Here is a 40,820-nt window from a genome sequence, read left to right as displayed (position 1 = left end):
GTCGCCGTCGCCGGCTATGAGATGGGTGTCGCTGATGTGCGCGATGACGTGGTCCGGCCGCGGGTGCTCCGCGACCCTGGCTCTGTCCACAGGACTGGAGAAGCCTTTCTGACGACTGTGCTCGCGGAAAGGAGCAACCCCATCCTACCGGAGTGGCCGGGGCGCACCCGCGGACCACGCCACCCCGTCGCTGATGTCTGGGCCACTCTCGGCGGGGGTTCCGCACCAGTTGCCCATACAACCAGTACGCTCGAATTGTGCAGCGGCGGATTATGGGCATCGAGACCGAATTCGGTGTCACCTGCACATTCCACGGTCATCGACGCCTGTCGCCGGACGAGGTGGCCCGCTACCTGTTCCGCCGGGTGGTGTCCTGGGGTCGCAGCTCCAATGTTTTCTTGCGCAACGGCGCACGGCTGTACCTCGACGTGGGCAGCCATCCGGAATATGCGACCGCCGAATGCGACAGCCTGGTGCAGCTGGTCACCCACGACCGTGCCGGCGAGCGGGTGCTGGAAGACCTGCTCGTCGACGCTGAGCAGCGGCTCGCCGACGAAGGCATCGGCGGCGACATCTATCTGTTCAAGAACAACACCGACTCGGCAGGCAACTCATATGGCTGCCACGAGAACTACCTGATCGTCCGGGCGGGCGAGTTCTCCCGCATCTCCGATGTGCTGCTGCCGTTCCTGGTCACCCGCCAGCTCATTTGCGGCGCAGGCAAGGTGCTGCAGACCCCGAAGGCCGCCACGTTCTGCCTCTCGCAACGCGCCGAGCACATCTGGGAAGGCGTCTCGTCGGCCACCACCCGTAGCCGGCCGATCATCAACACTCGTGACGAGCCGCATGCAGACGCCGAGAAGTACCGGCGTCTGCACGTCATCGTCGGTGACTCCAACATGTGCGAGACCAGCACCATGCTCAAAGTGGGCACCGCCGCGCTGGTGCTGGAAATGATCGAAGCGGGCGTGGCGTTCCGCGACTTCTCGCTGGACAACCCGATCCGGGCCATCCGTGAAGTCAGCCACGACGTCACCGGCCGACGGCCGGTGCGCCTGGCCGGCGGCCGTCAGGCCAGCGCCCTGGACATCCAGCGGGAGTACTACGCCCGCGCCGTCGAGCACCTGCAGACCCGCGAACCCAACGCGCAGATCGAGCAGGTCGTCGACCTGTGGGGTCGCCAGCTCGACGCCGTGGAAAGCCAGGACTTCGCCAAGGTCGACACCGAAATCGACTGGGTGATCAAGCGCAAGTTGTTCCAGCGCTACCAGGACCGCTACGACATGGAGCTGTCCGACCCGAAGATCGCCCAGCTGGACCTCGCCTACCACGACATCAAGCGCGGCCGCGGCGTCTTCGATCTCCTGCAACGCAAGGGGTTGGCGTCGCGCATCACCACCGACGAGGAAATCGAGGACGCCGTCGACACCCCGCCGCAGACTACCCGCGCGCGGCTGCGCGGTGAGTTCATCAGCGCCGCCCAAGCCGCCGGCCGCGATTTCACCGTCGACTGGGTGCACCTCAAACTCAACGACCAGGCCCAGCGCACCGTGCTGTGCAAAGATCCGTTCCGGTCGGTTGACGAGCGAGTCAAGAGGCTCATCGCCAGCATGTAACTTGTTGCGGCAAGCCTACGGCACCAACACCGCTGGTCAGACCTGTGGTGTTGGTGCCGCGATCGGGCGACGACTCGGGTTAGTTTCTGTTGCTGTCCTGCGCCTTGAGCGTGGCCAGTTGGTTCTCGATCGCGGTGGACGCACCCACGCGGTCCTTGTGGTTGTGCTCGTAGCGCAGCAGGGCGGCCACCTCGGCGGGATCGGTGAGTTGTTCCACCGCTGCCTCGACTTCGTCGATCGTGAGGGCGTCGTAGTGGTCGACCGTTAGTTCGCCTTCGGTGAGGCCGCCGGTGAGGACGCGGGTGCGATGCAGGGTGGTCGCAATGGTGCTTGCTCCATTTCGGGTGGCGATCTGCTCCGCCTGATGAAGTCCAGCGTCGCGCCCGGCGCTCAAGGAGTCGACCGCGGCTTCGGTGACGGTGGCGACGCGTGAACGGGCGCGGGCAACAGCCTCGGCGGTTGCGTTGATCCGCGCGACAGTCCAGCGGGTCGGGTAATTGACGGCCCTGGTGAGTCGACCCACTGCCTTCTGCACCGGGGTGGGCCGCACCCCGGTGAGCTTTCCTGAGGCTTCTTGGGCGAGCACCGAGGTGATCCACTCGATGGTTTCTTGATGCGCAGCCTGCAAACGCCGCGCAAGCAGTCGAGTGTCGACGTGGTCAGCCGCGTCGGCGAGGGCCTCGAGATAGCGTGCGCGGTCGAGCAGTTGGTGTTCTAGAACGAGGTCACTGAACAGTGCTGCCGTTATCGGTTGACCCTGTTCGACTATGGCCTTGGCCAGGGCGGCAGCGCGGCCCAGCGCGGGGGTGACCACGTCGGGAACGCCGCCGAGTTCGCGCAGCGCGGCTGCGATCAGCATCGCACGTTCTTGCGCGTTGGCCGCGTTCGTCGTGAATTGTCGGCGCACAGTATCGTTGCGGGCCTGCAGACGCCGGGTCTGCGCGATCTGCACCTCGCTGTTGGTGAGGTGATGCAGGATGCGAAGTTGGCCTATGAGCTTCTCGGTTGTCGTGTGGGTCACTGTTTTTCTCCTGACGATTTCGTGGCTTATCTGCTTAGGACTTCTTGGGTGTGTACCCGGCTCGGGGCGTAACGAATCGTCAGGCTCAGCGAATCGTATTGTCGTACTGATGTTTTGAGGCGTCTCAGTGCTGCTGTCGGAATTGGTGTGGCCTGCCAACCGCGGTCGGCGGCAGGCCACACCAATAGCGGTTACTTGACCGCGTCCTTGATGTTTTCGCCGATCTTCTTGACGCTCGACGTGGCTTGATCCTTCTTGCCTTCGCCTTCGGTGTGCTTGTCGCCAGTAACCTTGCCGGCCTGCTCCTTAGCTTTACCGGCGGCATCCTGAGCTGCATTTTTGGCCTTATCGACGATTCCCATGGGTGTATCCCTTCTGTGGTGGTCAGCCGCGGACTCGCGGATGACCGTGCAACGACCCCGCGTTGGGGTCGTAGCCGACTCGTATCCGGTTCAGACCGGGTGCGAGAGATCGTGTTATCCCTGTGCTGCGCGAAATGCGGGCCAAAGCGCACCTAACGTTGACCGTTTCGCGAAATAGGTTGGCAGCGTCAGATTTCGGCGCCTACCAGATTGACCGCGTCCGAAGGAATCGGATCATTGGGTGCGACGAGTCCCGTCGGAGGGACGTGAACTCGGATTAGATGTCCGGCGTGGGCCCGTGCCCGCGGCTCGTGATTGGACCGCTGCGGACTGCTGAAGTATCAACCAACATGAACGCTACTCGCTGGTGGGCGATTTGGCGAATTGCACGTATGTCCGGCGCTCTGAGGTGTGCAGGGGCGTTGCGCCGGTTCGATCAATATCGGATAGTGCCGAATGTCGTCGTCCCGCTGGAGGGAGCGGCGTTCCTGCGATCACCCCAACGGGGCAGCCTGGGTCCTCGTGACTCGGGCTGGTCGACGTGATCGACACGTCGATATCGAGTTGGCTTTACCGCACCCCTAAGCTGCTACGGGTGGCGATCTCGAAAGTCGAGCGAATGATGAACCTCGTCATCGCGTTGCTCTCCACCCGCGGCTACATCACCGCCGAGAAAATCCGGTCCAGTGTGGCGGGCTATTCCGACACCGCCAGCGACGAAGCGTTCTCGCGAATGTTCGAGCGTGACAAGAACGAACTGCGCGATCTGGGCATTCCGCTGGAAACCGGCAAGGTGTCGTCGTTCGACCCGGTCGAGGGTTACCGCATCAACCGCGAGGCGTACGCGCTGCCCGCGGTCGAGCTGACCGCCGACGAGGCGGCGGCCGTGGCCGTCGCCACTCAGTTGTGGGAATCGCCGGAACTGATTACCGCGACCCAGGGCGCGCTGCTCAAGCTGCGGGCCGCCGGCGTGGACGTCGACCCGGATGCGCCGGTCGCCATTGCGTCGCCTGCCGGGACCGTGGGACTGCGCGGGTCGGAAGGCGTTCTCGGAGCGTTGCTGTCGGCCATCGACTCCGCGCAGGCCGTGCAATTTCCGCACCGCCCGTCACGCGCCGAGCCGTACACCGTGCGCACGGTGGAGCCCTGGGGTGTGGTGACCGAGAAAGGCCGCTGGTATCTCGTCGGGCACGACCGTGACCGCGGCGCCACCCGCACGTTCCGGCTGTCCAGGATCGGCGGCGAAGTGACACCGATCGGCCCGGTCGGGGACTTCACCCGGCCCGAGAACGTCGACCTGCGCAAGATCGTGGCCGAGGCGGTCGGAGAGGCGCCGTCGGGCGTCCGGGCTCAGGTCTGGGTGGCCGACGGGCGGGCCACCGCGTTGCGGCGCGCCGGGACATCGCTGGGGCCGCGGCAATTGGCCAGCCGCGACGGCGAGGTGATCGAACTCGACATAGGAACCACTGACCGACTGGCGCGCGATATCACCGGTTACGGTGCCGACGCCGTGGTGCTGGAACCTTCGGTCCTGCGCGAGGACGTTCTGGGCCGGCTGCGCGCCCACGTCGGCGACGGGGAGGAGGAGCGGCGCTCATGACACCCGTGTCCACCCGCCTGGTGCGGCTGCTCAACATGGTGCCGTATTTCCAGGCGAACCCGCGGGTCACCCGCGCCCAGGCCGCCACCGACCTGGGCGTTTCTGTCAAGCAGCTGGGCGAGGACCTCGACCAGCTGTGGCTGTGCGGGTTACCCGGCTACGGCCCGGGCGATCTGATCGACTTCGAATTCACTGGCGACGCCGTCGAGGTGACGTTCTCGGCGGGCATGGACACGCCGCTGCAGCTCACCTCGCCGGAAGCCACCGGCCTGCTGGTGGCCCTGCGGGCACTGGCGGATATTCCGGGTGTGGTCGATCCGGAGGCGGCGCGCAGCGCGATCGCCAAAATCGAGGCAGCGGCCGGTGCTGCCGGACACGGATCTGACATCGCTGCGGGCGACGATTCGGCGCCGGTCGAGAGTCAGGCCGCGGCCGCCGTGCGCGCCGCAGTGCATGACAGTCGGGCGCTGACCATCGACTACTACGCGGCCTCGCACGACACGCTGTCCACCCGGATCGTCGACCCGATCCGGATAGTGCTGGTCGGCGACCACAGCTACCTGGAGGCGTGGTCGCGGGAGGCCGAAGGGGTACGGCTGTTCCGGTTCGACCGCATCGTCGATGCGGCCGTGCTCGACGAGCCGTCCGCGCCGCCGCAACCAGCGGTTCAGGCGCCGCCGGACACCTCGCTGTTCGACGCCGATCCATCGCTGCCGTCGGCCACGCTGCGGCTGGCACCGGCGGCGTCGTGGATGTTCGAGTACTACCCGATGCGTCTGCTGCGCGAACTGCCCGATGGTTACTGCGAGGCGGCAATGACCTACGCCTCGGAAGAGTGGCTGGCCCGCCAAGTGCTGGGCCTGGGGTCGGCCGTCCGCGTCCTGGCGCCCGAGTCGTTGGCCAAGCGGGTGCGCGACGCCGCCGCGGCCGCACTGGAGTCCTACCGAGCCGCGGCGCGGTCCGGCTAGTCGCGCGGCTGCTGCGGTAGCATCGTGGGGACGTCTGGAGGTAACCAAAGTGAACGCTCTTACCCCGGGGCACTTGGCGATCATTGCGGTCGTGTTGATCGTCCTGTTCGGCGCGAAGAGGCTCCCCGACGCGGCACGTTCGCTGGGTAAGTCGCTACGGATCTTCAAGTCCGAGGTTCGTGAGCTGCAGGGCGAAAACAAATCGGAGACGCCTGCCGCGGCAGCCCAACCTGTGCAGTCCGAGCGGGTCGATCCGCCTGCGGCTGACGGTCGATCGGCCTAGCCTGGCATCGCCGCCGCGGCGCCCGAGCGCCTATTGACTGTGCGCACCACCGGTTTATTGAGGCGGCTAGATCCGCGACTTCGTCGCGGCCGCACCAACCCCGACGGCACCATGTCGCTCGTCGCCCATCTCACCGAACTGCGCGCTCGACTGCTGATCTCGCTGGCGACCATTGCAGTGACCACGATCTTCGGGTTCATCTGGTATTCGCACTCGGTGTTCGGGCTGGAAAGCCTCGGCGAATGGCTTCGGCATCCCTACTGCTCGCTGCCGCCGTCGGCGCGGGCGAATCTCAGCGCAGACGGCCAGTGCCGCTTGCTGGCCACCGCGCCCTTCGACCAGTTCATGCTGCGGCTGCAGGTCGGGCTGACCGCCGGGATCGTGCTGGCCTGCCCGATGTGGTTCTACCAACTCTGGGCGTTCATCACGCCGGGCTTGTACAAGAAGGAACGCCGTTTCGCGGTGGCTTTCGTCATCCCGGCGGCGATGCTGTTCGTCACCGGCGCGGTGCTGGCCTATCTGGTGCTGGCAAAGGCGCTGCACTTCTTGTTGACCGTAGGCAGCGACGTGCAGGTGACCGCGCTGTCCGGCGACCGGTACTTCGGCTTCTTGATCAACCTGCTGCTGGTCTTCGGCATCAGCTTCGAGTTCCCGCTGCTGATCGTGATGCTCAACTTCGTCGGCGTGCTCAGCTACGTACGGCTGCGGTCCTGGCGACGCGGCCTGATCTTCGTGATGTTCGTGTTCGCAGCGGTTTTCACGCCGGGTTCTGATCCGTTCTCGATGACGGCCCTGGGACTGGCGCTGACACTGCTGCTCGAATTGGCCATTCAGATCGCCCGGATACACGACAAGCGGAAAGCCAAACGCGAAGCGCTCACTGCCATCCCCGACGACGAAGCCTCGGTGATCGACCCGCCCTCCGCGGTCGGGGTACCGTCGAGCATCGCCGGACTCCATGACGACGTCACCTGATCCCGCCGCGACGATGCAGAGCGAATTGGCCCGGTTCGCTGCGGACCTGGCGTTCGGACTCGACGGCTTTCAGCAGCAGGCCTGCGCGGCGCTGGAAAGCGGCCACGGTGTTCTGGTGTGCGCGCCAACCGGAGCCGGTAAGACCGTCGTCGGCGAGTTCGCAGTGCATCTGGCACTGGCGGCCGGCGGCAAATGTTTCTACACCACGCCGCTGAAGGCGTTGAGCAACCAGAAGCACACCGATTTCGTGGCCCGTTATGGCAAGGATCAGATCGGATTGCTCACCGGCGACCTGTCGGTCAACGCGAACGCCTCGGTTGTGGTGATGACCACCGAAGTGCTACGCAACATGCTTTACGCTGATTCGCCTGTGCTGCAAGGGCTTTCCTATGTCGTGATGGACGAGGTGCATTTCCTGGCCGACCGGATGCGTGGTGCCGTGTGGGAGGAGGTCATCCTGCATCTGCCCGACGACGTGCGCCTGGTCAGCCTGTCGGCGACGGTGAGCAACGCCGAAGAGTTCGGCGGCTGGATCCAGACCGTGCGCGGCGACACGACGGTGGTCGTCGATGACCACCGACCGGTCCCGCTGTGGCAGCACATGCTGGTAGGCAAACGCATTTTCGACTTGTTCGACTATGCCGCCAACGGAGCGGGCGACCGGCGGCAGCCGATCGTCGACCCGAATCTCTTGCGCCACATCGCCCATCGCCGCGAGGCCGATCGGCTCTCGGATTGGCGTGGCCCCCGCCGGCAGGCGGGAAGGGGAGGTCCGGGACGCTCCGGCCGGCCGAGTTTCTACCGACCGCCGTCGCGGCCCGACGTGATTCAGATGCTCGACTCCGAGGGCCTGCTGCCGGCGATCACCTTCGTGTTTTCCCGCGCTGGTTGCGACGCCGCGGTCGCGCAGTGCCTGCGGTCGTCTTTGCGGCTGACCACCGAGGAGGACCGGGCGCAGATCGCCGAGGTGATCGAGCACCGCTGTGGCGATCTGCAGGACACCGACTTGGCGGTACTCGGTTACTACGAGTGGCGGGAGGGACTGCTGCGCGGTATTGCCGCCCACCACGCCGGCCTGCTGCCGGCATTCCGGCACACGGTCGAGGAGCTGTTCACCGCAGGGCTGATCAAGGCAGTCTTCGCCACCGAAACCCTGGCGCTCGGCATCAACATGCCGGCCCGCACCGTGGTGCTGGAACGGCTGGTGAAGTTCAATGGCGAAGAGCACGTCCCGCTGACGCCGGGGGAGTACACCCAGCTCACCGGGCGGGCCGGCAGGCGGGGCATCGACGTCGAAGGCCACGCCGTGGTGCTCTGGCACCCCGGTGAAAGCACCAGCGAACCGGCTGAGGTCGCCGGCTTGGCCTCCACCCGCACCTTCCCGCTGCGCAGCTCGTTCGCCCCGTCGTACAACATGACGATCAACCTGGTGAACCGGGTTGGCCCCGAGCAGGCTCACCGGCTGCTGGAGCAGTCGTTTGCCCAGTATCAGGCCGACCGGTCGGTGGTGAGCCTGGTCCGCGGCGTCGAGCGGGGACAGCGGATGCTCGACGAGGTCGCGGCCGAGCTCGGTGGAAATGACGCGCCGATCCTCGAGTACGCCCGGCTGCGGGAGGAGATCAGCCAGCACGAGCGCGCCCAGGCCCGCGCGTCGCGACTGCAGCGCCGGCAGGCGGTCAACGACGCGTTGGCGGCGCTGCGGCGCGGCGACATCATCACGATCACACACGGCCGCCGGGGCGGGCTGGCCGTCGTGCTGGAACCTGCCCGCGACGGCGACGACCCGCGGCCGTTGGTGTTGACCGAAAACCGCTGGGCCGGCCGGATTTCGTCGGCCGACTATTCCGGCGCATCGGCGCCGGTGGGCTCGATGACATTGCCCAAGCGGGTCGAACACCGACAGCCGCGGGTTCGCCGCGATCTGGCTTCGGCGCTACGTTCGGCCGCCGTGGGATTGCGGATTCCCGACGGCCGCCGCGGCGGCAGCAGCCGCGGCGAGCAGCGCGATCTCGACCCCGAGCTGGTCTCGCTACGCGACCAGATGCGTCGTCATCCCGCGCATCGCGAACCCGATCGGGAGACCCGAGTCCAGGTTGCCGAGCGCTATTTGCGCATCGAACGCGACAACGAAGCGTTGCAGAAGAAGGTGGCCGCTGCCACCAACTCGTTGGCCCGCACCTTCGACCGGATCGTCGGGTTGCTCACCGAACGCGGGTTTATCCGCGTCACCGGCGGTGACCCCGCGGTGACCGACGACGGGCGGCTGCTGGCCCGGATTTACAGCGAGAGCGACCTTTTGGTGGCCGAATGCCTGCGCGCCGGCGTCTGGACCGGTCTGCGAGACGCCGAGTTGGCCGCCGTGGTCTCGGCAGTCGTCTACGAGACACGCGGCGGGGACGGCCCCGGGCCGCCGCGAAATGCGGAGGTGCCGACCGCACAGCTACGGCAGGCGCTGCACCGCACGCGTCGGTTGTCGGCGGAGTTGCGTGCCGACGAGCAGCGGCACCGCATCACGCTCAGTCGCGAGCCCGACGACGGTTTCGTCGCGGCCATTTACCGGTGGGCGAGCAATGGAGACCTGGTCGCGGCTTTGGCCGCCGCTGACTCCGAGGGCAGCGGTTCACCGCTGTTGCCGGGGGATTTCGTGCGCTGGTGCCGACAGGTGCTTGATTTGCTGGACCAGGTCCGTAACGCTGCCCCGCAACCGGAGTTGCGGGCGACGGCGAAACGCGCGATCGACGCAATTCGGCGCGGCGTAGTAGCAGTTGACGCCGGGTAGGCTGAGCCGAAGCTACGGTTGCATTCGACGACCGATGCGAGGACGGCAATCAGGACGGAAGGGACAGACACACGATGAGCGGACCGCAGGGGCCCGATCCGACGAAGCCGTGGCAGCCGCCGCAGGGTGAAGGTCAGCAATCCGGCGAGGACTCGACCCAGCACGTGTCACCCTGGCAGCAGCCATCCGGCGAGCAGACCTGGCAGTCAGGTGGGGAGCAATCGACCTGGCATGCGCCCGCCTACACGCCCACCGAATACGGGCAGTACCAGCAGCCGCCCGCGCAGTACTACCCGCCGTCTCAGCCGTTCCCGCAGCCCACGGGCTACCCGCAGCAAGACCAGTACGGCGCCCCGACCGGCCAGTACGGCGCGCAGACCGCTCAATACGGCCAACCCGGCGCCTACCCGCAGCCCGGTCAGTACGGGCAGCCGGGTCAGTACGGCCAGTCCGGTCAGTACGGTCAGCCCGGTCAGTACGGCCAGTACCCGGGACCTTATGGCCAGCCGTCCGCGGGCGGCCCGAAGCGGTCGCGGGCGGTCATCGGCACGGTGGTCGGCGTGTTCGCCGCGATCCTGGTGGCGGTCGTCTTGGTGCTGGGCTTCTGGGCGCCCGGCTTCTTCGTCACCACCAAGCTGGACGTCAGTAAGGCGCAGGTCGGTGTGCAGCAGATCCTCACCGACGAGACCAACGGCTACGGCGCGAAGAACGTCAAAGACGTCAAGTGCAACAACGGTCAGAATCCGACGGTCAAAAAGGGCAGCAGCTTCGACTGCGACGTCAGCATCGACGGCACCAAGCGTCAGGTCACGGTGACTTTCCAGGACAACAAGGGCACTTACGAGGTGGGCCGGCCCAAGTAGCACGGTTACATCACGACGCGGGCAGCGTGTCGAGCGCCTTCTGCAGCCGCGCGATCGGTGACCCGACCCCGAGCCGGGTCGCCAGCTCCGCGGTACGCCTCGGGTCGGCCGCGACCAGCGGCACGGCGTCGGTCGGCGTCGACAGCGTGACGGGCGCGTCGGTGGCCACCCGCACCACCGGGCCGGCGGCCTCGATGTAGTCGGCGGCCTTTCGCAGCTTGGCCCGCACCCCCTTGGACAGTGACGATTTGGGGTCGTCGACGGCGGCCAAGATGCCCGCCAGGGAGCCGTGCTGCGCGAGTAGCGTCGCGGCCGTCTTCTCGCCGATACCGGGCACGCCCGGAAGCCCGTCGGACGGGTCCCCGCGCAGCAGCGCCAGCTCGGCATAGCCCGCGCCGGCCCGATCGGCGGGCACGCCGTAGCGTTCGGCCACCTCGCGGGGACCCATCAGCGTGGCGTTGGTGAGGCCGCGGCCGAGGTAGAGCACCCGAACAGGCACCGGATCGTCGCCGACCACCTGTAACAGGTCGCGGTCCCCGCTGGCGACGATGACCGGGTCACGCCGTTCCTGAGCGGCCAGCGTGCCGATCACGTCATCGGCTTCGAAGCCCGTTGCGCCGCCGGTGCAGATGCCGAACGCGTCGAGGATCTCCTCGATCATTTCGACCTGCGGAGACAACTCGTCGGGCACTTCCTCGACATCGGGTTGCCCATCGGGGTGGTCTTCCTCGACGCGATGCGCCTTGTACGACGGGATGCGGTCCACCCGGAATTGGGGGCGCCAGTCCAAGTCCAGGCACACCACCAAGCGGCCGGGCCGCTGTCGGGTGATCAGCATTGCCACCGAGTCCAGGAATCCGCGGACCGCATTCACCGGCCGGCCGTCAGGTGATGTGATCGAGGACGGGACGCCGTAGTAGGAGCGAAACCACATGCTGGCGCCGTCAAGCAGCAGCAGCGGTGCGGACATGCCCGCCATCCTGCCAGCCCGGGTCCGGCTAGGTCTGCATCGTCGCCTGGCTAGGTCCGATTGCCGGGCTGCTCCTCATCGCGCTGCGCGTCCCCCTCGCCGCTGCGCGGCTGGGGGTACCCTCACTGCATCGTCGCCCGGCTAGCCTGAATGCCATGGGTTCTCACCGATTCGATGCAGGGGTCTACGGCCGCCGGATCGCGGCGGCGACGGCTGTTACCGCCGAGGCCGGCCTGGCTGGTCTGGTGATCACCCCGGGCTACGACTTGCGGTATCTGCTCGGCTCGCGCGCGCAGACCTTTGAGCGGCTCACTGCGCTGGTGCTGCCGGTCTCCGGTGACCCGACCGTGGTAGTGCCACGACTGGAGCTGGCCTCGCTGAAACAATCCGCAGTCGCGGAACTGGGCCTGACGGTACGGGATTGGGTCGACGGCGACGACCCGTACAAACTGGTCGGCGCAGCCATGGGCGGTGCTCCCGCGGCGACTGCCGTGACCGATTCGATGCCTGCCCTGCACCTGTTGCCGTTGACCGATGTCCTCGGTGTCCTGCCGGTCTTGGCCACCGGTGTGCTGCGGGGACTGCGGATGGTCAAGGACGCTTCCGAGATCGACGCGCTGCGCAAGGCCGGCGCGGCCATCGACCGCGTGCATTCCCGGGTGCCGGAGTTCCTGGCCCCCGGTCGAACGGAGGCTGACGTTGCCGCGGATATCGCTGAAGCCATTGTCGCCGAAGGACATTCGGAGGTGGCATTCGTCATCGTTGGTTCCGGGCCGCACGGTGCGGACCCGCATCACGAGTACTCGGATCGAGAACTTCGCGTGGGTGACATCGTCGTCGTCGACATCGGCGGTGCATACCAGCCCGGATACCATTCCGACTCGACGCGTACCTACAGCATTGGTGAGCCCAGCGCAGAAGTGGCGCAGCAGTATTCAGTGCTGCAGCGGGCGCAGCGGGCGGCCGTCGACGCGGTGCGTCCTGGGGTGACCGCTGAAGAGGTGGACGCCGCGGCCCGCGACGTGCTGTCCGAGGCCGGGCTCGCCAAATATTTCGTGCACCGCACCGGGCACGGCATCGGGTTGTCGGTGCACGAAGAGCCTTACATCGTTGCGGGCAATGCCCTACCGCTGCAAGCGGGGATGGCGTTTTCGGTTGAGCCGGGGATCTATTTCCCCGGCCGGTGGGGGGCGCGTATCGAAGACATTGTGGTGGTGGCTGAAGACGGCGCTCTGCCCGTCAACCACCGTCCGCACGAGCTGATCGTCGTCCCCGTTTAGCCATAGCCGCGGATGCCACGCGCTGACCCTCGCCCGCGTATTACGCTCGTGCGATGACCGACCACGACCGCGCCGCCGCCCGCCGAGAGATCACCGACGCCCTGCTCACCGCGCTGGAACGTCGACACGAAGTGCTCGACCTAATCGTGGAAGCCGACGACCGGCCATCGGCAGTCGACGGCATCGTCACCTTGCTCAACACGTCACGGCTCGGTGCCGAGGCGGTGATCGGCATGTCGTTCGATCAACTGACCAAAGATTCACGTAAGAGGATCGCCGCCGAGCTCGAAGACCTGAACCACATATTGAGTTTCACCTTCAAAGACCGGCCCGCCAGCTCGGGCGACACCTTGGTGCTCCGCCCGTTTTCCGGGACTTCCGACCGCGATATTTTCGCCGCACGTACCGAGGACATTGGCGCCAAGGGCGACGGCTCCGGCGCCCCGGCGGGTGGCCTCGATGACGAGATCCGCGCGGCAAAGGAACGGTTCGACGCCGAAGAGGCCGCCTGGTTCGTCGCGGTCGATGGCGACGAGAAGGTCGGCATGGTCTTCGGTGAACTCGATGGCCACGAGGTCCACGTCCGGATCTGGATTCATCCTGACTACCGGCACCGCGGCTATGGCACCGGCGCGCTGGCCAAATCGCGACCGGAGTTGGCGGCCTACTTCCCGGCGGTGCCGCTGGTGATTCGGGCGCCCGGCGCCACGCTCGTCTAGCGGCCGGCCGTCGGCAGCTAGACGGCTTTGCGAGTCAGCAGATCCGAGGACCCCAGCACCCGCTCCACCCGCACCTCGATGACCACGCGTCGGGGGTTGACTCGGGGTGTTCGGTAACGCTGGGCATAGCGCAATTCCGCGTCGCGCACGGCGTCGACCTCGCTGTTGACGCTGGCGCGTCCCTCCAGCGACAGCCAGCGGGCGCCGTCGACCTGACTGAGCACCGCGACCCCGCCACGTTCGGCGTTGACCGCCTTCTGCGAGCCGCGGCTGGTGATCACCCGCGCGATGTGTGTCTTGGGGTCGAAGGTGAAACCCACCGCCACCACGTGCGGGGAATTGTCGGCGCGCAGCGTGGTCAGCATGGCCAGATGGCGCTCCGTGAGAAACGCCAGTGCGTCGTTGGTCAGCCGCGCGGTGGTGTTTGCCATCACCGCTCACGCTAGCGCAGGTGATAATCGCAGCCGTGAATGACACGGGCGCCGCGACGGTGCTGATCCTCGGCGGCCGCAGCGAGATCGGTATTGAACTCGCGCGGCGCTTGGCTGCCGGGGCGACGATGATACTGGCGGCACGCAAAGCCGACGAGCTGGCCAACGAGGTCGCGGCCCTGATCGCCGCCGGCGCGGCGGCCGTGCACACCAGGGAGTTCGACGCCGACAACCTGGACTCGCACGGCCCGCTCGTCGCGTCGGTCATCGCGGATCACGGTCCCATCGACACCGCGGTGTTGGCCTTCGGAATCCTCGGCGACCAGGCCCGCGCCGAGATCGACGCCGCGCACGCGGTGGCCGTCGTCCACACCGACTACGTCGCGCAGGTCAGCCTGCTTACCCATCTTGCGGCGGCCATGCGCGTGGCCGGCCGAGGATCGCTGGTGGTGTTCTCCTCGATCGCCGGGGCGCGCGTGCGTCGGGCGAACTATGTGTACGGCTCGGCCAAGGCCGGGTTGGATGGCTTCGCCAGCGGGCTGGCCGATGCGCTGCATGGAACCGGCGTGCGATTGTTGCTCGCTCGGCCAGGGTTCGTGATCGGGCGGATGACGCAGGGTATGACGCCCGCCCCGCTGTCCAGCACGCCTGAGCAGGTGGCTGCGGGCACCGCCCGAGCGCTCGCCAAAGGCCGGCGCACTGTGTGGATCCCCTGGGCGTTGGGGCCGGCGTCCGTCGCGATGCGGTTGCTGCCGCAATTCGTGTGGCGGCGGATGCCGCGATGACCATCCGCGCCGGCGACGATATACAAAGCAGCGATGAGGTGGGGGCACGCCCCCTCGCCGCTGCGCGGCTGGGGGTACCCCCACCCGCTTGCGGGGGAGGGCGGCGCTAATGACCATCATCGTTGTCGGTATCGGCGCAGACGGAATGCCCGGACTATCGCAGCCGTCACTTAGCGAACTACAAAGGGCCACAGTGATTTATGGGTCTAAGCGACAGCTTGACCTGCTCGACGACACAATCGCAGCGCCCCGTCGGGAGTGGCCGTCGCCCATGCTGCCCGCATTGCAAAGCTTGCTCAACGACCACCCCGAGGACATCCACGTCGTGGCCAGCGGCGACCCGTTGATGCACGGCATCGGTGGCACGCTGCTCCGATTGTTCGGGCCCGATCAGGTCACCGTCTTGCCGCACGTGTCGTCGGTGGCGCTGGCCTGCGCGCGGATGGGCTGGACCGGGCACGACATCGAGGTGATCAGTTTGGTGACCGCGACGCCGCAGACTGCCGTGCGCCGCGGCGGCCGGGCGATCGTGCTGTCGCGCGACCGGTCCACCCCCAAGACGCTGGCGGTGCTGCTCGACGCATACGGCCGCGGCGACTCGGAGCTCACCGTGCTCGAGCAACTCGGCGGTCCCAGAGAGCATCGTCGCGACGGCACCGCGCGGCAGTGGGCCGCCGACCCGCCCTCCGGCATCGACGATCTCAACGTGATCGCGGTCCGCTACCTGCCCGACGAGCGGGTGTCTTCGTTGCCCGACGACGCGTTTGTCCACGACGGGCAGATCACCAAACACGCAATCCGGGCCGTCACATTGGCGACGTTGGCGCCGCGGCCGGGGCAGCGGTTGTGGGATGTCGGCGCCGGCTCAGGCAGCATCGCCGTGGAGTGGTGCCGCAGCTGGCCGGACTGCACCGCGGTAGCGTTCGAACGCGACGAGTCGCGCCGTGCCAACGTGGTATTCAACGCCGCGGCCTACGGTGTCAGCGTCGAGCTGCGCGGCGAAGCGCCCTCTGCGTTCGACGGGGCGGCCGCCCCATCGGCGATCTTCATCGGTGGTGGCCTCACCCAGCCCGGCCTGCTGGACGCCTGCCTGGCGCATCTGCCCGTCGGTGGACGGCTGGTCGCCAACGCCGTCACCGTGGAATCAGAAGCCATTGTGGCGCAGGCCTATTCGCGGCTGGGTGGGAAGCTGCAGCGTTTCCAGCACTATCACGGGGAGCCGTTGAGCGGCTTCACCGGCTGGCGACCGCGGCTGCCGATCACGCAATGGGAGGTGACCAAGCGGTGACGGTCTACTTCATCGGCGCCGGCCCCGGCGCGGCCGATCTGATCACCGTCCGTGGGCAGCGGCTGCTCAGCCGGTGCCCGGTATGCCTGTACGCCGGATCGATCATGCCGGATGACCTGTTGGCGCTCTGCCCGCCCGATGCGCGAATCGTCGACACCGGCCCGCTGACCCTGGAGCAGATCGTCATTGAGATCGCGGATGCCGACTCCGCCGGCCACGACGTGGCCCGGCTGCATTCCGGCGACCCGTCGCTCTACAGCGCGCTGGCCGAGCAGTGCCGCCGACTCGATGCGCTGGACATCGGTTACGAAATCGTGCCCGGCGTACCGGCTTTCGCCGCCGCCGCCGCGGCGCTGGGCCGCGAGCTTACCGTGCCCGGTTTGGCGCAGACGGTGACGCTGACCCGAATCGCGACGTTGTCGACGCCCATGCCTGCTGGTGAAGACCTGGCCACTCTTGCGCAATCGGGGGCGACCTTGGTGTTGCACCTTGCCGCCGCGCAGATCGACGCCATCGTGCCCCGGCTGCTGGCTGGCGGCTACCGGCCTGAAACGCCGGCGGCGGTAGTGGCTTACGCCAGCTGGCCGCAACAGACGGTGCTGCGCGGCACGCTGGCCGATATCGCCGATCAGATGCACGACGCCGCGATCAGCAAGACCGCCGTCATCGTCGTCGGCGATGTGCTGGCCGCCGAGGGATTTACGGACAGCTACCTGTATTCCGCCGGACGCAGCCGGGGCGGTAGACACTGATGCGGGTGTTATTGCTCGGGGGCACCGCCGAGGCGCGGGCACTGGCCGCGCGGCTGCACCGGCACGTCGACGTCGTCAGTTCGTTGGCCGGACGCGTCCCGGACCCGGCGCTGCCGATGGGCGCTGTGCGAATCGGCGGGTTCGGCGGAGTCGACGGGCTGCGAATGTGGCTGCGCGACGAGCATATCGACGCCGTCGTCGACGCCACCCACCCTTTCGCGGCCACCATCACCGCGCATGCCGCCGAAGCCTGCGGGGAGTTGCACCTACCGTATCTGCTGCTGGCCCGCCCGGCTTGGGATCCCGCTGGCGCCATCGTGGTGACCTCCGATGTGCAGGCAGCCGAAGTCGTTGCTCGTCAACAGTTCTCACGGGTATTTCTCACCACGGGCAGATTCGGTGTCGCGGCGTTCGCCGACAGCGACGCGTGGTTTTTGATCCGCGCAGTCACCGCGCCGAACCCAGATCTTTTGCCACGTCGCCACCAGCTGGTCTTGTCTCGCGGCCCATATCGCTACGACGGGGAATGCGCCCTGCTGCGCGAGCACCGTATCGACGCATTGGTGACGAAGAACAGCGGCGGTGAGATGACCCGGGCGAAGCTGGATGCCGCGGCGACACTTGACATCCCGGTCGTGATGGTGAGTCGCCCGCCGCTGCCGCCCGGAGTGGCGACGGCAGGCAGTGTCTACGAGGCGGTCGAATGGGTTGCTAGAAATGCGCCGATGGGTAACGGCGCGGGGTGAAGACCCGATCCGTCGAGCCGACCAAGTGCCACTGCGTCTGCGAGGACCCGACAATCAGCAGGCAGCGCATGTCGACGTCGGCCGGGTCGAGCTCATCCAACCGGACCACAGTCACCCGTTCGGCGGGCCCGGACACATCCCGCCCGATCACCACCGGGGTGCCCGGGTCACGATGGGCCAGCAGAAGGTCCCGCATGGCGCCGACCTGCCAGGTCCGCGTCTTCGACGCCGGGTTGTAGATGGCCAGCACCAGGTCGGCGGCGGCCGCGGCGGCGAGGCGCTCGGCGATCACACTCCACGGCTTGAGCCGGTCTGACAGCGAGATCACCGCGTAGTCGTGACCCAGCGGTGCGCCGACCCGGCTCGCGACGGCCTGCGCGGCGGTCATCGCTGGAACCACCCGCACCTGCACTTCGGGCCACTGTTTGGCCTCCTCGAGGACGGCGGTAGCCATGGCGAACACCCCGGGATCACCAGAGGACACCACGGCGACCGCGTGTCCCTGCTCGGCCAGTGCGCAGGCCAGCCGCGCCCGGGCGGGTTCGTCGGTGTTGTCGCTGGGGTGACGACGCTGACCGTCTCGGGCCGGGATGCGCTCGAGGTAGGGCCCGTAGCCGATCAGGTCGGTGGCGGCGGCCAGCTCACGTCGGCTTTCCGGTGTCATCCAGTCGCTGTGTCCCGGGCCCAGACCGACTACCGCCACGCCGGCGCGCCGGGTCGCCTGTGGCCGGCCTCCGGGCAGCAGCGCCAGCGAAAAGTACGGCACGGTGGCGGCGTCGACGTCGGCCGCGGGCAGCACCCGCTGCGCCGCGCTGCTGGCCCGTTCCACATACAGTGCGCCGTCAAGCTCGCCGGCTGCCGAAAGCGCTTCCCGCACAGCCGGATACGAGCGTCCCAGTTTGAGTATCACGGCGGCGTCGGAGTCGCCGAGCCGGCGAGCCAATTCCTCGGGCGGCAACGTTCCCGGCAGCACCGACAGCACCTCGTCACCGGCGACCAGCGGCGTCGCGATCGCCGCTGAAGCCGCGCTGACCGACGTCACCCCCGGCACGATCACGGCGTCGAACCGATGCGTCAGCCGGGTGTGCAGATGCATGTACGAGCTGTAGAACAGCGGATCGCCCTCGGCGAGCAGTGCCACGTCACGGCCGGCGTCCAGATGCTCGGCGATGCGCTGTGTGGCTGCGGTGTAGAAGTCCTCCATCGCGCCGGCATAGCCGCCGGGATGGTCGGTTGCCTCTGTGGTGACCGGGTAGACCAGGTGCTCTTCGATCTGCCCGGGCCGCAGGTAGGGCTCGGCGATGCCGCGGGCAATGCTGCGCCCGTGCCGGGCGCTGTGGTAGGCCACCACATCGGCTTCGCCGATCACCCGGGCTGCCTTGACCGTCACCAGTTCTGGGTCGCCGGGTCCCAGCCCGACACCGAAAAGCGTTCCGCGACTGGTCATTCTGTGCTGGCCGCGATCCCGTTGACGGCCGCGGCGGCCATCGCACTGCCGCCGCGACGACCCCGTACCAGCAGATAGGACATCCCGCGCGGACGGTCGATGAGTTCTTGTTTGGACTGCGCCGAGCCGACGAAGCCGACCGGCCCGCCCAGCACCGCGGCCGGTGCCGGGTAACCCTCGTCGACCAGTTCGAGCAGGCGGAACAACGCGGTGGGCGCATTGCCGATAGCCACCACCGCACCGGCCAGCCGATCCGCCCACAGCTGGACCCCGGCCGCCGAGCGGGTGGTGTGCAGCCGGTCCGCCAGCTCTGCTGCCCGCGGATCGGCGACCAGCGAGACGATCTGGATGTCGGCGGGCAGCCGCGACACGGTGATGCCGGCTGCCACCATCGATGAATCGCAGAGCACCGGAGCGCCCCCCGCCAGGGCCGCGGCGGCGCGGGTGACAACATCGTCGGTGTAGGCGACATGCTCGGCGACGTCAATCTGGCCGCAGGTGTGGATCAGCCGGACCACCACGCGCTCGACGTCGGCCGGGAATCGGCTCAGGTCCGCTTCGGCGCGGATCGTCGCGAACGACTGCCGGTAGATCTCGGCGGCGTCGCGAAGGTAGTCGAGCACGTGCTCACCCTAAGACTTCAGTGGTTGGTATCCGTCCCGGGTAGCGACCAGCACCTCACCGGCCAGCGGGCTGCCGCAGGCGCGTTCGCATCCGACAAAGTGTCGGTGCACACCGGTGCCGGTGTGCACCGATTGCGCGGCGTCGGCGCGCACGTCGGCGATCGAGCGCGCACAGCCCGGGCTGCCGACACAGGCGCTGACCGCCAGCCAGGGTGAGTTCTCATCGAAGACCAGACCCAGCGGGGCCAGCACGCGTAGCGCCGTATCGGCGACGCCGTCGTTCAGGTCACACACCAGCACCGACCGCCACGGCGTGATGACCACCGGCGCCTCGATCGCGGCCAGGCACTCCGCGACGCGTGTCGACAGCACACCCAGCGGCACCGCGGCACCCAACGCGATCCGGCCGTCGTCCTGCTCGATCCAGCCCACCGGCGGCCGGCTGACCGGCGGAAAGCTGCCGCCCAGTTCGGCGCCGGGCCAGAGCCCGGCGGCATCGACTAATTCACTTACCCGCCAAGCATTTTCGCGTGTCGCGACGAACCGCACCGCGACGCCGACCAAGGTCTCGACCACCTCGCGTGCCGTCAGCCGGACACCGGTGTCGCGCCCGGCTAGCAGCAAGACGGTGTGGTCGTCGACCGCGTGCACACCGGCGTCGGCGCCCAGACCCGACACGTCGTCGCGACCGTCGTCGAGACTGAACCAAAACCTGCCGCCCAGCTTCGTCAGCGCGGGCTCGTCCTGGATCGCCGCGTCCAGGTCGGCGACCCAGCCGCGCAGGTCGATCCGGCCGCCGGCCCGACCGGACAACGGGGACGCGACGATGTTGCGGACCCGCTCATGCGTTGCCGACGGCAACAGTCCGGCCGCAGCGATCGCGTCGGCAACCGCCGCCACATCGGTGATCGCGCGGATCTGCAGATTGCCGCGCGCGGTCAGCTCCAGCGTTCCGGATCCCAGGCGATCCGACGTGTCGGCCAGGGCCGCTAGCTGGGCCGCAGTGAGGACGCCGCCGGGCAACCGGATGCGGGCCAGCGCGCCGTCGGCGGCCTGGTGCACCTGTAGTGCACCCGGGCAGGCGTCGTCGGAGCGTGCCCTGACCATCCGTTCACGGTACGGGTCTTTCCGCCGCAAAGAAGAACGTCTCGACTTCGGCTAACGTGATTTAAGTATGAACGGCGGTCTTGGTAAGTGGTCGATGGTCTGCGCCGTCGCGCTGTCCGCCGCCGCGCTGCTTTCCGAAGCGCCAGCGTCAGCAGACCCAACCGACGATGCGTTCGTTGCGGCCCTTGCCAAGGAGGGGATCGTCATCACTGATCGCAATGCCACGATTGCCATGGCCCATACGGTGTGCGCCGGACTCGATAAAACCAACAAGTCAGCCCTTCTGGCGATGAAGCTGATGAGGGACACCGATCTCCCGCTGAAACAATCCAGCTACTTCATCGGCGTTTCTATCTCTGCCTACTGCCCGCAGTACATCGGGCTAACCGACAATTCGGCGAACTGGCTCTACCCAGGGCCCGTTTATGTGAAGTAAAGACCAGCGAGCGTTGCCTAGCCAGGTGATGTGCGAGCATGCCACGGTCCACTCCGACAGACCTTGTCGTAGGCATCGATAAGCCGAGGCCGTCGGCGTAACGTGCTGGCCAGCGAGAGAGGGCCGGGTGGTTGCCATGACGGACAAGCGATCACTGAAGGTCGCGATAATCGGCGCCGGGATGTCGGGCATCTGCATGGCGGTCAAGCTGCAAGACGCCGGCATCGACTCGTTCACCATCTTCGAGAAGGCCGACGATGTCGGAGGTACCTGGCGGGACAACACCTACCCCGGTCTTACTTGCGATATCCCATCGCGTTATTACGCCTACTCGTTCCGGCCCAACCCGGACTGGTCGCATCTGCTGCCCCCGGGTCCTGAGATACAGGCGTATTTCCGACAGGTGGCCGACGAACGGGGCATTCGCCGCCATATCCGATTCAGCGCCACCGTCACTAAGGCTGAATACGACGATGGGCATTGGCGGCTCACCACCGCCGACGGTGAGGAAACGTTCGACGTGCTGGTCACCGCGACCGGATTCCTACGAGTACCACGTTTTCCGCAGATCACCGGGCGTGACACATTCGCCGGTCCTGCTTTCCATTCGTCGCGTTGGGATCACTCGGTGTCGTTGCCGGACAAGCGGATTGGTGTGATCGGTACTGGCTCAACCGGTGTGCAGATCACCGCTGAGCTGGGCGGTAAAGTGCGCCAGTTGAAAGTCTTTCAGCGCACCGCGCAGTGGATCGCCCCGATGCCCAACCTGCGCTACTCGCCGCTGACCCGGGCAGCCTTGCGCCGCTCGCCGAGGCTGAACAGGCTGCCGTACCGCTTCTGGGGTTGGTATGTCAAGTTGACGTTCGGTCGCGCGCCGATCCGCCCAGGCTTCCCGCGCGATCTGGCCACATTCCTGTGTCGATGGAACCTGCGGCTCTCGGTACGTGACCCGCAGTTGCGCGCCAAGCTCACCCCGAAGGATCTGCCGATGTGCAAGCGGTTGATTTTCGCGGGTCACTTCTACCGTTCCGTCCGGCAGCCTGGCGTCGAGGTGATCACTGAGGGGATCGATCACATCGAGCCCCGCGGCATCGTGACCGCTAACGGCACCCTGCATGAACTGGACGTCCTGGTGTACGCCACCGGGTTTGACGCGCGAGCCTATGTGCGCCCACTGGAGGTGATTGGAGAGGGCGGCCTCACCTTGGACGAGGCCTGGGCCGACGGCCCGACGGCGTATCGGTCGGTGGCGGTGCCGGGATTCCCCAACCTCTTCATGCTGATGGGTCCGCATTCGCCGATCGGAAATCAATCCCTGGTGCCGGTTGCCGAGGACCAGGCTGATTATGCGATGTGGTGGATCAAGCAGCTTCGTGACGGTGCCTTACGGGCCGCCGCGCCGACCGAAGCAGCAACCAAGGAATACAACGAGAGCATGAAAGACGCAATGCCGCAGACGATCTGGGTCACCGGCTGCAGCAGCTGGTATCTCGGCAAGGATGGTCTGCCCGAGCTGTTCCCCTGGACACCGGAGACTCATCGCCAGCTCTTAAACAAACCCGTGCTTGCCGACTTCGACGTGCGCACCGATTGAGGATCAGGACGTTCCGGTGCGCCGGGCATAGGCCGTGCGCTTGTCGACCTCGACGTCGCTCGTGAAAACGCGGCCCTTACCCGATGCGCGTGCCATCGCCTCCGCCACACGGCGCGGCATGAAACGCTGGGTGGCCACGGCCACGCCGAGCGAACGAGGAACGAACACGCGTGCCTTCGGTTTGGCGATCACGCCGGCGATTGCCCGCGCGACGTCGTCCGGCTCGGCATTCTTGAAGCCCCTCGCGTGCCCGACGCCGGCAATCATCTCGGTATTGGTCAGCGTCGGCAGAATAGCCGAGAACTGGACACCACTGCCACGGTTTTCCATCCGAACGGTGTCGGTGTAGCCGAGCACGGCATGCTTTGTGGCGCAATAGGTTGCGATGCCTTCGACCGGCTGCACGCTACCCACTGACGCGATGTTGATGATATGACCTTGGCCGCGGGGCAGCATCCGTTTGGCGGCCAGCCTGGTGCCCAGGATCACGCCGTAAATGTTGACCTCAAGCAGCCGCTGGGTGGTGGTGTCGGCCTCGTCAACCGCGCTGCCGACCGCGATCACGCCGGCGTTGTTCACCAACACATCGACGGGCCCCAGCCGGTCTTCGACAGTGTCGAGAAAATCGGTGAAGGATCGCCGATCCGTCACGTCCAATCGGCGGCCAACCTTGAGGTCCAACTGGCTGCCCGCCTCCCTGACGGCCGATCTGTCGATATCGCCGATCGCGACCTTGGCGCCCAAACCATGCAGAAGCGTGGCGGTAGCCAGCCCGATCCCGCGCGCCCCACCGGTGATAGCAATGACCTTCTCTGCAACAGACACGCGCTTCATCGCTCAGTGCTCCTTTTGGTCCGGTTAAAGCGTAGGCGTCCGACGACCCCGAAGCGGTGCCGAGGCTGAGCACCAAGTTCCGTTGCGGTACGAATGACAGGTGGCCGAGCCGACCATCTTGCTGGTGTCCACCTCCGACACCGACCTGATCACCGCCCGCGCCAGCGGCGCCAACTACCGGTGGGCCAATCCCGCGCGGCTACTGCCCGGCGAGCTCACCGAGCTGACGGACGGCGTCGACATGGCCGTGGTCCGCATCCTGGGCGGCTACCGCGCCTGGCAGGACGGCATCGACACGGTGCTGGTCAGCGGTATCCCCGCTGTCGTGGTCAGCGGCGAACAAGCGCCCGATGCCGACCTGACCGAACGGTCGACCGTGCCTGCGGGCGTTGCGCTACAAGCGCATATCTATCTGGCTCAGGGGGGTGTGTCCAACCTGCGCCAGTTGCACGCCTTCCTGTCGGACACCGTGCTGATGACCGGTTTCGGGTTCACCGAGCCGGTCAGTACTCCCACCTGGGGTGTGCTGGAGTGGGGGTACGCCGAAGGTAGCGGCCCGACCATTGGGGTGCTGTACTACCGAGCGCAGCACCTGGCCGGCAACACCGGCTACGTCGAAGCCCTGTGTCAGGCGATCGAAGCTGCCGGCGGGCGGCCGCTGCCGCTGTACTGCGCGTCGCTGCGGACCGCCGAACCGGACATGCTGCACACGCTCGGGCAGGCCGACGCGATGGTGGTCACCGTACTGGCCGCCGGCGGCCTGACACCCGCTGCGGTGGCGGCTGGAGGTGTCGATGACAGCTGGAACGTCGAACACCTCGCCGCGCTGGACATCCCGATCCTGCAGGGGCTGTGCCTGACCAGTTCCCGCTCGCAGTGGTGCGACAACGACGACGGGCTCAGCCCACTCGACGTCACCAGCCAGGTTGCGGTTCCCGAGTTCGACGGACGCATCATCACGGTTCCCTTCTCGTTCAAGGAGATTGACGACGAGGGGCTGATCTCCTACGTCGCGGATCCGGAGCGCTGCGCGCGGGTCGCCGGCCTGGCGGTCGCCCATGCCCGGCTGCGGCACGTCGCAGCTGTCGACAAGCGGGTGGCCGTGGTGTTCTCTGCCTACCCGACCAAGCACTCCCGGATCGGCAACGCGGTCGGCTTGGACACCCCGGCCAGCGCGGTGGCGGTGCTGAGGGCGATGCGCGAGCGTGGCTATCAGGTGGGCGAGTTACCCGGCGTCGAATCCGCCGATGGCGATGCGCTGATCCACGCGCTGATCGAACGCGGTGGACAGGATCCCGAGTGGCTCACCGACGGTCAGTTGGCCGGCAACCCGATCCGGGTGTCCGCCAACTACTATCGGGCATGGTTCGCCACCCTGCCCGCCGAGTTGGCCGACGCCGTGCAGGCGCATTGGGGACCTCCGCCGGGCGAGCTTTTCGTCGACCGTTCCAACGATCCGGACGGCGAAATCATCATCGCCGCAATGCAAGCCGAAAACTTGGTGCTGATGGTGCAGCCGCCGCGGGGCTTCGGGGAGAACCCGGTCGCGATCTACCACGACCCGGATCTGCCGCCCAGCCACCACTACCTGGCCACCTACCAGTGGCTGGGGCGTGGATTCAGCAACAGCTTTGATGCCGATGCCGTCGTGCATCTCGGCAAGCACGGCAACCTCGAATGGCTGCCCGGCAAAACGCTGGGCATGTCGGCGGCCTGCGGGTCCGATGCCGCCTTGGGCGATCTGCCGCTGATCTATCCGTTTTTGGTCAACGACCCAGGCGAGGGCACCCAAGCCAAGCGGCGCGCCCACGCCGTGCTCGTCGACCACCTGATCCCGCCGATGGCACGTGCCGAAACTTACGGGGACATCGCTCGTTTGGAGCAACTGCTCGACGAACACGCCAGCGTCGCCGCGCTCGACCCCGGCAAGCTGCCCGCCATCCGGCAGCAGATCTGGACGCTGATCCGGGCGGCCAAGATGGACCACGATCTGGGACTTGCCGAGCGGCCGGAAGACGATTCGTTCGACGACATGCTGCTACACGTCGACGGATGGTTGTGCGAAATCAAGGACGTTCAGATCCGCGACGGCCTGCACATCCTCGCCGAGGTCCCACAAGGCGAGCAGGAACTGAACCTGGTGCTGGCGGTGCTGCGCGCCCGCCAACTCTTCGGCGGCGACCAGTCGGTGCCCGGTTTGCGCCAGGCACTTGGCCTGGCCGAGGACGGCACCGACGAGCGGCAATCGGTCGACGCGGCCGAAGACCAGGCGCGTCAGCTGGTCGCGGCGCTGCAGGCGAGCGGTTGGGACCCGGCCGCCGCCGTGCGTCTCAGCGACGATCCCGCGGTCACCTCGGTATTGCGATTCGCCGCCACCGAGGTGGTGCCCCGGCTGGCCGGCACAGCAGGGGAGATCGACCAAATACTGCGGGCATTGGACGGCCGTTTCATCGCCGCCGGACCATCGGGCTCCCCGCTGCGCGGGTTGGTCAATGTGCTGCCCACCGGACGCAACTTCTATTCCGTCGACCCGAAAGCGGTGCCGTCGCGGCTGGCCTGGGAAACCGGTGTGGCCATGGCGGATTCACTGCTGGCCCGCTACCGCGACGACTACGGAACCTGGCCGCAGTCAGTCGGCCTGTCGGTGTGGGGCACCTCGGCGATGCGCACATCCGGTGACGACATCGCCGAAGTCCTTGCGCTGCTGGGTGTTCGACCCGTCTGGGACGATGCCTCGCGACGTGTCGTCGACCTGGCGCCGATCCCGCTGACCGAGCTGGGTCGGCCCCGCATCGACGTCACAGTGCGCATCTCCGGATTTTTCCGTGACGCGTTCCCGCACGTGGTGACGATGCTCGACGACGCGGTGCGGTTGGTCGCCGACCTCGACGAGTCGGCCGACGACAATTACGTGCGCGCGCACGCCCAAACAGACCTCGCGCAGCACGGCGACCAACGTCGAGCCACCACAAGGATTTTCGGATCGAAGCCGGGCACCTACGGCGCCGGGCTGCTGCAGCTGATCGACAGCCGCAATTGGCGCGACGACGCCGACCTGGCGCAGGTGTACACCGCCTGGGGCGGCTTCGCCTACGGGCGCGGCCTTGATGGCCGGGCCGCCACCGACGACATGAACCGGCAGTACCGGCGCATCGCGGTCGCCGCCAAAAACACCGATACCCGTGAGCACGACATCGCCGACTCCGACGACTACTTCCAATACCACGGCGGCATGGTGGCCACCGTGCGGGCGCTGACCGGACAGGCACCCGCCGCCTATATCGGCGACAACACGCGCCCCGACGCAGTCCGCACGCGCACGTTGTCCGAGGAGACCACCCGAGTCTTTCGTGCCCGTGTCGTCAACCCGCGCTGGATGACCGCGATGCGTCGGCACGGCTACAAGGGCGCATTCGAGATGGCCGCCACCGTCGACTACCTGTTCGGCTACGACGCCACCGCGGGGGTGATGGCTGACTGGATGTACGAGCAGCTCACCGAGTCCTATGTGCTGGATCTCGAGAACCGCAAGTTCATGACCGAGTCCAACCCGTGGGCGCTGCATGGGATGGCCGAACGGTTGCTGGAGGCCGTCAGCCGCGGGATGTGGGCCGACCCGCAACCGGCCACGCTCGACGCGCTGCGCCGGGTGCTGCTGGAAACCGAAGGCGACCTCGAAGGCCGTTAGACGACTCAGACGAAGTCTGAGCCACCGTCCACGTTCACGGTTGCGCCGGTGACGTAGCCGTTGCGGCGGGACGCCAGGTACGCGGTAAGCGACGCGACCTCTTCGGGGAGTCCGGCGCGGCCCAGGTCGCAGGGCTGGTGAAAGTTGTTGTCGATCCATGTCATAACGTCACGTGGGTCGGTGGCGTCCAAGCCGTCCGCGGCGAGGATATCTTTGAGGTTCTCGGTGAAGCTGGCGGTCACGATGGTGCCTGGGCAGACGCAGTTAACCAGAATGTCGTCCTTGGCCAGGCTCTTGGACAAATTCTTGGTGACGCTGGCCAGCGCCGCCTTTGATGCCGTATAAGCGACAATGCGTGGGCTCTGCCGCTGAATAGAGTGCGCCGACAGCGTCACAATGCGGGCCCAGTCCGCAGACCGCAGCAGGGGCAAGGCGGCGCGGATCGACCGCACCGCCGACATCGTCCCGAGCGCAAACGTGGCGTCCCACTGGCCGTCGTCCATCTGCTCGAAATAACCGTCGCCCGGTCCAATGGTGTGGACCAGGCAATTGAGTTGTCCCCAACGCTCGGCGACCGCGGCAAAGCCGGCAGCGATCGACTCGGCGTCCGCCATGTCCACGCTGATCCCCACGGCGTCCGGCGCCCCGGCTTCGCGCAGCGACGTGACAGCGGCGTCGCGCGCTTCTTGGCCTCGCGCCATCACCGCCACGCTGGCCCCTTCGGCCGCAAGGGTTTCCGCGATGGCCAGTCCCATCCCTTTGCTGCCGCCCGTGACCACAGCTGTCGATCCGGCGAAGCCCAGATCCATGGTTATCTCCCTTAGTCGGTTGGAGTCACACGCCCAGTCCGCGCAGGACGAAATGCAGAATGCGTTGCCGAAGCTCGTCGCGGTCACATTCGCCCGTCGTCCATTGCCGGTCGATGCCGACCCACACCACGCCATGGATGAATTGGGCGCCGGTGACCGGCTCGACGTCGCGAAACACTCCGCTGCGCAGTCCGCGCTGCAGCGCCTCGATGAGCGGTGTGAGCATCTCTGCGTATGCGGGCTGAATCAGGCCGGGGGAGGTGAAGGTCTGCGACTGAGCCTCCAGCGACAGCCGCCGCAGATCGGATCCGATGTTCTCGTCGAATGCCAAATCGAGGCGTCCGTCGATCCACGCCGTTACCGCTTCGATCTCCGTTGTGGCAGCGGCCATTCGGCGTCGGAGTCGTCGCTTCTCGACGCGCGCGGTCTCCAGAAACACGGCGGCAACCAGTTCGTCCTTGGATTCGAAATGCCGATAGAACGCCCGGGTGCTCAATCCCGCTCGTCCCAGGACCCCGGCAATGCTGAGCCCGCGAACACCCCGCTCTCGCAGCGTTGTTGACGCGGCGGCCAGAATCTCGCGGCGCACAGCGGGATCAGGACCCAGCTTGTCGCGTCGCCGCGCGCGAGGAGCGCTCGCGTCGTCAGCCAGTTGCGTCATAGCGGGCCAGGTAATCAGCGAATCGCTCACGAACGCTGTCGGGTGTCAGGCCGTAGTCGGCCAGGTCATAGTCGTGTGCACCGCGCGACCCCGGTTGATGCGTCTCGGCCCACTGGTTGACGGACGCGGATGTCGCGTCGGTGAAGCTCAAACCCAGACGCTCGTAGCTGGTTTGCAGAGTGCCGACGGGATCGCTTTGCAGATCGGCGAACGAGACGTCGGCGAACCGGTCGTCGCCCGTCCGGCTGCGGAAATCCATTGCCCGCCGGACACCTTCAACCCAGCAGTCTACTTGCTCAGCGCCAAGTTCCTTAGCGTCGTTGCGGTCGCTGCTCCAGCTGCGCACGTACTGGATGAGGCTGCACACCGAGCCCATCACCTTAGCCGGATCGCGATGACTCCAAAGGAATTTGGCGTTCGGGTAGGCCTCGACAAGCGCGTCGAGGGCGAACATGTGCACAGGGGTCTTGAGGTGCCATAACACCGGTGGGCAATGCCACTGCAACAGCCTGAGCACCCGACGGTGAAACGTGTAGGTCTCGCGCATATCGCAGTCCATCACCCACGCCAGATACCCGGGCGCGCGCACGGCACCGTCGAAGTGGAAGGTACGGAAACTCATTCCCATCAGGTCTTGGCATTCGGTCGGGGCCGTTGCCTCGGAGTTATACATCGTCTTCATCAGCGGGAACATGTCGTCGAGCATCTTCAGCCCGGCCTCGGCCTGCGCGATGCGTGGATCGGTTTCTTGGGTGGCGCTCTCCGGCGGTGGGGTGGGCGCCTGGGATTCCCACATCCGCAGGGATCGGAATTGCGGATCTGCCGCCACCAGTTGGCTCACCGCCGTGGTGCCGGTGCGGGGTAACCCGATCACGAAGACGGGACCGCCGATCACCTGATCGTCGATCTCGGGGTGCTGACGGTAGGTGTCCTCAACCTTGAGGCGCTGAATCAGGGCGTTACTGACGGTGGCATGCTGGATGACGCGGCCCAAGTCGTTGAGGTCTGCCTCGGTATTCAGCGCTTCAGCGATACGTTCGAGTCCCTCGCGATAGTAGGACGAACCGAAATCCTCGAGACCCGTTGCGGCGCAGGCGCCGGCCTCCAATTCGTCGGCATCGAACATCAGTGTCCGAACCTCTCGCGCACGGCGCGGCGTCGTGCCGCAAGGACGGACGACCGCTCTTCGGGAGTGACTCTGGTGGTGTCCGAAGGCAACTCCGAGGCGAGTTGCTCGAACGGCACGATTCGGGTGGTCGGTGTCGGCGCGGTCTTGGTGCGCACGCAGCGCAGGATGATCGGACCGTTGCTATGGCCGGCGGTGTCGAGCCAGTTCGCGACCCCAGGGTCACCCTCGCACAGCACAACTCGCACCAGGCCGTCGGAATCCACCGCTACTTGATGAGCGTTCAGGCTGGATTGATGACGCCCATAGTGAATGGTTTCCCACCACGGGTTGCCGATGGAGAAACTCCAGTAGATTCCTTCGGGTGGTTCAACTTCGACGATGAGGGCCTCGTCGGGGCGCAGCTCCCACCGACCGATCACCGGCCTGTTCTCCGCGGCCGCGCCCATGTCAGTGCGGTCGATCGGTGGCAGGAAACCGTTTAGCGGCGCCGCGGCCCCGAATTTCAAAAAGAATGCCAGGTTGTCGTGGACGAAGTCGCCGAGGGCGACGAGTTGACGCGACACCGCCACCTCCCGATCCACCGAGCCGCCGTCGGCTGCCACCGCGTCGCCGAGTCGTTCGATGCGCAGCGACGAAGCCACCTCGGTGTCCCAGTCGTAGAAGAAGTGCCGCACCGTCAGCGTGGGATGGTCGCCGTCAATCCGCATCCAATTTCCAGCTCGCTCCTCGGCCGACAACACCACCTCGAAGTTCCCGTCGGCATCCACCTCGAGTTCGTCGACGAGTTCGTTGGCCGTCGCCACGATTCCGTTCATCGTCTGCAGCCCGACGTAGCGGGCGGTCCCTCGATTGCCGAACAGTCGATAACTCTCCCCGCCGCGCAGCACGGCTCGGGTGTAAATGCAGTCCGGGCATTCCATTCCCCAGGTCACAAGGTCGTCGGTACTGGTCGGTTGGACGCACAGGATCGGATCGGGATCAAACCGCAACACCTCGTCGATACCCGCGGCGAGCAGCACGAGCAGATGCCGCATGCCCGCGGCGAGATCGACCCGATTTTGGCTCGCCGGATCGGATTCCACGACCTCCGCTGCCCCGCGGAGCCGGTCCAACAGATACGACCACGCCCGCGGCAACTCGAGGGTGTCCCCGTTGCCGGACAGGGCCGCCTCGGCGATCGAAAACGGCAACCACGCCATCGGCCGCGCCGGATCGCTCACATTTCCCTCGCTTCGATGAGTCCTTAAGTGAAAACAATATATTCATTTAAGGACTGAGGATGTCAACGTCGAGTTTGCTCACCGGGGTAGGGTTGCGCTGTGTCACCGACTTTTGCCGACGTCGCCAAGGCGCAGTACGTCCTGCTGACGACTTTCACGAAGGACGGCCGGCCCAAGCCGACTCCGGTCTGGGCCGCTTCCGACGGTGACCGGCTGCTGGTCATCAGCGAGGAGAAGGCGTGGAAGGTCAAGCGGATCCGCAACACCCCGCGGGTGACGCTGGCCGTCTGCGATATCCGCGGCCGCGCGAAGGGCGAGGCGATCGAGGCGACCGCGGCCATCCTCCACAAATCACAGACCGGTGCGGTCTATGACGCCATCGGCCGGGAGTACGGCCTGATCGGTCGGGTGTTCAATCTGTTCAGCAAGCTGCGCGGCGGCATGCAGAACAACGTCGGCCTGGAACTGCGCTTGGCCGGGTAGCGGCGCATCGCTTGACTTACGTCAAGGGCGCGCGCCACGGTGTCGTGCGCGTCTTGATGTGCCATGAATATGCGGGAGCGATGGCGTAGCCGCAGGCGGCCACGCACAGCAGCATCCATGTGACTGCGGCCGGAAAGCCCGTTATCACGCGTGAAGCTACAACAGAGCTAAGACAACCCAAGTCGATGGTGATGGCGGCGAGATAGATGTTGGCGGTGACGGTGGAGCGTGGGTCGCGGCGCACCACCCACAGCAGTCTCAAGATGGGGATTAATAGATAACTTGCGCTGGTGCATAGCGCCAGCCAATAAAGAGTCATCCACCCCGTTTCTGGAGCCCGGAAAAGATCCGGCCAATGCTTCCCTGGTGTGGCAACGATGAATAGCCCGATCAGCAGCGGCAGCGCGATCGCGATAGGGGCCTCCAGGCGGCGGCGCAAGAACCGTTCCGGGTCATCAAGATTGGTTCGCTTCGCCAGCGTCTGGGCGAGTGTGACGAGCCCGGCCAGATAGGCCAGGTGGCCCAGCAGGTCCTCGATATTCCACAGCCCGGTGAGATCGTGTAAGGGTGCGGACAATGTCAGGGACAGCGCGGGATTCATCAGGAGGAGGCAGGCGAACATTGACGCCGCGGTGATGCTGCTACCCAGCTCCCACCGACAATTCCATGCGTCACGCCGCACCCATACGCAGTAGCCAGTGATTATGACGGCGGCTATGGTGGCGGCGGCGATCATCTTGATGCAAACCGTTTAAAGGGCCGGCACGTCGGTACGCGGATCGGCATTCCGGAGCTTGGTGGGGCCGGTCGCCACCTCCGTGTGAGTTGTGCTCCGTCCAAAATTGGGCTCCGAGCCTACAAAGTCACTCACCGCCTCAGCGGCAACCAGGTTAAAACTCGGGATCGAGCGCCGCGACCAGCTCATCCACCTAGTCAACGGGGCGCGGTCACCGACCTCGAGCAACGGCTAGCCGCCGCGCAGGTGTTCGCCGAAGAACGTGAAGACGCGCGCCCACGCGTCCTCGGTGGCGGCCTGGTTGTAGCCGAATCCGGCAATGCGGATTAGTGGCTGGGCGGGAAGCTTGTTGGCGAAGCCGTGGCCGGCACCCGGGTAGACCTTGACGTCGTTGGTGACGCCTTTGTGGTCGAGAACTTGCTCGAGTTTTTTTGCCGCCCCGATGCCCATGGGGTCACGGCCGCCGAAGCTGGCCACGATCGGGCATGCGCCGTCCAGCGTTTCGCTGAGCTCGCGCGGCAGCGGAGTACCGTAGAACGGTGCCGAGGCACTAAAGCCCTTGGGCGACATGACTAATGCGAACTGGCCGCCCATGCAGAACCCCGCGATGCCGACCCGACCGGTGCATTCCGGCAGGGCCTGCAGGTGGTCGCGGGCGGCCAGCACGTCATCGAGCGCGCGCCCCCGCTTGGTCAGGACATCACGCATGACTTTGGTGACGCATCGCGCCCAGCCGCCCCGCGCGAACAGGTTCGGCGTCAGCGCAACGTATCCCGCCCGGGCGATATGGGCGTTGGTCGACTCTTTGTCCGGGCCGTAACCGATCGCGTCGTGAATTATCACCACACCCGGCCAGGGGCCTTGGCCCTCGGGAATATCGAGCAGCGCATCGATGGGGCCGGCCGGGGTATCGATCTCGATTGTCGTCACTTCAGCCATCTAACCGTGCTGCGGCGACTCGCGGAACTTGAGCGGGCGCCCACGACGTTGCCATCTCATGGTGTCGCGACTGTTTCTGGTCTACGTCGTCGTCGAGCTCGCGGTGGTGGTGGCGCTGGCGGCGACGATCGGGCTGGGCTGGACTCTCTTGCTGTTGCTGGCCGCGTTTGTCGCCGGAATGGCGTTGGCGGGTTCGCAACTCAAGCGCCAGCTCACGCGGTTGCGATCCGGGCTGACTACGGGGCAGTCACGGTTGGCCACCGACGGCGCGCTGGTCGCGCTGGGCACGGTGCTCGTTGTGGTTCCCGGGCTGGTCAGCACTGCCGTCGGGATGTTGCTGCTGTTTCCGCCGACCCGGGCCGCCGCCCGCCCGGCGCTGACGGCGATGGCCCTTCGCGGCATCGGCCGACGTGCGCCGCTGATCACCGTCACCACGGCCGGCGCGGATCGATACGGGTCGGCGTCCCGACCCCGGCCGGATTACATCGACGGCGAGGTCTTAGACGTCACTGACGTCACGGAGGTCGACCCGCCGGCCCTGCCGCCGCGGTCTGATTGCCCGGCTCCTCCTCGGCCCGATGCACGGCCCGCATCGTCGCCGGGCGGGCCCGAGTAGATCCATCCCCGCCCCGTAGGTTTGCTGCGTGCCTCAGGTGCCCACGACGCTGTTGGTCAACGGCCGGGTTCACAGCCCGACCCATCCCGACGCGACCGCGATGGCGGTCCGCGACGGTGTCGTGGTGTGGCTGGGCAGCGACGACGTTGGTCGAGGCCAGTTCCAGGGTGCCGAGCTGGTCGATCTCGACGGTGGCTTCGTCGCGCCTGGCTTTGTCGACAGCCACATCCACCTCGCCGCCACGGGCCTGACGCTGACCGGGCTCGATTTGCGGGCCTCGACGTCGCGTCGGCATTGCCTGCGGCTGATCGGCGACTATGCGGCCGCCCACCCTGGCCAGCCGGTCTGGGGTCACGGCTGGGACGAATCCGCATGGCCGGAGAATGCCGCGCCGAGCACCGCGGACCTAGACGCGGTGTTGGGTGGCCGGCCCGCCTATCTGGCCCGGGTCGATGTGCACTCGGCGCTGGCCTCGACCGGTCTGCGCGAGCGGGTGCCGGGACTCGCGTCGGCGACCGGATTCGCCGAACAGCAACCCGTGGTCGGCGACGCCCATCACCTGGTCCGCGCCGCCGCGCGCGACCTATTGACAGATGCCCAGGGCGCCGCAGCGCGTATGGCCGCACTGGACGCCGCCGCCGCCAGCGGGATCGTCGCGGTACACGAATGCGCCGGCCCCGAAATCGGCGGGCTCGACGACTGGCGGCAACTGTGTGCCGTCAACCACGGCGTCCAGGTGACCGGGTACTGGGGTGAGGCGGTGACCAGCCCCGCGCAGGCACGCGCGCTCGTCGAGGACACCGGTGCAGCCGGGCTGGCCGGTGACCTCTTCGTCGACGGCGCCCTGGGCTCACGCACCGCCTGGCTGCATGAGCCTTATGCCGATGCCCCGCACCGGGTCGGGACCTGCTACGTGGATCCCGACGTCGTCACCGCGCATGTAAAGGCGTGTACCGAGGCCGGCGTGACGGCGGGTTTCCACGTCATCGGCGACGCCGCGGTCTCGGCTGTCGTCGCCGCTTTTGAGCGCGTCGTCGAAGACCTCGGCGTGGTCGCGGTGGCCCGCTGCGGGCACCGCTTGGAGCACCTGGAGATGGTCAACGCAGATCAGGCAGCCAAGCTGGGGGCGTGGGGTGTCATGGCCAGCATGCAGCCCAATTTCGACGCACTCTGGGGCGGCCAGGATGGCATGTACGCCCGTCGTCTGGGAGTCGACCGAGCAGGGGCTCTCAACCCGTTTGCGCTGTTAGCATCCCAAGGCGTGGCCCTCGCGTTCGGATCCGACGCCCCGGTGACCGGCCTCGACCCCTGGGCGACCGTCCGCGCAGCCGCCAACCACCACATGCCGGGCAGCTCGGTCTCGGTGCGAGCGGCCTTCGCCGCGGCGACCCGCGGTGGCTGGCGGGCCGGCGGTGTGAAGGACGGGCTGATGGGCACCCTGGTGCCCGGCGCGCCGGCGTCCTACGCCGTCTGGGACGTCGCCGACCTCAGCGAGCTCGAAGCCAGCGCGCCAAGTGACGCCGTCCGGCGGTGGTCTACCGATCCGCGGTCGAGGGTGCCGGGACTGCCGCGTCTGGGCCCGACCGACACGTTGCCCCGTTGTCGGCAAACCGTGCACAGGGGCGCAGTCATCCATGGCTAGGGGCATCAGGCGGTTCGACCGCTGGATGCGGCCCGGGGAGGACACCGAGGTCATCCCCGTGGTCGATGACGACGCCACCGGCGAAATCCCCGTGCAAGACGATGACGACCACGATCAAGACGATCAGGACGATCAGGACGCCGAGCTCGAAACCGACCTCGAGCCGCAGGACGCCGACACCGACCGCGAGCCAGACCACGGCGATGATCGGCTTGCGAGGTTCGGCAACCGCGCCCGTGAAGTCGGGACCTATGTAGGGCAGCGACTGATCCAGCTCAGCGCGGCGCTGCTGGTCTGGCTCGGCAACGAGCTGCGAAAGCGGCTACCGCAGTTGGGCAGGGCCTTGCGGCCGCGCCTGACGCGCCTCGGCGCGGCAAGCATTGCCGGTTTGCTGCTCTGTTCGAGCTATCCAGGGTTCAACTGGTGGTGGGCCGCCGTCATCGCGTTCGCGGTGCTGGCGTGGGTGCTGACCCGCCCGGCCACCACACCGCTGGGCGGCTTCGGCTACGGCTTCCTGTTCGGCTTGGCGTTCTACCTGCCGTTGATCCACTGGGTCAGCATCCTGGTGGGCGTCGCACCCCTGCTGGCACTGGTGCTGGTATGCGCGCTGTTTCCGGGGATTTTCGGTCTGCTCGCCGTCGTGGTGCGGCAGCTTCCCGGCTGGCCGATCTGGTTCGCGGTGTTGTGGGCGGCCCAGGAATGGTTGAAGTGCACGGTCCCATTCGGCGGATTCCCCTGGGGCGTGGTGGCCGCCGGCCAGACCGATGGCCCATTTCTGCCGTTGGTCCGGCTGGGCAGCGTTCCGCTGCTGTCGTTGGGGATCGTGTTGGTCGGTTGCAGCGCCACCGCGATCGCATTGGAGATCGCGTCGTGGCTGCTGGCGTCCCGCCAGCCGCAAACGGTTGACCGGCCGCCAGCGGTGGTGCTGCCGGCGATCTGCATCTGCCTGGTGTTTTTCGCGACCGCGGCCATCTGGCCGCAAGTACGCCATTCCGGCACCGGATCGGGGAACGAACCCGTCGTCACCGCCGCAGTGGTCCAGGGCAACGTGCCCCGGCTCGGCCTGGAGTTCAACGCGCAACGTCTTGCGGTGCTGGGCAACGACGTCGGGGAGACCCGCCACCTGGCCGACGACGTGCATGCCGGGCGTGCGCCCCAACCCGACTTCGTCGTCTGGCCCGAGGACGCCTCGGAATTCGATCCGCTGACCAACCCGGACGCGGCGCAGCAGATCTCGGTGGCCGTTGAGGCGATCGGCGCGCCGATTCTGGTCGGTACGGTGCTCGACGTCGCGGGCCGGGCGCCGGACGCCCCGGCGCAGACCAACACGGTGATCGTCTGGAATCCGAAGACGGGACCAGGCGACCGCCACGACAAGCGGATCGTGCAGCCGTTCGGGGAATACCTGCCCTGGCGTGGTTTCTTCCGCCATCTGTCCGGGCTCGCCGACTTGGCGGGCTATATCGTCCCGGGCAACGGCACAGGGGTGTTGCATGCCGCGGGGGTTCCGGTTGGGGTCGCAACCTGCTGGGAAGTGATATTCGACCGCGCGTTGCGAGACTCGGTCCGCAACGGCGCTGAGGTGCTCGTGGCGCCCGCCAACAACGCCAACTTCAACCAGACCATGAGTGAGCAGCAGCTGGCCTTCTCGAAGGTTCGCGCGGTGGAGCTCGACCGCTACACCGTCGTGGCCAGCAACGTAGGAATCTCCGCCCTGGTCACGCCCGATGGCCGCGAGCTGGGCCGGACGAGGTTCTTCGAGCCGGCCTACCTGGACAACCAGGTGCGCCGCAAAACAACGCTGACGTCGGCAGCTAAGTGGGGCCCGATCGTGCAGGGAAGCCTGGTCGTGGCCGCTGTCGCGGTCCTTCTCGCTGCAATGCTGCACAATGGATGGTTCACGGATATGAACCGTCGTTTGTCGGAGCTGGCGAAGAACGTCAGCGCAGCGAAGGAGAAATCCGACGACGAGCCGCTCGGCGACGATGAAGTAGCCGACGAAAACGACGTAGACGGCACAGTAGCCGACCCCGAGCCTGTCGAGGACGGCGAGGACGCCGCGCTCGACGAGGGCGGCCAACACTCAGCCCCCATACTTGACCATCGGCCAGAAAGGCCAGAAAAAGGAGACACATGACCACCGGCGATCCGGTGTCGCGGGTTGCGGGCGATGGCCCCACCCAGCGCACCCTGGTGATCATCCCCACCTATAACGAGCGGGAGAACCTCCCGCTGATCCTGCAGCGCCTCCAACAGGCCCGTCCTGACGTGCACGTGCTAATCGTCGACGACAACAGCCCCGACGGCACCGGACAGCTCGCCGAAGAGCTGGCCTCGGCCGACCCCGGCCGGATCCATGTCATGCACCGCACCGTCAAGGATGGTCTGGGCGCGGCATACCTGGCGGGCTTCGCCTGGGGGCTGAGTCGGAACTACTCGACGCTGGTGGAGATGGACGCCGACGGTAGTCACGCGCCCGAACAGCTCCACCTACTGCTGGACGCGGTCGATGCCGGAGCCGACCTGGCCATCGGTTCGCGCTACGTCGACGGCGGAGACGTGCAGAACTGGCCTTGGCGGCGCTGGGCGCTGTCCTGGACGGCCAACACGTATGCGCGGTTGGCATTGGGCATTGGCATACATGACATCACCGCCGGCTACCGCGCCTACCGTCGGGAAGTTCTGCAAAAGATCGACCTGGACGCAGTCGATTCCAAGGGTTACTGCTTCCAGATCGATCTGACCTGGCGCGCGATCAACAACGGCTTCGTGGTTGTCGAGGTGCCGATCACGTTCACCGAGCGTGAGCTAGGAGTATCCAAGATGAGCGGATCCAACATCCGCGAAGCGCTGGTCAAAGTCGCCCAGTGGGGGATCAGCGGCCGGCTCAACCGCAACCGTGCGGTACCGATCAACAGCTGAGCTAGCCGCCGGCGTCGTCGTCAGCTGCCGCGACGGCGCGACCTGATCAGCTCCAGACGCTCCTTGAGCAATTCGTCGAGCTCCTCAACCGAGCGGCGCTCGAGCAGCATGTCCCAGTGCGTGCGGGGCGCCTTGACCTTTTTGGGCTCCGGCAGGTCACCCTCGATCAGGGTGCCTTCCATACCGTTGCGGCACAGCCAGGCGCCGGGGATTTCGGCATCGTCGGCGAACGGCACGTCGAATTCCTCGCCGTTCTCCGTGCGATACCGCGCAATCTGGCGTGGCGCCAGGTCGTGATTGCGGTCGGTCTCGTAGCTTACGGCTCCAAGGCGACTGCCTCTCAGGACACGATCAGCCATTGGTACCCACTCCTCTTAACGTCTTCTCAGCAGCTAGCGCTCTAATCAACGCCTCGGCGGTCAGCAGAGTTCCCAGGGTTTGTCCGAGGCCCATGCGACTCGACGGTCTATGATACCGGGATCCCGGTCTAACCCCGACTAAAGTCGGGCGCGTGACACGTCGCGTCCGCCCGCAGCCGTGCCGCTGGTGCGGACGCGACGTAGCCGACAGCGGTATGGGCCGTCGCCGCCAGTACTGCAGGCAATCGTGTCGGCAGCGGGCCTACGAGCAGCGGACCTCGATCAACGGCGGGCAAGGTGCGTCTTTGCCCCCGGACGCGGTGGTGCTGTCCGCTGACGAAGCCGCTGACCTGTCCGACCGCGTCTATCAGGTGCGATGCGCGGCAGAAGATGTCGCGACGGCGCTGGACGAAGGAGCCGAGGCAACCGAACTACGTGAACTGTGCGATGCGCTGGTACGAGCCGCCGCGGCCGCCGACGGCTGGCGCTGACCGCGCAGACCACCGAAAGCCGTGTTACCACGCGCTTAACCCCGGCTGACCGGTGACGGGTACAGTCTCGCCATGGATCGCTGGGCAACGCCGGAATTGGCTGCGGACCCAGGCCACGAATCGGGCGAGCAAGTCGGCGCGTAGCGCGACTTCTCCGGGTACGAAGCCGGGAGTATCGGAAGTATTGGGAACCCTGTCGAAGTTGGCCACCCACGCCAACGATGTTCTCCGGTCGAAGAGCAGGTACGAAGCCTTTCTGGTCGTCCGTGCCGCGCTTGACTCGGCTCCTGCGCTCAGGGCCGCATTCCGGATTCAGCGACGACCGACGTTAGGCGAGGGGTAACGACATGGTTGACCAACTTCAGCACGCGACTGAAGCATTGCGGAAAGCGCTGGTCCAGGTCGAGCGCCTCAAGCGCAAGAACCGCGCGCTGCTGGAGCGGTCGAGCGAGCCGATCGCGATCGTCGGGATGGCGTGCCGTTTCCCCGGTGGAGTGGATTCCCCGGAGGGCCTGTGGGACATTGTGGCCCAGGGCCGCGACGTGATGTCGGAGTTTCCGACCGATCGGGGCTGGGATCTTGCCGGCTTATTCGACGCGGATCCCGACGCGCCGCACAAGTGCTATGTGCGTGCCGGTGGGTTCGTCGACGATGTCGCGGGTTTTGACGCGGCGTTCTTCGGTGTCTCACCCAGCGAGGCGCTGGCGACCGATCCGCAGCACCGGATGCTGTTGGAGTTGTCGTGGGAGGCGCTGGAGCGGGCGGGGGTTGACCCGACCACGTTGCGGGGCAGCGCCACCGGTGTATTCGCCGGAATCATCGTTCAGGGCTACGGCATGCTTGCCGAGGAGATCGAGGGCTACCGACTGACCGGCATGACGTCGAGTGTGGCCACCGGCCGGGTGGCGTATGTGCTGGGGTTGGAGGGCCCGGCGGTGTCGGTGGATACCGCGTGCTCGTCGTCGCTGGTGGCCCTGCATATGGCGGTGCAGTCATTGCGGTCGGGGGAGTGCGACCTGGCGCTGGCCGGCGGTGCGACCGTCAACGCCACGCCAACCGTGTTCGTTGAATTCAGCCGGCACCGCGGCTTGTCGCCGGACGGCCGGTGCAAGCCCTTCTCTGCGGCGGCCGACGGTGTCGGCTGGTCCGAGGGTGGCGCCATGTTAGTGGTGGAGCGGCTCTCGGATGCGCAGCGGTTAGGGCATCCGGTGTTGGCGGTGGTCCGGGGTTCGGCGGTCAATCAGGACGGCGCGTCGAATGGGTTGACCGCGCCCAATGGGCCCTCGCAGCAACGGGTGGTGCGGTCGGCGCTGGTCAACGCCGGGTTGAGCCCCGCCGATGTCGACGCGGTGGAGGGCCACGGCACGGGCACCACGTTGGGTGATCCGATCGAGGCCCAGGCGTTGTTGGCGACCTATGGGCAGGACCGCAGTGCGCCGCTGTGGTTGGGGTCGATCAAGTCGAACATGGGTCACACCCAGGCGGCGGCGGGGGTGGCCGGGGTGATCAAGATGGTGCAGGCGATGCGCCATGAGACGTTGCCGGCAACATTGCATGTGGATGCGCCTTCTCCGCACGTGGATTGGTCGGCGGGGTCGGTGGAGTTGTTGATGGAACCGCAGCCATGGAAGGCCGAGTCGGCCAAT

At 66.8% G+C, this 40,820-nt stretch carries 36 protein-coding genes and 1 pseudogene; 22 read left to right on the top strand and 15 right to left on the bottom strand.

From position 1 onward, the window contains the following. Positions 1 to 257 precede the first annotated feature (257 nt). On the top strand, positions 258 to 1,616 hold the full coding sequence (gene pafA / locus ACLQI9_RS05640) for a Pup--protein ligase (RefSeq protein WP_442384766.1): 1,359 nt from the start codon (positions 258 to 260) through the stop codon (positions 1,614 to 1,616). Between the two features lie 79 nt (positions 1,617 to 1,695). On the opposite strand, the gene ACLQI9_RS05635 is transcribed toward pafA, so the two are convergent. Next, a complete protein-coding gene (locus ACLQI9_RS05635) occupies positions 1,696 to 2,637 on the bottom strand; it encodes a ferritin-like domain-containing protein (protein WP_442384764.1) in 942 nt (313 codons plus the stop codon). Between the two features lie 191 nt (positions 2,638 to 2,828). Continuing rightward, positions 2,829 to 2,999, bottom strand: a complete 171-nt coding sequence (locus tag ACLQI9_RS05630) for a CsbD family protein (protein ID WP_442384762.1) — start codon at positions 2,997 to 2,999, stop codon at positions 2,829 to 2,831. Between the two features lie 595 nt (positions 3,000 to 3,594). Between ACLQI9_RS05630 and ACLQI9_RS05625 the strand changes: the two genes are divergently transcribed. From ACLQI9_RS05625 to ACLQI9_RS05600, 6 genes are all read left to right on the top strand, one after another. Then, positions 3,595 to 4,599, top strand: coding sequence for a helix-turn-helix transcriptional regulator (locus tag ACLQI9_RS05625; protein ID WP_442384760.1), 1,005 nt, complete (start codon positions 3,595 to 3,597; stop codon positions 4,597 to 4,599). Then, positions 4,596 to 5,567 carry a helix-turn-helix transcriptional regulator gene (locus tag ACLQI9_RS05620; RefSeq protein ID WP_442384758.1) on the top strand — a complete coding sequence of 324 codons (972 nt, stop codon included), beginning with the start codon at positions 4,596 to 4,598 and terminating at the stop codon, positions 5,565 to 5,567. The genes ACLQI9_RS05625 and ACLQI9_RS05620 overlap by 4 nt, the downstream gene beginning before the upstream one ends. A gap of 49 nt (positions 5,568 to 5,616) precedes the next feature. Then, on the top strand, positions 5,617 to 5,850 hold the full coding sequence (gene tatA / locus ACLQI9_RS05615; protein ID WP_442384756.1) for a Sec-independent protein translocase subunit TatA: 234 nt from the start codon (positions 5,617 to 5,619) through the stop codon (positions 5,848 to 5,850). Between the two features lie 39 nt (positions 5,851 to 5,889). After that, positions 5,890 to 6,825 (top strand): twin-arginine translocase subunit TatC, encoded by a 936-nt coding sequence (tatC, locus tag ACLQI9_RS05610; protein WP_442384754.1) that lies wholly within the window; start codon positions 5,890 to 5,892, stop codon positions 6,823 to 6,825. Further along, complete coding sequence (locus tag ACLQI9_RS05605; protein WP_442391264.1) at positions 6,809 to 9,604, top strand: DEAD/DEAH box helicase; 2,796 nt, start codon at positions 6,809 to 6,811, stop codon at positions 9,602 to 9,604. The genes tatC and ACLQI9_RS05605 overlap by 17 nt, the downstream gene beginning before the upstream one ends. 74 nt (positions 9,605 to 9,678) lie before the next feature. Continuing rightward, entirely contained in the window at positions 9,679 to 10,467 is a 789-nt protein-coding gene (locus ACLQI9_RS05600) for a DUF4333 domain-containing protein (RefSeq protein ID WP_442382245.1), read from the top strand. A 10-nt stretch (positions 10,468 to 10,477) separates the two neighbouring features. On the opposite strand, the gene ACLQI9_RS05595 is transcribed toward ACLQI9_RS05600, so the two are convergent. After that, on the bottom strand, positions 10,478 to 11,437 hold the full coding sequence (locus ACLQI9_RS05595) for a 5'-3' exonuclease (protein WP_442382244.1): 960 nt from the start codon (positions 11,435 to 11,437) through the stop codon (positions 10,478 to 10,480). 155 nt (positions 11,438 to 11,592) lie between these two features. Between ACLQI9_RS05595 and ACLQI9_RS05590 the strand changes: the two genes are divergently transcribed. Further along, the gene (locus ACLQI9_RS05590) at positions 11,593 to 12,717 is read left to right on the top strand and encodes a M24 family metallopeptidase (protein ID WP_442382243.1); all 1,125 of its coding nucleotides are present in this window, start codon (positions 11,593 to 11,595) and stop codon (positions 12,715 to 12,717) included. Between the two features lie 53 nt (positions 12,718 to 12,770). Further along, positions 12,771 to 13,436 (top strand): GNAT family N-acetyltransferase, encoded by a 666-nt coding sequence (locus ACLQI9_RS05585; RefSeq protein ID WP_442382242.1) that lies wholly within the window; start codon positions 12,771 to 12,773, stop codon positions 13,434 to 13,436. 17 nt (positions 13,437 to 13,453) lie between these two features. Here ACLQI9_RS05585 and ACLQI9_RS05580 read toward each other — a convergent pair whose 3' ends face one another. Beyond that, positions 13,454 to 13,867: a F420-dependent biliverdin reductase gene (locus ACLQI9_RS05580; protein WP_442382241.1), complete on the bottom strand. Its 414-nt coding sequence runs from the start codon at positions 13,865 to 13,867 to the stop codon at positions 13,454 to 13,456. A gap of 35 nt (positions 13,868 to 13,902) precedes the next feature. Here ACLQI9_RS05580 and ACLQI9_RS05575 point away from each other — a divergent pair, with 35 nt between their 5' ends. The 4 genes from ACLQI9_RS05575 (at position 13,903) to ACLQI9_RS05560 (ending at position 17,438) form a co-directional block, all read left to right on the top strand. Next, positions 13,903 to 14,652, top strand: coding sequence for an SDR family NAD(P)-dependent oxidoreductase (locus ACLQI9_RS05575; RefSeq protein WP_442382240.1), 750 nt, complete (start codon positions 13,903 to 13,905; stop codon positions 14,650 to 14,652). Between the two features lie 109 nt (positions 14,653 to 14,761). Then, positions 14,762 to 15,940, top strand: coding sequence for a precorrin-6y C5,15-methyltransferase (decarboxylating) subunit CbiE (gene cbiE / locus ACLQI9_RS05570; protein ID WP_442382239.1), 1,179 nt, complete (start codon positions 14,762 to 14,764; stop codon positions 15,938 to 15,940). Beyond that, entirely contained in the window at positions 15,937 to 16,692 is a 756-nt protein-coding gene (gene cobM, locus ACLQI9_RS05565) for a precorrin-4 C(11)-methyltransferase (RefSeq protein WP_442382238.1), read from the top strand. The genes cbiE and cobM overlap by 4 nt, the downstream gene beginning before the upstream one ends. Further along, the gene (locus ACLQI9_RS05560; protein ID WP_442382237.1) at positions 16,692 to 17,438 is read left to right on the top strand and encodes a cobalt-precorrin-6A reductase; all 747 of its coding nucleotides are present in this window, start codon (positions 16,692 to 16,694) and stop codon (positions 17,436 to 17,438) included. The genes cobM and ACLQI9_RS05560 overlap by 1 nt, the downstream gene beginning before the upstream one ends. Here the strand turns inward: ACLQI9_RS05560 and ACLQI9_RS05555 are convergent. Genes ACLQI9_RS05555 through cobG form a run of 3 tightly spaced genes read right to left on the bottom strand, consistent with a single transcriptional unit; the run spans position 17,404 to position 20,615 of the window. Continuing rightward, the gene (locus tag ACLQI9_RS05555) at positions 17,404 to 18,885 is read right to left on the bottom strand and encodes a precorrin-2 C(20)-methyltransferase (RefSeq protein ID WP_442382236.1); all 1,482 of its coding nucleotides are present in this window, start codon (positions 18,883 to 18,885) and stop codon (positions 17,404 to 17,406) included. The two genes, ACLQI9_RS05560 and ACLQI9_RS05555, sit on opposite strands and share 35 nt — an antisense overlap. Then, complete coding sequence (locus ACLQI9_RS05550) at positions 18,882 to 19,508, bottom strand: precorrin-8X methylmutase (RefSeq protein WP_442382235.1); 627 nt, start codon at positions 19,506 to 19,508, stop codon at positions 18,882 to 18,884. The genes ACLQI9_RS05555 and ACLQI9_RS05550 overlap by 4 nt, the downstream gene beginning before the upstream one ends. 9 nt (positions 19,509 to 19,517) lie before the next feature. Next, complete coding sequence (cobG, locus tag ACLQI9_RS05545) at positions 19,518 to 20,615, bottom strand: precorrin-3B synthase (RefSeq protein ID WP_442382234.1); 1,098 nt, start codon at positions 20,613 to 20,615, stop codon at positions 19,518 to 19,520. Positions 20,616 to 20,682: 67 nt separating this feature from the next. Between cobG and ACLQI9_RS05540 the strand changes: the two genes are divergently transcribed. Both ACLQI9_RS05540 and ACLQI9_RS05535 read left to right on the top strand, forming a co-directional pair. Then, a complete protein-coding gene (locus ACLQI9_RS05540; protein WP_442382233.1) occupies positions 20,683 to 21,051 on the top strand; it encodes a DUF732 domain-containing protein in 369 nt (122 codons plus the stop codon). A gap of 136 nt (positions 21,052 to 21,187) precedes the next feature. Next, on the top strand, positions 21,188 to 22,645 hold the full coding sequence (locus ACLQI9_RS05535) for a flavin-containing monooxygenase (RefSeq protein WP_442382232.1): 1,458 nt from the start codon (positions 21,188 to 21,190) through the stop codon (positions 22,643 to 22,645). A gap of 3 nt (positions 22,646 to 22,648) precedes the next feature. On the opposite strand, the gene ACLQI9_RS05530 is transcribed toward ACLQI9_RS05535, so the two are convergent. After that, complete coding sequence (locus ACLQI9_RS05530; protein WP_442382231.1) at positions 22,649 to 23,479, bottom strand: SDR family oxidoreductase; 831 nt, start codon at positions 23,477 to 23,479, stop codon at positions 22,649 to 22,651. Between the two features lie 100 nt (positions 23,480 to 23,579). On the opposite strand from ACLQI9_RS05530, the gene cobN reads away from it, so the two are divergent. Then, positions 23,580 to 27,167, top strand: a complete 3,588-nt coding sequence (cobN, locus tag ACLQI9_RS05525; RefSeq protein ID WP_442391262.1) for a cobaltochelatase subunit CobN — start codon at positions 23,580 to 23,582, stop codon at positions 27,165 to 27,167. Positions 27,168 to 27,172: 5 nt separating this feature from the next. Here the strand turns inward: cobN and ACLQI9_RS05520 are convergent, their stop codons facing one another. From ACLQI9_RS05520 to ACLQI9_RS05505, 4 genes are read right to left on the bottom strand one after another with little or no spacing between them, the layout of a single operon-like run. Next, positions 27,173 to 27,976 carry an SDR family NAD(P)-dependent oxidoreductase gene (locus ACLQI9_RS05520; RefSeq protein WP_442378472.1) on the bottom strand — a complete coding sequence of 268 codons (804 nt, stop codon included), beginning with the start codon at positions 27,974 to 27,976 and terminating at the stop codon, positions 27,173 to 27,175. A 25-nt stretch (positions 27,977 to 28,001) separates the two neighbouring features. Continuing rightward, positions 28,002 to 28,637 carry a TetR/AcrR family transcriptional regulator gene (locus ACLQI9_RS05515; RefSeq protein WP_442378473.1) on the bottom strand — a complete coding sequence of 212 codons (636 nt, stop codon included), beginning with the start codon at positions 28,635 to 28,637 and terminating at the stop codon, positions 28,002 to 28,004. Beyond that, positions 28,621 to 29,766 carry a sulfotransferase family protein gene (locus ACLQI9_RS05510; RefSeq protein WP_442378483.1) on the bottom strand — a complete coding sequence of 382 codons (1,146 nt, stop codon included), beginning with the start codon at positions 29,764 to 29,766 and terminating at the stop codon, positions 28,621 to 28,623. Before ACLQI9_RS05510 ends, ACLQI9_RS05515 begins: the two co-directional genes overlap by 17 nt. Further along, positions 29,763 to 30,965 (bottom strand): DUF1214 domain-containing protein, encoded by a 1,203-nt coding sequence (locus ACLQI9_RS05505; RefSeq protein WP_442378484.1) that lies wholly within the window; start codon positions 30,963 to 30,965, stop codon positions 29,763 to 29,765. Before ACLQI9_RS05505 ends, ACLQI9_RS05510 begins: the two co-directional genes overlap by 4 nt. A 120-nt stretch (positions 30,966 to 31,085) precedes the next feature. Between ACLQI9_RS05505 and ACLQI9_RS05500 the strand changes: the two genes are divergently transcribed. After that, entirely contained in the window at positions 31,086 to 31,469 is a 384-nt protein-coding gene (locus tag ACLQI9_RS05500; protein ID WP_442378474.1) for a PPOX class F420-dependent oxidoreductase, read from the top strand. A 16-nt stretch (positions 31,470 to 31,485) separates the two neighbouring features. On the opposite strand, the gene ACLQI9_RS05495 is transcribed toward ACLQI9_RS05500, so the two are convergent. Further along, positions 31,486 to 32,205, bottom strand: coding sequence for a hypothetical protein (locus ACLQI9_RS05495; protein ID WP_442378475.1), 720 nt, complete (start codon positions 32,203 to 32,205; stop codon positions 31,486 to 31,488). Positions 32,206 to 32,436: 231 nt separating this feature from the next. Next, on the bottom strand, positions 32,437 to 33,135 hold the full coding sequence (locus ACLQI9_RS05490) for a dienelactone hydrolase family protein (protein ID WP_442378476.1): 699 nt from the start codon (positions 33,133 to 33,135) through the stop codon (positions 32,437 to 32,439). A 67-nt stretch (positions 33,136 to 33,202) separates the two neighbouring features. Here ACLQI9_RS05490 and ACLQI9_RS05485 point away from each other — a divergent pair, with 67 nt between their 5' ends. From ACLQI9_RS05485 to lnt, 3 genes and pseudogenes are all read left to right on the top strand, one after another. Further along, on the top strand, positions 33,203 to 33,760 hold the full coding sequence (locus ACLQI9_RS05485; RefSeq protein WP_442378477.1) for an FxsA family protein: 558 nt from the start codon (positions 33,203 to 33,205) through the stop codon (positions 33,758 to 33,760). A gap of 100 nt (positions 33,761 to 33,860) precedes the next feature. Continuing rightward, entirely contained in the window at positions 33,861 to 35,402 is a 1,542-nt protein-coding gene (locus ACLQI9_RS05480; RefSeq protein WP_442378485.1) for an amidohydrolase, read from the top strand. A gap of 289 nt (positions 35,403 to 35,691) precedes the next feature. Next, positions 35,692 to 38,324 (top strand): annotated as a pseudogene (gene lnt / locus ACLQI9_RS05475) (apolipoprotein N-acyltransferase). Between the two features lie 20 nt (positions 38,325 to 38,344). Here the strand turns inward: lnt and rbpA are convergent. After that, positions 38,345 to 38,683: an RNA polymerase-binding protein RbpA gene (rbpA, locus tag ACLQI9_RS05470; RefSeq protein WP_442378480.1), complete on the bottom strand. Its 339-nt coding sequence runs from the start codon at positions 38,681 to 38,683 to the stop codon at positions 38,345 to 38,347. Between the two features lie 152 nt (positions 38,684 to 38,835). Here rbpA and ACLQI9_RS05465 point away from each other — a divergent pair, with 152 nt between their 5' ends. After that, a complete protein-coding gene (locus ACLQI9_RS05465) occupies positions 38,836 to 39,174 on the top strand; it encodes a hypothetical protein (protein WP_442378481.1) in 339 nt (112 codons plus the stop codon). A 347-nt stretch (positions 39,175 to 39,521) separates the two neighbouring features. Continuing rightward, positions 39,522 to 40,820: type I polyketide synthase (locus ACLQI9_RS05460; RefSeq protein ID WP_442391260.1), on the top strand; the 1,299-nt coding region annotated here is incomplete at its 3' end.

The organism is Mycobacterium sp., assembly GCF_052143115.1.
GTDB lineage: Bacteria > Actinomycetota > Actinomycetes > Mycobacteriales > Mycobacteriaceae > Mycobacterium.
This window is presented reverse-complemented; position numbering and strand designations above follow the sequence as displayed.

What these genes read in the sequence shown, in the direction of transcription:
- ACLQI9_RS05530 (WP_442382231.1), bottom strand. Translation starts at nt 23,479, where the DNA reads ATGAAGCGCGTGTCTGTTGCAGAGAAGGTCATTGCTATCACCGGTGGG.
- ACLQI9_RS05585 (WP_442382242.1), top strand. Translation starts at nt 12,771, where the DNA reads ATGACCGACCACGACCGCGCCGCCGCCCGCCGAGAGATCACCGACGCC.
- cbiE (WP_442382239.1), top strand. Translation starts at nt 14,762, where the DNA reads ATGACCATCATCGTTGTCGGTATCGGCGCAGACGGAATGCCCGGACTA.
- ACLQI9_RS05505 (WP_442378484.1), bottom strand. Translation starts at nt 30,965, where the DNA reads ATGGCGTGGTTGCCGTTTTCGATCGCCGAGGCGGCCCTGTCCGGCAAC.
- ACLQI9_RS05535 (WP_442382232.1), top strand. Translation starts at nt 21,188, where the DNA reads ATGACGGACAAGCGATCACTGAAGGTCGCGATAATCGGCGCCGGGATG.
- ACLQI9_RS05495 (WP_442378475.1), bottom strand. Translation starts at nt 32,205, where the DNA reads ATGATCGCCGCCGCCACCATAGCCGCCGTCATAATCACTGGCTACTGC.
- ACLQI9_RS05600 (WP_442382245.1), top strand. Translation starts at nt 9,679, where the DNA reads ATGAGCGGACCGCAGGGGCCCGATCCGACGAAGCCGTGGCAGCCGCCG.
- ACLQI9_RS05540 (WP_442382233.1), top strand. Translation starts at nt 20,683, where the DNA reads ATGAACGGCGGTCTTGGTAAGTGGTCGATGGTCTGCGCCGTCGCGCTG.
- rbpA (WP_442378480.1), bottom strand. Translation starts at nt 38,683, where the DNA reads ATGGCTGATCGTGTCCTGAGAGGCAGTCGCCTTGGAGCCGTAAGCTAC.
- ACLQI9_RS05515 (WP_442378473.1), bottom strand. Translation starts at nt 28,637, where the DNA reads ATGACGCAACTGGCTGACGACGCGAGCGCTCCTCGCGCGCGGCGACGC.
- ACLQI9_RS05560 (WP_442382237.1), top strand. Translation starts at nt 16,692, where the DNA reads ATGCGGGTGTTATTGCTCGGGGGCACCGCCGAGGCGCGGGCACTGGCC.
- ACLQI9_RS05580 (WP_442382241.1), bottom strand. Translation starts at nt 13,867, where the DNA reads ATGGCAAACACCACCGCGCGGCTGACCAACGACGCACTGGCGTTTCTC.
- ACLQI9_RS05480 (WP_442378485.1), top strand. Translation starts at nt 33,861, where the DNA reads ATGGCGGTCCGCGACGGTGTCGTGGTGTGGCTGGGCAGCGACGACGTT.
- ACLQI9_RS05630 (WP_442384762.1), bottom strand. Translation starts at nt 2,999, where the DNA reads ATGGGAATCGTCGATAAGGCCAAAAATGCAGCTCAGGATGCCGCCGGT.
- ACLQI9_RS05605 (WP_442391264.1), top strand. Translation starts at nt 6,809, where the DNA reads ATGACGACGTCACCTGATCCCGCCGCGACGATGCAGAGCGAATTGGCC.
- cobG (WP_442382234.1), bottom strand. Translation starts at nt 20,615, where the DNA reads ATGGTCAGGGCACGCTCCGACGACGCCTGCCCGGGTGCACTACAGGTG.
- ACLQI9_RS05520 (WP_442378472.1), bottom strand. Translation starts at nt 27,976, where the DNA reads ATGGATCTGGGCTTCGCCGGATCGACAGCTGTGGTCACGGGCGGCAGC.
- ACLQI9_RS05620 (WP_442384758.1), top strand. Translation starts at nt 4,596, where the DNA reads ATGACACCCGTGTCCACCCGCCTGGTGCGGCTGCTCAACATGGTGCCG.
- ACLQI9_RS05485 (WP_442378477.1), top strand. Translation starts at nt 33,203, where the DNA reads ATGGTGTCGCGACTGTTTCTGGTCTACGTCGTCGTCGAGCTCGCGGTG.
- ACLQI9_RS05595 (WP_442382244.1), bottom strand. Translation starts at nt 11,437, where the DNA reads ATGTCCGCACCGCTGCTGCTGCTTGACGGCGCCAGCATGTGGTTTCGC.
- ACLQI9_RS05555 (WP_442382236.1), bottom strand. Translation starts at nt 18,885, where the DNA reads ATGACCAGTCGCGGAACGCTTTTCGGTGTCGGGCTGGGACCCGGCGAC.
- ACLQI9_RS05590 (WP_442382243.1), top strand. Translation starts at nt 11,593, where the DNA reads ATGGGTTCTCACCGATTCGATGCAGGGGTCTACGGCCGCCGGATCGCG.